This is a genomic window from Devosia indica, from assembly GCF_003056405.1.
Lineage (GTDB): Bacteria > Pseudomonadota > Alphaproteobacteria > Rhizobiales > Devosiaceae > Devosia > Devosia indica.
The window spans coordinates 1-54194 of sequence record NZ_PYVZ01000017.1 but is presented as its reverse complement, the minus strand read 5'-3'; the positions used below and the strand labels follow the sequence as shown (position 1 = coordinate 54194).

The window sequence follows — 54194 nt, the reverse complement described above, 5'->3', positions numbered from 1 at the left end:
GTGGAAGCGCCCAACAAGGTGCAGACGGCACTGCAGCAATTGTCCGAGCGCGTGCGCAGCCGTGGGGCCGCCGCGTGACCAATATCCGCCTGCTCCCCGTTGTTATCCTGGCCGTCTCGGCCCTGCTGGTCCTCAAGACCGTGGGGCTGGTGACCAATGGCGGCTATGTGCTGACCGGTGTGGGCACGGCGCAGGCTGCCGGCGGTGGCGGTGGTGACCAAGGTGGTGGCGCAGCTACATCTGGCGAAACCGTTACTCTGGCCAGCGAGCCGACTATAGAGGATGGCAGTCCCACTCTAACCGATGCTGCTCCCACATTAGGCGAGGCGGGCGGCGATGACGGGCACGGCGCGCCGGCCTCCGGGCATGGCGAGGACACGGACGAGCACGGCAGCGAAGATGCCGAAGCCGATGCGCATGGCGAGGCTGCTGCCGATGAGGGCGCGGTCAGCAATGTGATTGCCGCTGAAAATGCCTGCGATCCGCGTCCGGTAGCCGAGGTTGGGGAGGCGGACACCAGCGAAGGCGAGTTGCTGGTCATTCCCGGCGACTGCCCGCCGCTCGCCGATGCCTTGCCGCAGGTGCTGACACCCAATGGCGTGGTGCCGCTGGGCGGCGGCGAGACGTCGGTGACCGAGCAGGCCCTGCTGGAGCGTCTGTCGACACGCCGCACAGAGCTGGAAAGCTACGAACAGGAACTGGCCATGCGCGCGTCGCTGGTCGAGGCCGCCGAAAAGCGCATCGAAGAGCGCCAGCAGACCCTGCAATCGATTGAGGACGAGATTGCCTCGCTGGTCGAGCAGCGCAAGGAAATGGAAGAGGGGCAGTTTGCCGGCATCGTGGCCATGTATGAGACCATGAAGCCCAAGGATGCCGCCAATATCTTCAATGCCCTGGACATTGAAGTGCTGCTGCGCGTGGCCAAGATGATGAGCCCGCGCAAGATGGCCCCGATCCTGGCCGAGATGGACACGATGCGGGCCCAGGAGCTGACGGTGCGCATGGCCTCGGCCGGCACGGATCCGCTGGACCAGATGGCGCCGGAGGCGCTGGCGGATCTGCCCCAGATCGTCGGACAATAGGCAATTGCCAGCTTTCCCCTTAGGGGCACGTTAAGCACCGGTCGCTAGGGTTGATGCGAAGAGGTGGCTTGCCGTCCAGAAGGCGGCGCCCTTCTGAGTGTTGTAACCCTCGCGTTTCCTGAGGATTTTGGGCCTGTCTGCCCGTCCCTGTATTCGCGACTTGTATGCGTCGGGCGGGCAGAAAGCCGGTGAAGACCGCAATCAGTTCAGGTTGGCGAGCTGTGTCTCGCGCTATCGCGGCGGCAACCCTGGCCTGCGCCATGATGGCGATTACGCCTGCGCTGGCACAGGAACAGGGGCAGCTCTTTGCCACCGAGGAAGAGGGCTATGCCCGGCTGATCCTCAGCTTTCCCTCCCGCGACACCCTGCCGGAATATGAGTTCCGCATCGACAATGGCGTGCTTTCGGTGGAATTTGCCGAGCCGGTCGATATCCTGCTGCCCGATGTCGCCACGACCATGCCGAACTACCTCTCGATCGCGCGGATCGATCCGGACCGGCGCGGGCTGCGCATCGGGCTCAAGAGCAGCTTCAATTTCAATCGTATCGAAGCGGGCGAGAAGCTATTTGTTGACCTGATGCCGCCCGATTGGCAGGGCATGCCGCCCGCCCTGCCGCAGGATATTATCGACGAGCTGGCCGAGCGGGCGCGCCTTGCCGCAATTCAGGCCGAACGTGATCGCAAGGCACGCCTTGCCGCCGAGCTTGATCCGCAGGTGGATGTCCGGATTGGGCGCAATGCCACCTTCATGCGCCTGCAATTCGACTGGACTGTGCCAACCGAAGGCTCCTTCACCAAGAAGGGTGAAGTGGGCGCCGCCACTTTCGAATGGCCGGTCGAGATGGACCTGACGGGCCTGATCGCCAGCCTGCCCGAAGAGATCGTTTCGATGCAGTCGGGCTATTCCGCCGATGGCGCCGCTGCCAGCTTCATCTTTGCCGAGGGCGTCGAGCCGCGCTTCTACGCCATTTCCCCGTCGCAATATGTGCTCGACATCGATATTGCGGGTCAGACGCTGCCGGCGCTGACCCCGGCCGATCTGGAAGCCGAGGCCGCGCAAGTGGCCGCCGCGCAGGAGGCCGAAGCACATCAGGAGCCGACGATTTCGGCCCTGCAGGCGGATAGCCCGGAGACCATTACTCCCTTCATCAATGTGCTGGGCAATACGGTTCGCGTGGTCTTCCCTTTCGAGCAGGATACGCCGGCCGCCGTGTTCCGTCGCGGCGACACGGTCTGGATGATCTTCGACACGGTCAGCGGTATCGAGGCACCCGGCGGGTCGATGGACCTGGATGCCGTCGCCAGTGACTTCACTGTGGTTTCTTCGGGCGACACGCAGGTGGTGCGGCTGGACCTGACCCAGGATCGTCTGGCGACCCTGGGTTCGGAAGGCATGGCTTGGGTGCTCTCGCTTGGCGACATGATGCTGAGCCCTACCGAACCGATGAGCCTGTCGCGGCGCCGCGACATCGAAGGCTCGTTCGAAATGGTTGCGGACATGGCCCGGCCCGGCCGGCAGCATGAATTCCGCGATCCGCTGGTCGGCGATGTGCTCAAGGTGGTCACAGCCTTCCCGCCAGCCCGCGGACTGACCCGGTCGCTGGACTATGTGGATTTCACCGCGCTACGCAGCGTGCACGGCCTGGTGGTCAAACCCAAATCGACCAATCTGGAAGTCGATGTCGAGAGCCAGGTGGCGGTCATTTCATCGACCAGCGGGTTGACCGTTTCGGCCATCGACAGCCTTCGCAATTCCGGTTCGGAGGCGCAGGAGGCGGCGCGGGCCGGCTATCTGGACCTGCGGGCGCTGGAAGAGCGCGACCCGGTTGCGCTTGCGGACAAGCGGGATGAGATGGAGCGCGCTGCCGCCACCAATGAAGGACGCGAACGCGATATTGCACGGCTCGACTATGCCCAGTTCCTGGTCGCTAACCGGCTGGCGTTCGAGGCCCTGGGCGTGTTGCGGGTTCTCGAGAGTGATCTGCGGGCCGAAGACCTGACCCGCAAGATCCGGACGACGACGGCCATTGCCGATGTGCTGGCGGGGCGTCCGCGCGATGCCTTGCAGACGCTGAACGCGCCTTCGCTCGACCAGGATGTGGATTCGCTGTTCTGGCGGACCATTGCGCGCGCGGAAAGCCACGACTATCGCGGTGCCCGCTTCGATGCGCTCGAAGCTCGGTCCGTTGCCGACAGCTATCCGGAATGGGCCCGCAATCGCTTCCGCCTCGCGGCTGCGCGCGCGGCCGTGGAGGCGGAAGACCCGACGCTGGCGCGGCGCATGCTGGACGATGTGGATTTTGCCAGCCTCAGCATTGAAGACGCGTCGTTGCATCATCTGCTGTCCGGGCGCATCGATGAGGCCGAGGGCCGCAATCAGGAAGCGCTGGACACGTATGGGCAGGTGATTGCTGCCGAAATTCGTCCCACGCGCGCCGAAGCGGTCTATCGGACGCTGCTGCTGCTCGATCAGGAAGGGCGGCTTGACCTTGCCAAGGGCACCCAGACGCTGGCGGCCGAAACGCTGCTCTGGCGTGGCGATGCGCTGGAGGCCGATATGCAGACCCTCTTGGCCAAGCTCTATTTCCGCAATGGGGAATACCGGCCCGGCTTCGAAACCGTGAAAGCGGCCGTGGCCAATTACCCCGAGAGCCCGGCGGTCAATGGTCTGCGCGATCAGGCGCAGGCAATGTTTGCCGATTTGTTCCTCAATGGGGTCGCCGATTCCATCGGTCCGGTCGAGGCGCTGGCGATCTATTACGATTTCCGCCACCTGACCCCGCCTGGTGCACGTGGCGACGAGATGATCCGCAATCTGGCCCGCCGGCTGGTGCGCGTGGACCTGCTCACCCAGGCCGCAGACCTGCTGCAATACCAGCTCGACAATCGCCTGCGGGGCGTGGCGCGCACGCAGATCGCCGCAGATCTTGCGGTGATTTACCTCGCTGATCGCAAGCCGCAGGACGCGTTGCGCGTGCTCAATGAGACGCAATTGCCGGGCCTGCCGGAGTCGCTGCAGCGCCAGCGGCGCCTACTCGAGGCGCGCGCCATGATCGACGGCGGTCGCGACCAGCTCGCGCTTGACCTGATCAGCAATATGGATGGCAAGGATGTCGAGCTGATGCGCATTGATGCGCATTGGACTGCGCGCCGCTACAGCCAGGCCGGTGAGATGATCGAGGTCATCTATGGCAATGAGCCCGAAGGGCGGCCGTTGGATCGCTCGGGGCGCATGGGGCTGATCAAGGCGGCGGTCGGCTATGTGCTGGCGGGGGACAAGTTCGGCCTGTCCCGGTTGCGGGCCAAGTTCGGCGAGCGCATGGTGGCTTCGCCTGAATGGCCGATGTTCGATTTCGTGACCGGACCGATCCAGGCCACCAGCCTTGAGTTCAAGCAGGTCGCTGCTGAGGTCGCTGCCCTCGACAGCCTCACGGCATTCCTCTCGTCCTATCGCGAGACCTATTCGGGCGAGGGCGCCCTGACGCCGGTCAATGCCAGCCAGCCCGATGCAGGCCTGGCCTCGCTCTAGGCCATGGCGTGCACTTTCGCCGCCCGTTCTGCATGTGCGAATCGCCCTATGAAGGCCTTGGCGCGGGCGATTGTGTCTCCCAGATGTTGATCCGGCCCCAGCATCTTGCGTGAATTGAGCGCATGGGCGCCGAGTATGGGGAAGTCGACGATTTCGATGTCGCAGTCCCAGCCTGGATAGTCAGTTGCCCAGCTCCGACAATGATGCGCCAGCAGGCGCTCGCGCAGGCTGTAGCCATGATAGTCGAAAGCAATCAGGCCATCGGTGATGTACATGTGGCCGCCCGGCACATCGTCTTTGGGAATGATCCGTTCGGCGTGAAATCCGGCCAGGGGGCACTCGGCAAGATAGACCCCGGCCAGGATGTGGCAGGCGCCGTGGCCGAAAAAGATGCGATCGGGCAGGGCCCAGCGCCGCACTATGTCCCGCTTTATGCCGGGTTTGAGCCGGTACATCGCTAACTGGTAAAACTTCGGACCAGCGACCCGGCCACCAGATACCAGCCGTCGACCAGCACGAAGAAGATCAGCTTGAAGGGCAGCGAGATCACCACCGGAGGCAGCATCATCATGCCCATGCTCATCAGCACCGAGGCCACGACCATGTCGATGACCACGAAGGGCAGGAACAGCAGGAAGCCGATTTCGAACGCCCGGCGCAGCTCGGAGATCATGAAAGCCGGCACGAGAAGCTGCAGTGGAATGGCTTCCGGCTCATCGGGCAGCGCCGTTTCCGAAAGGTCGTAGAACAGCTCCAGATCGCGATCGCGCACATTGGCGCGCATGAATTCATGGATCGGCGCGACGCCGGCGTCGAAAGCCTCGGCGAATTCGATCTCGCCCGCCATCAATGGGGCGATGCCCTGTTCGTAGCTCTGTTGCAGGGTCGGCTGCATGATGAACAGGGTGAGGAATAGCGCCAAGGACACCATGACGGTGTTGGGCGGTGCGGTCTGCAGGCCGATGGCAGTGCGCAGCAGCGAGAGCACCACCACGATGCGGGTGAAGCTGGTCACCATCACCAGGATCGATGGGGCCAGCGAGAGCAGGGTAATCAGCCCGATGAGCTGAATGGCCCGCTCGGTCAGCGTGGTCTCGTCGCCGAAATCAATGGAGAGGGCCTGCGCGAAAGCGTCCTGGGACCAGAGCAGCAAGAGGCCAACGGCGGTCAGAAGCGGCAGCAGGAAGCGCCAGCGCGCCTTACGCGCCGGTTCAGTTCCGGTTGGCCTGCTCGCTATTGTCATGCTCAAGCGCTGTGCCTTCGCTCACCGTGTCGCCACCGACCTCTCTATCTGAGTCGGCAGGCGTCTCGCCCGGCGCATCCAGGTTTTCAACGGATAGCGTTGGGTCCTGCACGCTGACCGGCCGGAGCAGGCCGGTGTGGCGCAAGGAGCGGCCGGGGCGCTTGGCTGGTTCGGGGACCGGCGGGGCGGCGGGTTCCGGATCGGCGGGGGCTGGTTGAGCGGGGGCGGTTGCCGTCCGGGCACTTGCCGGCCGTCGGGCTGAAAGGGAGGGCAGGCCGCGCCGGGCCGGCTGGGCCGGGGCGGCTTCGGGCACGGCAATGCCGGTCTCCACCACGACGTCGTGCGGGCCACCGGTCAGGATCAGATGTTCGACATTGTCGCGCCGCACGATCACCAATTGCCGCTTCTGGTCGAGGGCGAGGGTGTCGACCACGGCCAGGCGCCGGTTGCGGCCGCGCGCGGCATTGCCCGAAACGTTGGAGATCAGCTTGAGGAACCAGACGGCCAGCACGATCAGCACCAGCACGATGCCAAGCGCCAGGATCATGGTCAGGATGGTGTTGCCGCTGCCGCCGAACAGTCCGGTAATGAATTGCAAGAGCCGCGCCTCCAGAGCATTTCAGGTCGGACAACGCACATAGCGCGATTCCGGGTGGGGCAATAGGTGTTGGTCGACATGGGCGGCACTTCCTGCCTAGTTCGCCCATCAATTTTGCAGAATGCACGTGGTTTCAGGCCAGCGAAAGGCCGGATTAACGCTTGATTAACCATTCACCCGGCAAGAATTGCCTAATTGAATTTGTTTCCGGGGAGCTTGGGCCATGGGCCTCATGGATATGCCAGTCTTTTCGGCGCTGACCGACAAGATGCGCTGGCACCAGACCCGTCAAGGCCTGTTGGCCGAGAATGTCGCCAATGCCGAAACGCCCGGCTATCGCGGGCGGGATCTCAAGCAATATGAATTCGCCGACCGGCAGGGGATGATGGTCTCTTCGGCTGTCGTCACCACCGTCACGCAGCCCATGCATTTTTCAGCCTCGTCGGGGGAGGGCGCCTTCAATGCACAGCGCATGGCCAATTTCGAGGTCACGCCAGAAGGCAACGGCGTCACGCTCGAAGACGAGATGATGAAGGTCACCACCAATATGATGGACTATCAGGCGGCGACCTCGCTCTACCAGAAATCCGTCCGCATCCTGCGCGTCGCGCTGGGCAAGAACGTCTAGAGCGTTTCCAGAAAAAGTGGGCACCAGTTTTTCGGTTCGGAAGCGCGACCAACAAGGAAGGCCTCAGGGGTAACGCATGGACTTCAATTCTTCGCTTCGCATCGCAGCGACCGGCCTGCACGCCCAGACGGCGCGGATGCGGGTCATTGCGGAAAACATCGCCAATGCCGACTCAGCCGGCAAGGCGCCGGGCGACGAGCCCTATCGCCGCCGCATCCCGACCTTTCAGGCCAGTTACGACGCCGAAGTCGGCGGACGTGTCGTGGAAATCGGGCGGCTGGCCTATGACATGAGCGATTTTTCCTCGCGCTACGAGCCCGGACACCCGGCCGCCGACGAGAGCGGCTTCGTGCAATATCCCAATGTGAACACGCTGGTGGAAACCGTGGACATGCGCCAGGCCCAGCGCAGCTATGAGGCCAATCTCAACGTGGTTACCGTCACCCGCCAGATGCTCGGGCGCACGCTCGACATCCTGCGCGGCTGATAAGCGAGAAAGACAGCACAAATGGCCGTCAGCAATACCCCATTCAATGCGGCAACCGCCGCCTATTCCAATGCCAGCCGGCTGATCAACCAGTCCGCCAAGCCGCAGGCCGACCTGACCGCGGCCGCGCCGGCTGCGGGCGGCAACTTTGCCGATCTGTTGGCCCAGAATGTCCAGGGCGTGGTCGACCAGGGCAAGGTGTCCGACCAGATGGCGCTCGACATGGTCAGCGGCAAGGCCAATGTCGTCGACATGGTGACCGCCCTGAGCGAAACCGAAATGGCCATCGAGAGCATGGTCACCCTGCGCGACAAGGTGATTTCGGCCTATGAGGAAATCATGAGGATGCCGATCTAGCCTTGGCATTCAGAGGGGCCGCATGGTCAACAATGCGGGATAAACCACCCCGAAACGGCCCACAGCCTTCGCCGGGGTGGCGGCCGGTGCTAGGCTGGAACCCGAATCGAGAAGGGTTGAAGCCATGAGCGGCGCAGAAGTGCTCGACATTGCCAGCCAGGGCATCTGGACCCTCATCATCGTCTCGATGCCGATGATGCTCGTCGGCCTGATCGTCGGCGTGGTGATTGCGCTGTTCCAGGCGCTGACGCAGATCCAGGAAATGACATTGGTCTTCGTCCCCAAGATCATCGCCATCTTCATTACCATGCTGATCACGCTGCCATTTCTGGGCGCCACCATGGCCGGCTATATGGACCGTGTGGTCGACATGATCATCGTGGGCGGGTAAGCGGTGACTATCAGTCTCGACTGGCTCCCGGCGACGGCGTTTACCTATATCATCCTGTTTGCGCGCATTGCCGCCATGCTGATGCTGATGCCGGCCTTGGGCGAGCAGACGATACCGGCGCGCATGCGGCTGAGCTTTGCGCTGGCTTTCACCCTGGTGCTGTTCCCCCTACTGGGCGAGGTAATCCCGGCCATTCCGCCCGACCTGGCGGGCATGGTGGGGCTGCTGTTCCATGAATTGGCCGTGGGTCTCATCATCGGGGCCATTGTGCGCATCACCGTCATGGCCACCCAGGTGGCCGGCACCATCGTCGCCTTCCAGGCCGGTCTGTCCGGCGCCCTGGCAGCCGATCCGACCCAGATGGGGCAGCAGGGTGCGGTGTTCTCGAGCTTCCTGTCCTTTCTGGGCATCACGCTGATCTTTGCCACCGACCTGCACCACATGGCGCTGGCGGCGATCTATGACAGCTATATGGTGTTCTCGCCCACCGATCCGCTGATGCCCGAGGACGCCATGCAACTGGCCGTCCGCACGGTCAGCGGCGCCTTCATGGTCGGGGTGCAAATGTCCGCGCCGTTTATTGTCTTCGGCCTGGTGTTCAACCTGGGCGCCGGCATTCTGGCGCGGCTGATGCCGCAATTGCAGGTCTATTTCATCCTGATGCCGGCCAATATCATTCTGGGCCTGCTGCTGTTTGCGATCCTGCTGGTGATGATGATGGGCTGGTACATTACCGCCTTCGAAAATCACCTGGCGATGTGGAGGGGCTAGCCCATGTCAAGCGAAGCCCCGGACCAAGACTCAAAAACAGAAGACCCCTCCCAGAAAAAGCTCGAGGATGCGCACAAGAAGGGTGATGTGGCCAAGAGCCAGGAGGTGACGACCTGGTTCATGTTGATGGGGTCGGGCATTGTCTTTGCCATGCTGTCCCCGTGGATCAGTAGCGAGCTGGGCCAGTCGCTGAGCCTGATTTTCATGAATGCCGACCAGTTCGACCTGGACGGTGCCGGCTTTGCCGATTTCTTCAACGGGCTGGCCCTGGCGATGATTGGCGTGGCGCTGATTCCGCTGGCTGTGCTGATGGTCTGCGGCATCCTGGCCAATCTGGTGCAGCATCGCCTGGTCTGGTCGCTCGACCCGATCAAACCCAAGCTTTCCAAGATCTCACCGATTGGCGGTGCCAAACGGCTGTTCTCGCCAGATGCGCTGGTCAATTTCGGCAAGGGCCTGGTCAAGATCATCCTCGTGGGGGTGATCGTGATTTTGGTCTGCTGGCCCGAGCGCGACCGGCTCGACACCATGGTGACTGCCGATCCGATCATGATCCTGCTCGATTTCCAGGAGATCGGGATCAAGATTTTCGCTGCGGTCCTGGCGGTTATCACCGCTATTGCGGTGGCCGACTACTTCTATGTCCGCCAGAAATGGTGGAAGCGGCAAATGATGACCGTCCAGGAGACACGTGAGGAATACAAGCAGATGGAGGGCGACCCGCATTTAAAGGGGCGCATCCGTCAATTGCGTCAGGATCGGGCCCGCAAGCGCATGATGTCGTCCGTGCCTGATGCCACTGTGGTCATCACCAACCCGACCCACTTTGCCGTGGCGCTCAAATACGACAAGGACATGGCCGCCCCCAAATGCGTGGCCAAGGGTGCGGATGCCGTGGCCTTGCGTATTCGCGAACTGGCCAAGGACAATGACGTGCCCATTGTCGAAAATCCGCCATTGGCGCGTGCTCTATTCGCCTCGGTGGATATCGACGAGACCATTCCGGCCGAGCATTTCAAGGCGGTGGCCGAGGTGATCGGCTTCGTGATGCGCCTCAAGAAGCCTGGCGGCGGCTGGCGGCCGAGTGCGTAAACCGCCGCAGAGGCCAGTCCCGAAGCCAAATCGGTGCGCGTCGATGCATGTCGGCATCAATGCGCCGCCATCCACGGCAAATCGGGGCTTCGCCCTCCCATGCGGGCGGTCCTTTTGCTAGACCTTTTCTGATGTCCCGATTCGGGACGATGTGCAGCGCTGGAGCAATATCCCATGGCATCGACGCCGCTTGGCGAGGACAGCTATCCCGAACCGGTCCTGGATTCGGGACGCGGCGGCGCGGGGCTTTGGCGGGTGGCGGTGCTGGGCATCGTGCTGGTCGTCGTCGCGATAGCGTTCACGCTGTTCGGGGATCGCATTCCGCCCGAACTGGTGATGAGCTTTGTCGGCCTGCTGGCCGTGGCGGGGGTGTTTTTCCTGTTCGGGCTGGCGGCCGGGCTGTTCCGCTTCGCGGCCAGCGAAGATCGGCGGACCCTGAGCCATGCGGTGGTCGACAGTCTGCCCTTTGGCGCGGTGATTGCCGATCGCGAAGGCAAGATAAGCTATGTAAACCAGCACTATGGCAGCTTTCCGGGCGCGGTGAACAATGGCGTGCCGGTTGGCGTGCCAAGGCTGTTTTCCGGCTATGCCGATGCGGGCGAGGCAATCTATCGGGTCTCGCGGGCTGCGCGCGACGGGCGTACGGCGATTGAGGATATCCGCGTGCCGGGCGGTTTGGGCGGGTCCCAGTCCGAGGCTGGCCGCGTGTTCTGGTATCGGGTCTCGGTGCGGCCGTTGCCCGATTTTGCCGATAGCCATAAGCCGCTGGTCGCCTGGTCGGTCGAGGACATCACCCGCGACCGGGAAAACAACGAGACCGCGTTCCGTGACCTGCAGCGCGCCATCGATTATCTGGACCACTCGCCTTCCGGTTTCTTCTCGGCCGATGCGCATGGTCAGATCCAGTATCTCAACTCCACACTGGCGGATTGGCTCGGCTACGATCTGGCCGAATTCAATGCCGGTCAGCTTGCCTTGAGCGATATCGTGCGCGGCGACGGCGCTTCGCTGCTGATGCGGGGGCGGGGTGACGGGGAAATCCGCACCGAGATCATCGATATCGATCTGGTGCGCCGCAATGGCACTTCGCTGCCGGTGCGCCTGCTGCATCGCGCTGCCCGCCTGGCCGATGGCGAATTGGGCGAAACCCGCACGCTGGTGCTCGACATGTCGAGCGCGCCGGACACCGAAGAGGAATTGCGGGCCGCCGAAGTGCGCTTCTCGCGCTTTTTCAACGACACACCGTTTGCCATTGCCACGCTTGATGCCAAAGGGCGGATCGTTCGGACCAATGCGCCGTTCGGGCGCATTTTCCATTGGTCGGGCGAGGACAAGAGCCTTGAACTGCAGCCCCTGAGCGATCTCATCGGCGAAGGCAGCCGGGAGAAGCTGGCCCAGGCCCTGAGCGATGCGACTGCCCAGCGCTCGGAAGTCAGCCCGGTCGATGCCGCGCTCAGTGTCGAGGGCGATCATGCCGTCCGGCTCTATATTTCGGCCTCCGAGGTCAGCGCCGGTTCACCTGAGCAGATCAATGTCTATGCGCTCGACATGACCGACCAGCGCAAGCTTGAGGCACAGTTCGCCCAGAGCCAGAAAATGCAGGCCGTTGGCCAGTTGGCCGGTGGTGTCGCGCATGATTTCAACAATCTGCTCACCGCCATTATCGGGTTTTCCGATCTGCTGCTCCTGAAGCACAAGCCGGGCGATCCTTCGTTCAACGAGCTGATGCAGATCAAGCAGAATGCCAATCGTGCGGCGGGGCTGACCCGCCAGTTGCTGGCTTTCTCGCGCCGCCAGACGCTGCGTCCGCAAGTGTTGGAGCTGCCGCTGATCGTCGACGATCTCACGGTGCTTCTCAAACGCATGATCGGCGAGAAGAACAATCTCACGGTCGAACATGGGCGCAATATCTGGCCGGTGCGCGCCGATGTGGTGCAGCTCGAACAGGTGATCATCAACCTAGTGGTCAACGCGCGCGACGCCATGCCCAATGGCGGTTCGATCACCCTGCGAACATCCAATGTCACCCAGACTGAGACCGCGAACATGAAGTTCGAAGGCATGGTGCCGGCCGATTATGTGCTGATCGACGTGCAAGACACCGGTACGGGCATGAGCCCGGAGGTTCTGGCCAAGATCTTCGAGCCGTTCTTCACCACCAAGGAGCTGGGCAAGGGCACGGGGCTGGGCCTGTCGACGGTCTATGGCATCGTCAAGCAGACCGAGGGGTTCATCTATCCGGTCTCCACCGTTGGGGTCGGCACCACCTTCAAGATCTTCCTGCCGCGCTATGTGCCGACACCGGAAGAAGCTGCCGCCAAGGCTGCTATTGCCTCGGCGCCAGTCAAGGATCTCACCGGCCACGAACGTATCCTGCTGGTTGAGGACGAGGAGAGCGTACGCGCCTTCTCGGCCCGGGCCCTGCGCGCCACCGGCTATGAGGTGTTCGAGGCCGATGGGGGCGAGGAAGCCATCGAGGTGCTCGAAGAGCTCGACTATGAGGTCGATCTCATTATCTCGGACGTGGTGATGCCCGAGATGGACGGGCCCACCATGCTCAAGGTCATTCGCGACAAGATGACCAAGCTCAAGATCATCTTCGTATCCGGCTATGCCGAGGAAAGCGTGCGCCGCGATATCGAGGACGATCAGAGCGTGGATTTCCTGCCCAAGCCCTATTCGCTCGACCAGATCAATTCCAAGGTCAAGGAAGTGCTGCGGCGGATGGACAAGGGCGACAGTTAGGCCCACAACCGGGCGTCAATGATGGGTCCCGGCCATGGGGCTCCGCGTGACGGGAGCATGAACTTGAACGTCCGCATCGAAGATTCGGTCGAGCTCAATGTGCTGGGTGAACCGCTGCAGCCATGCTCGCACGACCCGCTGACCGGCTATTTCCGCAATGGTCACTGCTCGGCCGGTCCCGATGGCGGTGCGGTGCATCTGATCTGCGTTGCGGCAACCGCCGAGTTCCTGGCTTTTTCGGCCAGCGTGGGGAATGACCTCTCGACCCCACGCCCCGAATTCAACTTTCCGGGGCTGGTTGCGGGCAATCGCTGGTGCCTGGTCGCCGCACGCTGGGCCCAGGCCCACAATGCCGGCAAGGCGCCACGGGTCTATCTGCGCTCGACCAACAAGCGGGTGCTGGACATGATTCCGTTCGAGTTTCTAAAGGCTTGCGCGCTGGACCTGAACTGATGATTCTGCCGGGAGCTCACCCCTGCGCCTCGGCCAACAACTGATCCAGACTCTGAAAACTCATTTCCATACCTTCTGCCATGCCGGTTGCGGCGACCATGTCGCGGTGGGCCAGGGAGGTATAGGTCAGGGTGTTGACCAGTTTGGTGCCCTGTTCCTCCTGGGCGAAGGCAAGTTCGGCCCGATAGGCGGGTCCCATGACGCCGCCATCGAACACCTCCTGGCTGTCGATATAGCGAATGGCCTCGATTTGTCTGATATCGCCCGAGACCGCCAGAAAACCTTCGCCGCCGGGGCCATGCCATTCGAAACGATAGGCGCCGCCAGCCCGCGGCGGATGAGGCTGGGCTGGGTATGGCAGGCATAAACCAGATGCAGCGGCGCGACGAAGCTGCGGGTGATGACAATCTGCGTGTCGCTTGGCGTGGTCACCGAGAGCGGATCACCAATCTGCATGTCTTGCCTCCTAAGTCTTGCCGGACGCCGCCTCCAGGCGCTGCAATTCGTCCAGCAGATCGTCGAGCCGCCCGAACTGGGCCGCCCAGTAGTGGCGATATTCGATCAGCCAGCCGGTGGCCTCGGCCAGGGGCTGTGCCTCAAGATGCACCGGTCGGCGCTGTGCGTCCCGGCCGCGCGAGACCAGGCCCGCCTTTTCGAGCACCTTGAGATGCTTGGAAATGGCCGGCTGGCTCATTGCGAACGGTTCGGCAAGATCCATGACCGTTATGTCGCCTTCGGCCGCCAGCCGCGCCAGAATGGCCCGGCGGGTGGGGTCGGCCAAGGCATGAAAAGTGGCGTCGAGACGCGCAGCGTCGATCATTCACAACGATCCAGTTACAGAACCATAAAGTTATTTATATGGCCCGGCTGCGGATCGCGTCAAGCGGTGCCACCGGGAATGGGGGTGCCGGGCGCCAGCAGGCCCTCATCGGCCAGGGTTGACCAGAGGGCGTCTGGAATTTTGGTGTCCCACCAGTCGAGAATCCCGTCCAGTTCCTGCGGCGAGCGAGGGCCGGGCAGCACATTGCAGACGGCCGGATGGGTCAGCGGAAATTGCAATGCCGCGGCGGGCAGCGGCACGTTGAAGGCCTTGCAAACCGCTTCGATGGCCCGCACGCGCTGGACGATATCGTCCGGGGCCTTGGCATAGTTGAATGTGTCGCCCCCCACCAGAATGCCGGAATTGAACGGGCCACCGACCACGACCGAGGCCTTGCGCTCGATGCAGGTGGTCATGAAGGGCGCCAGCGCAGTCTGTTCGAGCAGGGTATAGCGCCCGGCGAGCAGGAACACGTCCCAATCGCCCAGGGCGAAGGCATCCATGCACACTTCCCACTCATTGACGCCCAGGCCAATGGCTTTCACCACACCGCTGTCGCGCAATTCGCGCAAGGCCCTGTAGCCGCCAGAGGCAAGCTGCTCCCAAAGCGGCTTGTTGGCCTCGACGCCATGCGTGGCCACGCCGATATCATGGACATAAAGAATATCGACCCGTTCGAGGCCAAGCCGCTGTAGGCTGTCGGCATGCGAGCGCATGATGCCGTCATAGGAATAGTCATAGACCTGGTCGAAGGGCAGGGGATCGACCCAATTGCCCTTGTCCTGCACCGCCGGGTCGACGGGCTTGAGCAGGCGACCGACCTTGGTGGATATGATTGGGCGGGGACTGGCCGAGCGCACCACGTCACCCACCAGATGTTCAGACCGCCCCAGCCCGTATTGCGGGGCCGTGTCGACATAGTCGAGGCCCTGGTCAAGAGCATGAGCGACCGTTGCCCGGGCTTGTTCGGCAGGAACCGCCGAAAAGATACCAGCAAGGCTCGCGCCGCCCAGCCCCAGCGTCGTGACCTCGAGATCGGTCCGGGCAATGCGGCGTTTTTCGAAGCGGCGAGCGGTCATGTCCATCCTCCCTCAAGGCGACGGAATAACTGACATGTTAGTTGTCCGGAGTAAAGGCGGCGTAGCGTGCGCAACCGGGAAGCCGGGGCCGGAAAGAGATCGCCGGGACGAGCCCGGCGATTCTGACTGTCTGAGGTCGGGTGGACTAGTACAGCCCGCCGATCACCACGGGCTTTTCCTCTTCCACCTGCACCGGGTTGCGCAGGGCCAGACCAAACTGGTCTTCCTCGATTTCAAAGACATCGTCGGGCCTGGTGGAAATGCCATCGGCAAAGCTCAGCGTCGCCGTGCCGAACATATGCACATGCACGTCGCCCGGCTGGCAAAACAGATCATATTTGAAGTGATGATATTCCAGATTGGCGATGGTGTGGCTCATATTGTCTTCGCCGCTCAGGAACGGCTTCTCCCACAGCACTTCGCCATCCCGCAGAATACGGGACATGCCCTCGATATGGCGCGGCAGATCGCCGACGCGCAATTCGGGCCCGAAGGAACAGGCTCGCAGCTTTGAGTGGGCCAGATAGAGATAGTTGATCCGCTCGGTGACGTGGTCGGAGAATTCATTGCCCAACGCGAAGCCGAGCCGGCGTGGCTGGCCTTCGGCGTCGATGACATAGATGCCGGCGATTTCGGGCTCCTCGCCAGCGTCCAGCGCAAAGGAGGGGGAGGGGATGGGCTGGCCCGGATTGACCACGATATGGCCATTGCCCTTGTAGAACCATTCAGGCTGCACGCCTTTTTCGCCCGCAGCCGGCTTGCCGTTCTCAAGTCCCATGCGGAACATCTTCATGCTGTCGGTCAATTCACCGGCCGGCTTTTCGCCATTGGCCTTGTGCATCGCATCGCGCGTGGCGGCGGAGCCGAGATGGGTCAGGCCCGTGCCGGTGACGTGCAGATGGGCTGGATCGGGATGATCGATCGGCGCCAGCAGACGGCCTTCGCGCGCCAGCGCGGCCTTGTCGATGGGGTCGCCAAGCCCGTGGGCCTCGACGGCACCGGGCAGGCCACCAATGCCGGCCAGGGCTTCCTGCGCGAGCGCATAGACGCTGCTGAAACCCTTGAGCTGCCGGGTCTGGCCGTCGCGCGTGACGCCCACGGCGCGATTGCCCTTGTCATCGATATACTGGATCAGGTGCATCAGAAGTCCCCGGTTTGCCGTTGGCGGCATAAAACTGATCCCCGGCCAAACTGTCCAGTCAAAAATCATACTTTTTTGCCATGGCAGACGGCGGGGGAGAATCGGCCTATTCAACGGCCCAGGCGGATCCTCCTGTCCCGATGCGATGTTCTCATTTTGTCTCTTGACGCTTCTGAAACAAAATGAGAACAAATATAGCACGAAGAGAACACATCTGGCATTGGCAGCTCTCGTTGCATGGGTTCCGAGAGCGTGAAATAAGGAGAGAGCATTATGGCAGCTTCGCCGCTTCGCGTTGTTGAAGGTGGATCGATGGATAAGGATAAGGCTCTCTCGGCCGCGCTGAGCCAGATTGAGCGGAATTTCGGCAAGGGCTCGATCATGCGCCTGGGCGAGAATTCGTCCATCGAGGTCGAATCGATCTCCACCGGCTCGCTTGGTCTCGACATCGCGCTGGGCATTGGCGGACTGCCAAAGGGCCGCATTGTCGAGATTTTCGGGCCGGAAAGCTCGGGCAAGACCACGCTGGCGCTGCATGTCATTGCCGAGGCGCAGCGCAAGGGCGGCATTTGTGCCTTTGTCGACGCCGAGCATGCGCTTGATCCGGTCTATGCCCGCAAGCTGGGCGTCAATGTCGACGACCTGCTGATCTCCCAGCCCGACGCCGGCGAGCAGGCCCTCGAAATCACCGATACGCTGGTGCGCTCCGGCGCCATCGACGTGCTGGTGGTCGACTCGGTTGCTGCGCTCACCCCGCGCGCCGAACTTGAAGGCGAGATGGGCGACAGCCTGCCCGGCCAGCAGGCCCGCCTGATGAGCCAGGCGATGCGCAAGCTGACCGGTTCGATTTCCAAGTCCAAGTGCCTGGTGATCTTCATCAACCAGATCCGCATGAAGATCGGGGTGATGTATGGCTCGCCCGAAACCACTACGGGCGGCAATGCGCTCAAGTTCTACGCTTCGGTGCGCCTCGACATTCGCCGCATTGGCGCAATCAAGGACCGCGAGGAAGTCGTGGGCAACCAGACCCGCGTCAAGGTGGTCAAGAACAAGCTGGCCCCGCCGTTCCGTCAGGTTGAATTCGACATCATGTATGGCGAAGGCATTTCCAAGACCGGCGAATTGCTCGATCTGGGCGTCAAGTCCGGCATTGTCGAAAAGGCCGGCGCCTGGTTCTCCTGGGATAGCCAGCGTCTGGGGCAAGGGCGTGAAAATTCGAGGCAGTTCCTCAAGGACAATCCCGAGATCGCCGCCACGATCGAGCAGGGCGTACGCGAAAGCTCCGGCCTGTTGGGCGAGGTGCTGCTGGTTGCCGGTGGCGAAGACAGCAGCGAAGACTGATCGAGCTCCAAGTTCCCATGCATTCACCCCCGCTTCGGCGGGGGTTTTTGTCTGTCTTGAAGAAGTCCTGCCCCGGCGCTGGACACGGCTTGCGCTGGCAAGATAAAAAGCCCCGATTTTCCTATTGGGCGCGTCCGCGTCCGCTCGCCATGAAAGCCTCTGCATGACCAGCGTAAACGACCTTCGTTCCAGTTTTGTGGGTTACTTCGCCAGCAACGGACACGAGCCCGTCGCCTCGAGCCCCCTGGTGCCGCGCAACGACCCGACGCTGATGTTCACCAATGCGGGCATGGTGCAGTTCAAGAACGTGTTTACCGGGGTTGAAAAACGCCCCTATTCGACGGCAGCGACCGCGCAGAAATGCGTGCGTGCCGGTGGCAAGCACAATGACCTGGACAATGTCGGGTTCACCGCGCGCCACCATACTTTCTTTGAAATGCTGGGGAATTTTTCCTTTGGCGACTATTTCAAGGACCAGGCCATCGAGCTGGCCTGGAACCTGCTCACCAAGGATTGGGCGCTCCCCAGGGACAAGCTCATGGTCACCGTCTATGAAGACGATGACGAGGCCATGGACCTCTGGAAAAAGATTGCCGGCCTGTCCGAGGACCGCATCGTGCGGCTCGGCGCCAAGTCCAATTTCTGGCAGATGGGCGACACTGGCCCCTGCGGCCCGTGCTCGGAAATCTTCTATGACCATGGCGACAAGGTCTGGGGCGGCCCTCCGGGTTCGCCCGAGGAAGATGGCGATCGCTGGATCGAGATCTGGAATCTGGTGTTCATGCAATATGAGCAGCATCCCGATGGGTCGCGCACCGGCCTGCCGCGCCCCTCGATTGACACCGGCATGGGGCTCGAGCGCATTGCCGCCGTCATGCAGGGCGTGCACGACAACTACGATATCGACCTGTTCAAGGCGCTGATCGGCGCCGCCGCCAATGCGACCCATGCAGATGTCAACGGCCCGGGCAATCGCAGCCTGCGCGTGATTGCCGATCATTTGCGCTCGATGAGTTTTCTCATTGCCGAGGGCGTGCTGCCCTCCAATGAGGGCCGGGGCTATGTGCTGCGCCGCATCATGCGCCGCGCCATGCGTCACGCCACCCTGCTCGGGGCCAATGAGCCGGTGATCCACAAGCTGGTTCCCACCCTGGTGCGCGAGATGGGCCAGGCCTATCCCGAATTGTCGCGCGGCGAGGCGATGATCGCCGAGACGGTGCGCCTGGAGGAAGGCCGCTTCCTCAAGACCCTCGGCCGGGGCCTGCAGATCCTCGAATCCGAAACGGCTGCGCTGGGCGAAGGCGCCGTATTGGATGGCGCCACTGCCTTCAAGCTCTATGACACCTATGGTTTTCCGCTCGATCTGACCCAGGACGCGCTGCGTTCGCGCAATATCAGCGTCGACCAGGCCGGTTTTGATGCCGCCATGGCCCAGCAAAAGGCCGAGGCCCGCAAGAACTGGGCCGGCTCGGGCGAAGCGGCCACCGATACTGTCTGGTATGGGCTGGCCGACAAGCTCGGCCCCACCGAGTTTCTGGGCTATGAGACCGAAACGGCTGAAGGCGAAATCAAGGCCCTGCTCGTGGACGGGGCCGAGGTCGACGCCATTGCCGCCGGCCAGGATGGCATTGTTGTTGTCAACCAGACCCCGTTCTATGGCGAGAGCGGCGGCCAGGTCGGTGATAGCGGCGTCATCAAGGGCGAAGGCATTGCTGCCGACGTGCTGGACACCGGCAAGCATCACGGCGTCTTTGCCCACAAGGTCAAGGTCAACCAGGGCACGCTCAAGCGCGGCCAGGCGGTTGAGCTGCAGGTCGATCACGACCGCCGCTCGTCGATCCGCGCCAATCACTCGGCCACACACCTGCTGCATGAGGCCCTGCGCCTGGTGCTCGGCGATCATGTCGCCCAGAAGGGCTCGCTGGTTTCGGCAGATCGCCTGCGCTTCGACTTTGTTCATACCAAGCCGATGACCCCGCAGGAGATGGCCGAGGTCGAGGACATCGCCAATACCATCATCCTGCAGAACACCCCGGTCGAAACCCGGCTGATGGGCGTCGAGGAAGCCAAGGAATCGGGCGCGCGCGCCTTGTTCGGCGAGAAATATGGCGATGAGGTGCGCGTGGTTTCCATGGGCGAGCCGACCGGCAACGGGCTTGGCTGGTCGGTCGAGCTGTGCGGCGGCACCCATGTGCGCCGCACCGGCGATATCGGTCTGGTTTCCGTGGTGGCCGAGGGCGCGGTTGCCGCCGGCGTGCGCCGTATCGAGGCGCTGACCGGTCATGCCGCCCGGCATCGCGGCAATGCCAATACCAATATCGTCACCTCAGCCGCCGGCCTCTTGCGCTCCGGCCCGCATGACGTGCTCGACCGCATCGAGGCCCTGCAAGGCCAGCTCAAAAGCGCGGAAAAGGCCCTGGCCGATGCGCGTCAGAAGCTAGCCCTGGGTGGTGGTGGCGAAGGCGCCAGTGCCAGCGAAACGGTCAATGGCGTAACCTTTGTGGGCCGTGTCGTGGAAGGCGTTGCGGCCAAGGACATCAAGTCGGTGGTCGATGCTGAAAAGAAGCGTGTCGGCTCGGGCGTTGTGGTCATGGTGCTCAAGGGCGATGACGGCAAGGGCACGGTGGCCATTGGCGTCACCGAAGACCTCACCAGCCGCTATGCCGCCGGCACGCTGATCAAGTCGGCCACGGCGGCCCTGGGTGGCCAGGGGGGCGGTGGCCGTCCCGACATGGCGCAGGGGGGCGGGCCGGATGGCTCGAAGGCCGATGAGGCGATCGCCGCGATCCGGGCGCTGCTCTAGAAAGCTGCCCCGACAAGTCCTGCAAACGCTGTTCAGTGTGGCCGCGCACTGGGCAGCGTTTTTTCGTGTGCATCGGATCGCGCCGCGCTAGTATTTTCCCGTAGTGAAGAGGACGAGCGTAGATGGCGGGACGAGCCAATGTCCTTTCGGATTGCGCGGCGGTGGCCTGCTGTTCCCTGGGCGCGCCGTTCAAAAGTCTTGAGCGTTTTGCCAAGGCCACCGGCTTTGGCCTCTTCGTGCACTATCTCGATGTCGCCGAGCTTCGGGCCCGGCCCGCGCCGATAATCTATTTCCTGCTTCATTTTGCAACGCCCGATGCCGAAAAGGCAGAGACCCTGACGCGCCTGAGGCAATATCCCTCGCCAAAGGTGCGGCTGGCCCCGGTGATCCTGATCGCCCAGGATTGCGACGCAACCACCTTCCTCAGCTATGTGCAGATGGGGTTCGACGATATTCTCTGCCTGCCGGAACAGTCGCAATTGCTGGTGGACCGGCTGACGCGGCAGCTCAACCAGGACATCGTCTATATCGAGACGGCCGATTACTTCGGCCCGGACCGGCGGCGCATGGAAGTGCCTGGCGCACAACACGCGGCCCGCCGGTCGACGGCGCATATGCATTCGCGGCTGATTGTTCACCGTAGCCTGGCCGACGGTCCGGTCATTCTCGAACGACAGGATCATTGGGACAACATCGTCCACTGATCGCGCGGCCGGCCTATTGCCCGATGCGGAAGAAGAAGATGCGTGGCTTCCAGCGGATGCGCGGACGTTCGGTCAACACGTTGAGCAGCCCGGCGCCGACGACCACCAGCATGCCGACAATGGCAATCCAGTCCGGATATTCATTGAAGAACAGGGCGCCAAACAGGATGGCCCAGATGAGCTGGCTGTATTGCACGGGTGCAATCAGATTGGCCGGCGTCTGCCGGCTGGCCTGGATCAGCAGCAGGCCGCCCATGCCGCCGAGCAGGCCGATGCCGAGCAATACGCCCAGTTGGGCGGGCGTCGGCACCACAAAGTCGGGCAGCATCAGCACCGCATTGACGATGGCCGAATAGAGCACCTGCAGGCCAACCAGGCTGACCCGCCGTTCCTTGGGCGCCACATGGCGCAGGATCGTGGTGGTGATCGCGCCCAGCACGGCACCGGCCATCATCACGAAATGCCCGGTTTCCAGCGCCCGCATGCCTGGCCGGATTACCAGCACCACGCCCAAAAAGCTGATGAACAGCAGTACCCAGCGATGCAGTGCCACATGTTCGCGCAGCAGCAGCACGGACAGCAGCGTCACAAACAACGGCGTCGTGAAGCCGATGGCATAGACTTCGGCAAACTGGATATGGGTGAAGGCATACATCACGCAGGCCGTGCCCGAGATAGCCGTCAGGCAACGCAGATGCACCAGCCAGGGATGTTCAAGCTTGTACATGTCGCGCCAGCGCTCGCCGCGCTTGGTCAGCATGGCCGGAATAATAGAAAAGGTGGTGGTGAAAAAAGCGATCTCGAAGACCGACAGGGCCGGCCCGGTCGTCTTGATCAGGGCATCTGCCACCGAAAAGCTGGCATAGGCCAAAAAAGCCAGAACAACGCCGACGGGCAATTCAAACAATCCGGAATAAAGGGGAGACTCGGCAAGAACCCTCGCACCATACGAGCGGGGCGTCCCTGCGTCATCAGGGAATGTGTGCCAGGCTTCCGGCGGTCCTTCGTCCGTACAAAAAGAAAAGGGCGCCGGATGGGCGCCCCTTTTGCATTCAGTCTCGGCTATGTTCAGTCGTCAAAATGCACGTCGCCGCCACTCGATGTGTCGATGTCGCGTTGCTGCGGATTGCCTTGGATCTCTATATCGCCGCCGCTTGATGCGCGGGCCCGCACCTGTTCGCTGAGGTGCGCGCTGATATCAGCGCCGCTGGAAGCTTCCAGGCGGCCGGCAAGGGCGTCTAGGTCTTCGGCATCGATATCGGCACCGCTGGACGCATCCAGCGCGATTTCCTCGGCGCTGCCGGAAAGGGCAATATCCGAGCCGCTCGAAGCACTGGCGGTGAGCATGCGCAATCGTGCGTCGGTCAGTTCGATATTGGCGCCGCTCGAGGCTTCCAGCGCCAGCGAATCCGCGGTGATGGCGGTCAGCTCGATATCTGCACCGGAGCTGGCGACCGCGCTGTCGAGAGCCGGCAGGGTGATGTCGAGCGACACCGCATTGCCGCCGGAGAGCAGCATGCCCACCAGGCCGCCCGAAAGAATGAAGTCGAGGAAGCTGCTCTCGATCCGCGCCACCAGGATGCCATCGCGGACGCTCAATTCCAGCTTATCCAGCGCGTCGGTGCTGCGCGATTGTGCCCGGATGGTGAAGTTCTCCGACAGTGTGACGCGTGCTTCGATCCCGGTGGCGATATCGACGCCGGTGAAGCCGGAGAGATCAAAACTCTTCTCCTGGGCGTATGCGGCACCGGTTAGCGTGAAGCCCGCCACGCCGGCGGCAAGCAAGGATTTTCGGATTCTCATGGCAGTCTCCCTCAATAAGCTGCTTGCCAGATGGGGGCGCGAATGCCGGTTTCAACGCCGGCTTCATCAAGAAAAGCCGCTTTGCGCTCTTGATAGGCACATTCGTGTAACCTATGGCGCGACAAAAAAAAGCCGGGGCAGGACCCCGGCTTCATGCATTCGGTGGCGTTTCAGCCTCAGGCGGCCATGGCCTTTTGCAGGTTTGCGTCGATCGCGTCGAGGAAGCCCATGGTGGTCAGCCAGGGCTGATCCGGGCCGACCAGCAGCGCCAGGTCCTTGGTCATCTTGCCTTCCTGGATGGTATCGACGGTGACCTTTTCCAGCGTGTCAGCAAACTTGGCCAGTTCTGCATTGTTGTCGAGCTTGGCGCGATGCGCCAGGCCACGGGTCCAGGCGAAGATCGAGGCGGTCGAGTTGGTCGAGGTTTCCTTGCCCTGCTGATGCTGGCGATAGTGACGGGTCACCGTACCGTGGGCGGCTTCCGCCTCGACGACCGACCCATCGGGGGTCATCAGCACCGAGGTCATCAGCCCCAGCGAACCAAAGCCCTGGGCAACGGTGTCAGACTGCACGTCGCCGTCATAGTTCTTGCAGGCCCAGACATAGCCGCCGGACCACTTGAGAGCGGCAGCCACCATGTCGTCGATCAGGCGGTGCTCGTACCAGATCTTCTTGGCTTCGAACTTCTCCTTGAACTCGGCCTCGTAGATCTCCTGGAAGATATCCTTGAAGCGACCGTCATAGACCTTGAGGATGGTGTTCTTGGTCGAGAGATAGCAGGGCACGCCGCGGTTGAGCGCGTAGTTCATCGAGGCACGGGCGAAATCGGTGATCGAAGCGTCCAGGTTATACATGCCCATGGCAATGCCGGCGCCGGGCGCGTCGAACACTTCATGCTCGATCTCGGTGCCGTCTTCGCCGACAAACTTCATGGTCAGCTTGCCCTTGCCGGGGAACTTGAAGTCGGTGGCACGGTACTGGTCACCAAAGGCGTGACGGCCGACAATGATCGGCTGGGTCCAGCCGGGCACCAGGCGCGGCACGTTCTGGCAGATAATGGGCTCGCGGAAGATCACGCCGCCCAGGATGTTGCGGATGGTGCCATTGGGCGAGCGCCACATCTTCTTGAGGCTGAATTCCTCGACGCGGGCTTCGTCGGGGGTGATGGTGGCGCATTTGATGCCGACACCATGCTTCTTGATGGCGTTGGCCGCGTCAACGGTCACCTGGTCATCGGTGGCGTCGCGGTTTTCCACCGACAGATCGTAATATTCGATCGGCAGGTCGAGATAGGGATGGATGAGCTTGTCCTTGATCGCCTGCCAGATGATCCGGGTCATCTCATCGCCGTCGAGGTCCACGACCGGATTGGCGACTTTGATCTTGCTCATCGAAAAACTCCCTTGAGAAATGCTGATTGTGGCTCTGGGCCCTGTTCGGCGGTCCGTATAGCACCGCCTGAGCAAAGCGCAAAGACGGGCTCGGCAAGGGGGCATGCCGGATGGGGGAGTGCTATTTGGGCGGCAGCGTCTTCACAAGGGCGCGGGCCCGGTCGAGCCATTCACCCAGCACGAAATCGTCCTCCAGCGCATCGCCGCTGACCACCACGAAACCACCCATGGTGCGGCCGCCCATTTCCATCGCGCCGACGCCCTCCCGGGCCAGGGCATCGTCCATGCCGTCCTTGCCGACGCGGACCAGCAGCGAGCCATCCTTCATCGGCGCCACCAGCATGTTGCCGTTGGAAATGAAGGCGTTGGCCCCGAACATTTTCTGCTCCCGGATGTTCTCACCCTGCACCAGCAGGCCGCGGATGCGATCGGCCAGTTCTTGCGATGCCATGCTCATGCCGGTGTCTCCGGGCGGTAGGTTTCATAACGGGGCAGGGCGCTTTCGATCAGATCCCAATCCGGGTGGCTGCGCGAAAAGATCAACTGGTTGGGCGCGTACCAGTCATTGCTGCCGGCAAATAGCCCCGCCAACAGGATGCGGAAGGCCGGGGCGCGGGACGATTCGGCATAGAGTGTGGTGCCGCATTCGGGGCAGAAGTGGCGCGTGAAGTTTGCGCCGGACTCCGCTGGGCGCGTGAAGCTTTTGGTTGCGCCGGTCACCCGCACGGCATCGACCGGCATCAGCAGGACGCTGGAATGACCGCTGCCCGATACCTTCTGGCAGTTCTGGCAGGCGCACTGAAACATCGAGACGACGCGCCCGTTGGCGTTCAGCCGCACGGCGCCGCAATCGCAACTGGTGTCCTGGTCGATCTGTGTGCTTTGGGTCATGGGCGCAGGCTGGCATGGGCCGCATGCGGCGGCAAGTGTCCTTGCCAAGGCGCACGGCACGGGCAATGGTGCCGCCCTGCGGGAGAAACCATGGCGCTGCATCCTGACTTCCCACTTCAGACCGAGCGATTGCGCCTCCGCCCATTCACGCGGGGCGATGTTGACGGGGTTTTTGCCTATCGGGGCCGGGAGGATGTGGCGCGCTATCTGTTCGATCCGCCCCTCAGCCGCGATGAATGCGCTTTGGCGATACAACAGCGTGCGACCCAGACCGGGTTTTTCGAGGAGGGTGACCGTATCGTCCTGGCCGTGGAGACGGCGCATGATGGGAAACTGGTGGGTGAGGTCTCGCTGATCTGGCGGTCGGTCGAGGCGCGGCAGGGTGAACTGGGCTGGATCTTCCATCCCGACCACCATGGCCGGGGCTATGCCACCGAAGCGACCAATGCCTTGCTCGATCTCGGTTTCGGGCCTGCGGACATGCACCGCATCTTTGCGCGGTGCGATGCGCGCAACGAGCCCTCCTGGCGCCTGATGGAGCGCCTCGGCATGCGCCGGGAGGCGCATTTTCGCGAGCATGGGCTGTTCAAGGGACTTTGGGACGAAGAATTCTACTACGCGATTTTGCGCGACGAATGGCTATCTCTTCGCCATGTCTGATGTTCCGGTTTGGCAAGCCACCGGGCTAAAAAGATTTGCTCAATCGGGAGGGGAACCGGGACGCGTTCCGGGCATTGCCGAAGCAGGGCTGCTCTGTCCTTGCGGAGGAAACTGGATCATGTCGTCTTTGCGCCTGCCGATCGAGACCGATCACCTGGTCTTGCGCCCTTTTGAACGTGGTGATCTGGACGCAGTCAGGCGATACCATACCCTTTCATCGGTGCAGCGTTATGTCGAGCGCCCGACCCGCTACGAGGAAGATGTTGCGGCCGCCCTCGCCGTCATGCGCTCGCAGGTGGAGCTGCACCGGCCCGGCGAAACGCTGACCCTGGCCATGGTTCGCAGGGGCGATGCCTTGCTGGTGGGGCATGTGAGCCTGAAATGGTCCGACGCGACGGCCGGGCAGGGCGAGTTGCGCTTTGCCATAGATCCCGCCCAGAGCGGCAAGGGCTATCTTACCCAGGCGTTGACGGCGATGATCGACCTGGCTTTTGATCACTTCCGCATTCATCGCCTTATGGTGCGCTGCGATGGACGCAGCCATCACTCCATCAAGCTGATGCAGAAGCTGGGCATGCGGCTTGAGGCGCATTACCGTGAGCATGCCCTGTTCCAGGGGGAGTGGGACGAGGAGCTGCATTTCGCCATGCTCGATCGCGAGTGGCGGCCCACCGCAAAGGTCCAGGACCTGCCCATGCGAGTTCGTGTCGCCTGATTTGCCGAAATCGGTCATTTGGGCTATGTCGCCGCAACTTTCCTGCAGATAGAACACACATGGCCGGCACAGACAGCTCACAACCCCTCAACCTGGCAGCCTGTCCCGCTATCATCCTGTGTGAGCCACAGCTTGGCGAGAACATCGGCTCAGCGGCCCGGGCCATGGCCAATTTCGGGCTTTGGGACATGCGGCTGGTGCGGCCGCGTGATGGCTGGCCCAATGAAAAGGCCGTTGCCGCCGCTTCGCGCGCCGACCACGTGCTTGAGCGCGTCCGCGTGTTCGAGACGCTGGAAGAGGCCATGGCGGACCTGACCCTGGTCTATGCCACCACCGCCCGCTCGCGCGACATGCAAAAGGAAGTGTTTGGCCCCGAGGAGGCCTCGTCCGCCATGGCCGGGCATATTGCCAGCGGGCACAAGGCGGGCCTCTTGTTCGGCCGGGAACGCTGGGGGCTGCTCAACGAGGAAGTGGCCATGGCCGATGCCATCGTCACCCTGCCGGTCGAGGCCGCCTTTGCCTCGCTCAATATCGCCCAAGCCGTGCTGCTGATGTCCTATGAATGGCGCCGCACCAGCGAGGCGGGCCGGGCCTTGCCCTTTGGCGACAACCTGGCCGAGGCCGCACCGCGTAGCGAGTTGGTGGGCCTGTTCGAACATCTCGAGGGCGTGCTGGACCAGACCGGCTTCTTCACCACGCCCGACAAGCGGCCGAGCATGGTGAATAATCTGCGCACCGCGCTCACCCGCGGCCGCTTCACCTCCCAGGAGATCCGCACCTTGCGCGGGGTGATCTCCTCGATCGACCGCCGGCACGAGCGACCCAATCCGAACCGGATGAAAAAGGCGGACAAGACCGAGGAGCAGGGCTGACTTCACCTCTCCCTATGGGGGTGAGGTAACCGGGCCTGCGTCTATTCCTTTGACCGTTCATCGCCGAAATGCGATGAGCAATGCACCATGAGCGCACACGTCCCCTCCGAGCCGTCCAAGCTCGCATTCACCTATATCGGTTTCCGCTTTTTCTGGCTGACCACGCTGCTGGTCAGCTTTGCGGTGCAGATCATGTCGGTGTCCATTGCCTGGCAGATCTATGACGTGACGGGCAATGCCTTCCTGCTGGGCCTGGTGGGCCTCTGCCTGTTCCTGCCCGCACTGCTGCTCATTCTGGTCACCGGGCTGACCGCCGACCGGTTCAACCGGCGCGGCATCATGGCGGTTTGCCTCACGGTCGAGCTCGGTTGCGCGCTGGCTTTCCTGACCCTGGTCAATGTCGAGGCCCATGAGGTCTGGCCGATCTTCATCATTCTCGTCGTGCTGGGCACGGCCCGCGCCTTCTGGGGGCCGGCGGCGCAATCGCTGGCGCCCAATCTGGTGCCGTCCGAAGCGCTCAGCAATGCGATCACCGTCAACGCCTCGGCCTGGCAGTTCGCCTCGATCACCGGGCCGGCCGTCGGTGGCCTGCTCTATGGCATCGCCCCCGGCTTCGCCTTCGGCACGGCCGCCGCGCTGCTGGTCTGCGCCGTCGTCACCGTGATGCTGATCCCCAAGCCCGCCAAGCGCCAGTCGCATCAGGCGACGAGCCTTGAAACCATGTTCGGCGGCTTTCGCTACATCTTTTCCAACAAGGTGGTGCTGGGCGCCATATCGCTCGACATGTTCGCCGTGTTGATGGGCGGGGCGGTGGCGCTGCTGCCGATCTATGCCAAGGACATTCTGAATGCCGGGCCGACCGAGCTGGGCCTCCTGCGGGCCGCGCCGGGGCTGGGGGCCATCGTCATGGCGCTTTATCTGACGCGCTTTCCGGTGCGCGACCATGCCGGCAAGGTGCTGTTCCTGTTCGTGGGGTTGTTCGGCGCCTTTACCGTGATTTTCGGCTTCTCGACCACGGTCTGGGTGTCCATTCCCGCGCTGGCGCTGGTGGGGGCGGCCGACATGGTCAGCGTCACCATCCGCGAAACCATCATGCAGCTCTGGACGCCAGAAGAGGTGCGCGGCCGGGTCAATGCGGTCAATTCCGTGTTCATCGGCGCATCGAACGAGCTGGGCGAATTCCGTGCCGGCACGGTGGCGCATCTGATCGGGCCGGTGCCTGCCGTGGTCATTGGCGGCTTTGGCGCCATGGCCGTGGCCGTCATCTGGAGCCGCGTGTTCCCGCAATTGCGCAACCAGCGGCATATCGACAAGCGCATGGCCTGAGTTTGCGCTAAACAGGGGCCATGACGGATTCGGCTCTACACTCTGCCAGCGCCAACGCTCTGTCGCGCAGCGGCATGGCGATCATGGTCCTGGCAGTCACAATCGTGCCCATTGGCGATGCGCTGTCCAAATCCCTGACCTCGCAACTCAGTCCCTTCGAAATCGCCTTCTGGCGCTTTGGCTTTCAACTGATCGTGCTCGGGCTGGTGCTGGTCGTGCTGCGGCGCCGGCTGGAGGCTGGGCCATGGGGCCTGATCCTTTTGGGCGGCGCCACCTCAGCGATTACGCTGAGCGCCCTGATCGGCGCCTTTGTCACCATGCCCATCGCCACGGCCATTGCGATCTTCTTTGTCGAGCCGCTGATGCTTACCGTGCTCTCGGCCCTGTTCCTCAAGGAAAAGACCGGCTGGCGGCGCTATCTGGCGGTTGCCGTGGGCCTCGGCGGCGTGCTGGTGGTCATCCGGCCGAGCTGGGATATCTTCGGCTGGGCCTCGCTCCTGCCGCTGCTGGCCGCGCTGGCCTTTGCCACCAATGCCATTGTCATGCGCTCGCTCTCGACGCGCATGGGGTCGGTTTCGATCCAGTTCTGGTTCACTTTGGTGGCGGTCGTCCTGCTTGGCGCCGGGCTGCTGGCCTCAGGCCGGATGGAGTTGGTCTCCACTTCGGGTCTCGATATGTCAGGTCCCTGGGCGCAATTCGTGCTGATGGGGGCGCTCTCCGCCTTCACCTTTTTCCTGTTTACCGAGGCCTTCCGGCGCACGCCGGCCTCCACCCTGGCGCCGTTCCAATATCTCGAAATCGTCGGAGCCACGATTGTGGGCTATATCGCTTTTGGCGACTTCCCCGATTTCTGGACCTGGGTGGGCACGGCGATCATCCTGGGGTCCGGGCTCTATGTGTTTCACCGTGAAAGGCGGGCATCGGGCCGCAGCGCTTGACTCGCCGGGCCCGCCCCTCTAAGACGCGCCCACCTATTCCGGCCAAACGGCCCATAGGCGCACCCGGGATTCTCTGTTGGGAGTCTGTCGGTCCTCGTGAAAGCGAGGGCAGAGGAGGGCGCGATCCATTCAACGTTTGAAAAAGGATACGCGATGTCGAAGCGTCATTCAGCAAAGTACAAAATTGACCGCCGTCTTGGCGAAAATATCTGGGGCCGTCCCAAGTCCCCGCTCAATGCCCGTGCCTATGGCCCCGGCCAGCACGGTCAGCGCCGCAAGGGCAAGCTGAGCGACTTTGGTCTGCAGCTCCGCGCCAAGCAGAAGCTCAAGGGCTATTACGGCTCGATCACGGAAAAGGCCTTCCTGCGTCTTTATGCAGAAGCCAACCGTCGCAAGGGCGACACCGGCGAGAACCTGATCGGCCTGCTCGAGTCGCGCCTGGACGCCATCGTCTATCGCGCCAAGTTCGTCCCGACCGTGTTTGCGGCCCGCCAGTTCGTCAACCATGGTCATGTCATGGTCAATGGCCAGCGCGTCAACATTCCGTCCTACCAGGTCAAGGTCGGCGACAAGATCGAAGTGCGCGAGCGCTCCAAGCAGCTCACCGTGGTTCTGGAAGCCAACCAGCTCGCTGAGCGCGATGTGCCCGACTATATCGAAGTCGATCACAACAAGCAGACCGCGACCTATGTCCGCGTGCCGGCCCTCTCGGATGTGCCCTATCCGGTGCAGATGGAACCGAACCTGGTCGTCGAATTCTACTCGCGTTAATCGCGACGACAGACTACTGAATTGGGAAGGGCCGCTCCTCGAGAGCGGCCCTTTTTGCGTTGGCGTTTGAAATTTACTGCTGCCGCGCCCACAACTCATGCATTGAGGGAACTAGGCAAGCGGATGGGGTCAGGGGCCCATCCGCAGTGGCGCTCGTCACTCCGCCGGCGATCCACCGCCGACACTGACCTTGATCGGCTCCTGGTCGCGCGGAATGTAGCTTTCAAAGGTCCGCAGGCGCATGATCACGGACTGCAGTTCCACGATCACCGTCCAGGCCCGGGCGAAGAACTGAAATGAGCCGAAAACCTGGCCGAAGGCGATCTGGATCTGCTGGTAGAGGCCCATGGTCAGCGTACCGGCCAGGATGGACGGGGCCATCACCAGGAGGGGCACATAGCCTACCATGTTCGTGTAGCCGTAGCGCGCCAGGTTAAAGTAGGTGTAGTGGAAATACAGGCGGAAGTAGTTCCGCTGCACATTGGCGAACAGATCACGGACAGTCGGAGGCTGGGCCCGGTCGGGATGGTCCTCGCCAAACACCAGTTCCTTGCGGTAGGCCGCTTCGACCAATTGGTTGTTGAAGTTCAAACCGGGCAACTTGATGCCCACCAAGGCCAGCAGTGCTGTACCGGCCGCTGCGCCGACAAGCGCGACCCAGACAAGGCCACCGGGCGTTTCACCGAAGATCGGCAGTTCGCTGATATTGGCCGACAGGTTCCAGAGGAGGGGCAGGAACACCACCAGTGTGATGAGAGAGTCGAAGAAGGCGGTGCCGAGGTCTTCCATGATCGCGGCGAACCGCATGGTATCTTCCTGAACGCGCTGGGCGGCGCCCTCTGTGGTGCGGATTTTGGGCCAATGCTCCATGTAGTAAAAGTTCATCGCCTTGCGCCAGCGGAACACATAGTGCGAGGTATAGAAGGCCAGACCCACCGCCACGAGGACGCTGGGGATGGTTACCAGAATGATCGTCCAGGTCAGGCCATAGAGTTGCTCCGGCGTCACTGAGCCGGGCTGGGTCAGCGCGAGCTGGATGACGTTGAAGAACGAGCCGGACCACTCATTGACGAACTCCGACACCTGCACCTGAAAATATATGATGAGCAGGATGATCGTTGAGGAGACCACCGACCACCAATACCATTCGTTGCGCTTGTAGAAGTACCAAAAGACACAGAAGATCAGTGCCGTCATCAGCACGTATTGATAGAGCCACACGCGTTCTGCGGTCAGGAAGTTCAGTTCGGCGCCCGCCATCGCCCGCGCTGTCGGGCTGGGCGTCGTGGGCGACTCGCTTTCTGTTTCTGCGGGCGCATTTGGGTTTGTTTGCGCGGCGCCAGCCGCAGGGTCCGGCGTGCCGGGAACATCTTCGGTCGTTGGCTGGTCGGCAATGGGCGCCGAAACCACCGGATGGGTGAAGCGGTCGATGCTGAGTACCGAGCGGGCCGGCTCGCCTATGGCAAACCAGAGCAATACAGCGGCCAGCATCCAGATAACAGCCGAGGAGAAGAAGAGCTTGGGATCGGGAAAGAATGAACGGAACACCGCGAGACTCCAGGGTGTCGGAAAGATGTGTCATCTAACTGTGGCAATCGGCAATAAACAAGGACAGGAAGTTAAGCTTTGGTAAGGTTTCACCCTTCCAGCCGACCTTTCCATCTGTCGCCCGACGCTGTATCAGCTACGCGACCATTCAAAAGAGAGTTTCGCCATGTCCGCGGTGATGGATGCTCCCGCCACGCCCGCAGATGACGCCGACAGCGGCGCGCATCCGATTTTTGCCAATGCGCCGCGCTCGGTGGAGTTCAACAAGCTGCGCAAGCGCCTCATCCGCAACACCCGCGAGGCCCTCGAGAAGTTCGCCATGGTGCGGCCGGGCGAGAAGTGGCTGATTGCGCTGTCCGGCGGCAAGGACAGTTATGGCCTGCTCGCCCTGCTGCTCGACCTCAAATGGCGCGGCCTGCTGCCGGTGGAGCTTTTGGCCTGCAATCTCGATCAGGGCCAGCCCAATTTTCCCAAGCATATCCTGCCCGAATTCCTGACCGGGCTGGGGCTGGAACACCGCATTGAATATCAGGACACCTATTCAATCGTCACCGACAAGTTGCCCCAGGGCGCGACCTATTGCTCGCTCTGCTCGCGCCTAAGGCGCGGCAATCTCTACCGCATCGCGCGGGAAGAGGGGTGCACCGCGCTGGTTCTCGGCCACCATCGCGACGACAGCCTCGAAACCTTCTTCATGAACCTCTTTCACGGCGGCAAGCTGGCGGCCATGCCGCCCAAGCTGGTCAATGACGAAGGCGACCTCGAAGTGCTGCGGCCGCTGATCTACTGCGCCGAGGAGGACCTGCAGCGGTTCTCTGATGCCATGCAGTTTCCCATAATCCCCTGCGACCTGTGCGGCTCGCAGGACGGGTTGCAGCGCAATGTCACCAAGGCCATGCTCAACGACATGGAACGCGCCATGCCCGGCCGCAAGGACGTGATGATCCGTGCCCTCGGGAATATCAATCCGAGCCACATGCTCGACCCGCGCCTGTTCGATTTTACCGCACTTTCCACCAAGCCAAAGGACGCCTAGCGCCATGAACGTCGATCGCCTCGCCGCCATCCTGAAACAGGCTGCACAGGAGGAGATCATGCCGCGCTTCCGGCGACTCGACGAAGGGACGGTGCAGACCAAGTCGGGCGCCTTTGACCTCGTCACCGAGGCCGATGTCGGCGCCGAGCGGGTCATCACCGCCGCCATCAAGGCGCATCGCCCCGATGTGCTGGTGATTGGCGAGGAGGCCGTGGCGGCCAATCCCAAACTGCTCGACACCAACCTCGAGGATCGAATCGTGATTTACGTCGATCCCGTTGATGGCACTGCCAATTTCGCCGGCGGCCTGCCGCTGTTCGCGGTCATGGCGGCCGTGGTGCAGAATGGCGAGCCCGTCGCCGGCGTTATCTATGATCCCCTGGGCGATGACGTGCTGATGGCCGAAAAGGGCTGTGGCGCCTTCCAGATCTTCCCCGATGGCCGCGCCATCCGCCAGAAATTTGCCGATCCGGTGCCGCTTGGCGAGATGGGTGGGCTGGCGTCCACCATGTTCCTGCCGATGGAACAGCGCAGCACGGTCATGGCCAATCTGGCCAAGGTCAAGATGCTGGCCAATTACCGCTGCGCCGGCCACGAATATCGCTACGCCGCCGGCGGCAATGTGCATTTCATGATGTATGCCAAGCTCATGCCCTGGGACCATGTCGGTGGCGCGCTGATCATGCGCGAGGCCGGGGCCCATGTCGCCAAGTTCGACGGCACGCCCTACCACCCCTCCGATCTTGCGGGCGGCCTCTTGGTCGCCTCGGATGAAGAAAGCTGGACCACCCTGCGCCGCGAGGTGTTTACGGTCTAGGATCATTGCCCGGCATGTGCGGGCCATCGATCTTGTTGAGGCTTGCGTCGACTCATAAGTCTATGCTTATGTGTTGAGCATGAGCGAACCGGAAATCTTCAAAGTCTTGTCCGACCCGACCCGCCGCGCCATACTTGAGCGCCTGGCGGGCGGTGAGGCCACGGCCACTGATCTGCGGGAGGGCTTTGCCATCACCCAGCCGGCCATGAGCCAGCATCTGGCCGTGCTGCGCGGGGCAGGGTTGGTGAGCGAGCGCCGCGAGGGGCGCTATGCCCATTACAGCGTCAATGCCGAGGGGTTTGCCCCGCTGCATGCCTGGCTGGCGCGCTACCGTGCCTTCTGGCCCAGCCGCATCGACAATCTCAAGGATCTGCTGAGGGAGATGGATCAATGAGCAAGACCGACGAGGACCTGGTGTTTGAAACCGGACTCGATGCTTCTCCGGACAAGGTCTGGCGGGCTTTGACCATCCCCGAATATCTCGAACGCTGGCTGGACCGGCCAGAGAGCGTCCAGGTCGATCAGGTGGCGGCCAACGCGCCCCATTCGGTCACCTATCGCTGGACCGAGCGCGGTTCCGGCGATGCCGAGCCGGAAGAGAGCTTCGTAACCTTCGAGCTCACGCCGCGAGACGATGGCGGCACCTGGTTTCGCCTGACGCACAGGCCGGCCGCCCTGCCGGCGGCGGCCAATAATAACGAGGCTCAGACGGCGATGTTCATGCGCGCCGCCTGACCGCTCCACCGCCCGCCCACATTCCTGCAAACTGATGGAGGTCGCCCATGCGCGACATGATGCAACTCGTCCCTATGGTCGTTGAAAATTCCAGCCGGGGGGAACGCGCCTTCGACATCTATTCCCGGCTGCTGCGGGAGCGGATCATCTTTCTCAACGGCCAGATCGAGGACAATATGGCCTCGCTGGTCAGTGCGCAGCTTTTGTTCCTCGAAGCGGAAAATCCGAAAAAGCCGATCTATCTCTATATCAATTCGCCCGGCGGCGTCGTCACCTCAGCCCTGGCCATGTACGACACCATGCAGTTCATTCGCGCGCCGGTGGGCACGCTGTGCATGGGCATGGCCGCCTCGGCGGCAACGCTGATCCTGGCGGCGGGAGAGGCAGGCATGCGCGCCGTCTTGCCCAGCGCTTCGCTCATGCTGCATCAACCCTCGGGCGGCTATCAGGGCAAGGTCACCGACATCATGATCCATGCCGAGGAGAGCCTCAGGCTCAAGCGGCGCACCAACGAGATCTATGCCAAGCATTGCGGCCGGACCTATGAAGAGGTCGAGACCGCGCTGGAGCGCGACCGCTACATGGCGCCCGATGAGGCCAGGGGCTGGGGATTGGTCGACCATATCTTCACTGATCGCGGCGAATTCGAGTTATCGGCCACACCCGACACCTGACCGGCGGCACGACAGAACGCAAAACGGGGATTTCCAGCGCGTGGAAATCCCCGTTGTCTGTTTGAGCACTCTGGCGCGTATGGGGCGTCAGTGCGCTTCCATCACCGGCTCTGTCTTGGCGTCTGCATATTGCTCGCCAACGCCGAACAGGCGGCCCTTTTCGGCGATCAGGATGAACACCAGGGCCATCACGCCCATGGTGAAATAGCCTGCGGCCGTCGGGATGGTGGTGCCATCGAACAATTGGCCGATATAGCCACCGATCAGTGCGCCACCCACGGTCTGGATGAAGCCGAAGACCGAAGCGGCAGTACCGGCCACGGCGCCCAGCGGCTCCATGGACAGCGAATTCATGTTCGAGGCCGACCAGCCAAAGGAGAACATGATGACGCACAACAGGCCGAAGAACAGCCAGAGCGGCAGGAAACCAGACATGGCAAAGGCCAGCCAGATACCCGACACCACAGTGAAGGTCAGCATGGCACCGTGCGAGAGCCGCCGCATGCCAAGCTTGCGCACCACTTTGGAATTGGTGAAGGAGGACACCGCCATCAGCCCCGCCACAAGGGCGAAGGCGACCGGGAAATAGACGCCGAGCCCATAGATATCGACATAGATCTGCTGGGACGAGCTGATGAAACCGAACAGCGCGCCGAACAGGAACATGCCGGCCAGGCCATAGGAAATGGCGACGCGATTGGTGAAGACGATGTGGAAGCCTTCCGTTACGCCCTTGAGGCTGAGCGGGCGGCGCTTGTCGAGCGGCAGCGTCTCGGGCAGCCGCATGAAGGTCCACAGCCAGAACACCAGCGCCAGCCCGCCCATGAACAGGAAAATCGCCTGCCAAGGCCCGGTCAGCAGCAGCACCTGGCCGATGCTCGGTGCAATCACCGGAATGGCCATGAACACCATGAAGACCAGCGACATGACCTCGGCCATTTCGCGGCCCGAATACCGGTCACGCACCACGGCGGTGGTGATAACGCGCACGCTGGCGGCGCCCAGGCCCTGGATGAAGCGCAGCACCAGCAGCATTGTGAAGCTGGGCGCGAAGGCGGCGATGACGACCGCGACCACATAGACGCCGATGCCAGCCAGCAGAGGCGCACGGCGGCCAAAACGGTCGGTCAGCGGCCCAAAGGCGAGCTGGGCGACGCCCATGCCGATCATATAGGCGGTAATGACGAACTGGCGTTCGTTCTCGTTGGCCACGCCAAGCGCCTCGCCCATATAGGGCAGGGCAGGCAACATGACGTCGATAGCCAGGGCATTGAGCGCCATCAGCGCAGCCATAAGGGCAATGAATTCGGGGCGGGAAAGGACCCGCGTGTAATGATCGGACATGATTGAAACTCGTCAAAGCCGGAGGGAAACGGCCGAAGGAATTGAGCGGACCATGAACCCGTTGATCCGGTTTGGCAAGCCTTCAATCGGCAAAAGCCGATGGATAGCTAGGCCGATTTCAGGGCAAAATTGGTCGCGCTGCGCTCGTTGATCGGGATGTGGATGGCGGCCGAACCGAGGCCGAGCAGAATACCCAGATACCACACCAGGTCATAGGCGCCGGTCTGGTCATAGACCACGCCGCCCAGCCAAACGCCGACGAAAGACCCGATCTGGTGGCTCAAGAAGGCGATGCCATAGAGCATGCCCATGTAGCGCGGGCCGAAGAACAGCGTCACCAGCCCCGCTGTCAGCGGCACGGTGGACAGCCAGAGCAGACCCATGCCGGCGGCAAAGGCATAGGCCGTCACCTCGCTGACTGGAATGAGCAGGAAGGCCGCAATCAACAGCGCCCGCAGGAAATAGATCGTGGCCAGCAGCATCTGCTTGGGCAGGCGGCTGCCTAGCCAGCCCGAGAGCAGGGAGCCGACGATGTTGAACAGGCCGATCACGGCAATCGTCCAACTCCCCACTTCGGGCGACAGGCCGCACTGAACCAGATAGGCGGGCATGTGCACATTGATGAAGGCCAGGTGGAAGCCGCAGACGAAAAAGCCGATCACCAGCAGCCGGTAGGAGCCATGACCCCAGGCGCGCGACAAGGCCTGCATGAAGGGCAGATCGGCCTCGCCGGGCACCGACTCGGTGCGGCCGCGCAGTGCCGCGGACAAGGGAATGACCAGCAGCAGGATCAGGGCGATCCAGACCAGCGCCATCTGCCAGCCAAAGGCGGAGATGAAGCCCTGGCCGAGCGGCGCGAAGATGAATTGCCCGGCCGAGGAGGCGGCGGTTGCAATGCCGAAGACAAAGCTGCGCTTTTCCGCCGGCACCACGCGCCCGAAGGCGGCCATGACAACGCCGAAGGAGGCAATGGCGATGCCGACGCCGGTCACCACGCCAGCCGTCAGGGTCATGGTCAGCGTATCGGGCGAAAAGGCCATGCCCAGCACACCCAGCGCATAGACGAGCCCGCCCACAGCCAGTACGCGGCCGCTCCCATATTTGTCGGCCATGCCGCCGGCAAAGGGCTGGGCAATGCCCCAGACCAGGTTCTGCACGGCCATAGCCATGCCCCATTGCTCGCGACTGAGACCCAGATCCTCGGTCACCGGCAGGGTGAAAAGGCCGAACGAACCGCGCGTGCCAAAGCCGATGGCGGCGATAATGCAGCCTGCAACAATCACAAGCGGCAAGGGAACGGCGGGGCGCACTGTGGCAGCGGTCATGGCGAGAGTCTCGAAACGATCGTCCGGCCAATCTACGCCCGGCTATTTATCACGCAAAGCGATAATAGCTGATGGGTGTGATCAGAATTGGTGATGAATGTGGGCGTGTTTGCGCGTTGTCCGTCTCACCAATTGGAAACAATGCGTGCTCAAAACCACAAAAGGCCCAGTCGGTTAAGACTGGGCCTTCCGAAACTGATTCCGTGCAGAACGCGATCAGGCGCTCTGCTTGACCTCGAGGCCGGCCTGCTGGAAATGGGTCTGCAATTCGCCCGACTGGAACATCTCGCGCACGATATCGGCGCCGCCGACGAACTCGCCCTTCACATAGAGCTGGGGGATGGTCGGCCAGTTGGTATAGGCCTTGATGCCGTCGCGCAGTTCGTCGCTTTCAAGCACATTGGCGCTGGAATAATCGACGCCGAGATAGTTCAGGATCTGCACGACCTGACCGGAAAAGCCGCACTGGGGAAAGTCCGGCGAGCCTTTCATAAACAGGAACACGTCGTTGTTCTTCACCTTGTCGTCGATAAAGGCGTTGATGTCGGTCATGGGAGGAGCCTTTCGAAAAGTCCGGGTTCAAGGGCCGGTTAAAGCTGGGTTCTAAATAGGACAGGCGGGCTTTGCTGTCGAGTGGGGCGCCCGGCTAGAGCCGCGCTTTCACCCATGGGTGATTGGTCAGGTCGTCTATCGTGTCGAACTGGACCGCCTCCCAGCCCGCCTTGCGCGCGCCGAACACCACCGCCTCGGTGTCATCGAAAAACAGAGGCGGCTCGGTGCTCGGCCCGATCCTGTCAGCGATAAACTGGTAGTAGCGCGGATCCGGTTTACGGGTACCAATGCGGGCCGAATAGAAAATGTCGTCGAACAGATCGCCGAGCTTGAGCACGGACCAGAGCCAGTTTGCCCGCATATGCTCCTGATTGGTGGCGATATAGAGCCGGCAATCGCCCGCCGCGCGCAGCTTGCTGACGATGTCGAGCACAGGCTGGTTGAGATTGGAATCCTTTTCCAGCCAATAGCGCGCGAAGGCCATCGGGCTTCCGCTATAGCCCAATGCGGGCAGGCGCTTTTCCAGCGCGTCCATCAAGGCCATTTCGCCAACGATCACCTTTTTGATGAAGATGTCGAAGATGAACTCTTTTCGAAAGCGATCCGGGTCGACCCCGGTGTCGGCCAGTATGTCTTTGTCCCAGGGCACCTCCCGCTCTGGATTGGAATGATAGCCGTTGATCAGCACGCCATCGACGTCGAACAGAACAGCGCGGGTCATGCGTTCTGAACCTGATGAGCGCGTTTCAGCGGATGTCTGATGCCGCGTCCGGCCATGGGATCGTCCTCATATCGCGCGATAACATGCAAATGCGTATGGCCAACGGTCTGCCCGGCCACCGGGCCCACATTCCAGCCAAGCGTGAACCCGGCGGGCGTGAACTTTTCCAGGCTCTCCCGCGCGGCTGCCAGGGCGTTTGGCAGGTCGCTCCATTCGTCTGCGTTCATTTCGAACGGGTTGGCGCTGTGGCGCTTGGGAATGACCAATGCGGCCCCGGGCAATTGATTATCATTGCTCATCAGCACGTAGAATTGGCCGGTTTCGTGAACCGGACCGTCCTCGATCAGCCTATTGCTCAGGCGGAACCGGCAGTCCGGCACGGCACCGGTCATTTCGGCCTTGCCCCCAGCCCATTCAGCACTTCGCCCGGAATGCCCAGATCCGCAATGACTTCGGTGTGGCGGCGAAAGCCGATCAGTTCGCGCTGGACGAAATAGCCCCAGACCGCCTCGCGCGCTTCGGCCAGCCAGTATTCGCGATCATCGCCCGTCTTCAGGCCGGCGATGGCCTTGATGACACGGCGTTCGGCCGCGCTCAGCGAGTTGGCGCGTTCCGCCTGGATTTCATGGTCGATGGCTGCGGTGCCGGCCTCGGGCCGCACCATGCGGATCAGGTCGAGCGAGTCGCGCAACCCCGACACGCGGTCAGTCCGGAACGCTGGTCTGCAAGGCCAGGGCGTGCAGCGCGCCGCCCATGTCGCCCTGCAGGCTGTCATAGACCATCTTGTGCTGCTGCACGCGGGTCTTGCCGCGGAACTGCTCGGATTTCACCGAGGCGGCCCAGTGGTCTCCGTCTCCGGCAAGGTCGCGGATTTCGATTTCCGCATCGGGCAGGGCGGCCTTGATGCGGCGCTCGATTTCGCTTGCGTCCATGGCCATGTGCACTCTCCCGCTGATCTGACTGAGGCGTGGCTGGGGCCGACGCCGATGTCATTGATATGGCATGCACAAAGACCGGCTTCAACCGGTCCTATTGCGCCGGTGCCGTCTCTTCTTCAGGCGCGACCTCGGCGCCAATGCAGCATCCGGCGTCCGAGCGCGTGGCGAAGTTGGCAATGATGAAGTCAACGATGGGCCGGGCCTGTGCCGCTTCGGCTGTGGCATAGAGGCAATCGAGCACATAGCCCCGGCCATTGGAGACCGTTTCGGTGTGCACCACGGTCAATGGCACGCCCATGCTCGATTCCGGGCTTGAGCCGTCATAGATCAGCGCTGTGGCGTCCTGATAGGGCGTGGTGCCTTTATTGCCCAAGGCAAAGCCGGGCATGATTTCGGACCACGACGCGGCCACTTCGGCATCGTCCAGTGCGCCCAGCGCCGCCTCGGCGGTCCAGCCGGTGTCCTCGACCGGAACAACGGTCAGGTCACATTGCAGCGGCGCCTCGGGGTGATTGATGGTCAGCGGGTCACCACCGCCGCCGCTTGCGACCATGCCTTCGGGGTAGATCACGGTATAGGGCAGGGTGGGCAGAATGGAGCGCGTGACATTGACGCTCTGCGCCGCGGCAAGGCTCGGAGCAAGGACGAGGCTCAGGGTTGCAAGTGCCGCCACCGATATGTGCTTCATGGTCTGCTCCTGTTGAACCACGCCTCTACCGAGGGAAGCAAAGCAACCCAAACAAAGGCGATGATATGGCGGACCGGCCTAGTGGCTGGGTTCGCCCGCCATGAAGCTGGGGAACCAGCTTTCATGCGCGGCCTTGAGCGTGGCGACCGAAACCGGCTTTGCCCCGCCCAGGGTCAGCGTTGTGCCGCCCGTGCTGCCGATCCAGGGGGCGAAGATGCCCTGTGCCTCGGCCTCTTTCCATAGTGCTACAATTTCGGGTCCCTGCGGGTCGAGATTGAGGGTCACCAGATAGCGGCCCTGATCCTCTCCGAAGAAAGTCAGGACCGGGTCATTGCCCTCGACATCGGTCACGGTGGCGCCCATGTCACCGGCCATGGCCATTTCGGCCAGGGCGACGCCCAGCCCGCCATCGGAAAGGTCGTGGCAAGCGGTGGCAACGCCCGAGCGGATCAGCTTGCGCACGAAATCGCCGGTCTTCTTTTCTGCCGCCAAATCGACATGCGGCGCATCGCCATCGCGGCGGTCGAACAGGTCGCGCAGATAGATCGACTGTCCCAGATGCGTGCCGCGCTCGGCGGGCCCGCCGATCAACAGGATCGGCTGGTTCTCTGCGACAAAGCCGATGCCGACGCTCTGGGTCCATTCGGGCAGCAGGCCAACGCCGCCAATGGTCGGGGTCGGCAGGATGCCGCGGCCATTGGTTTCGTTGTAGAGGCTGACATTGCCCGAAACGATCGGGAATTCCAGCACCCGGCACGCTTCGCCAATGCCTTCGATGGCCTTGACGAGCTGGCCCATGATCTCGGGGCGTTCGGGATTACCGAAATTGAGGTTGTCGGTCGCCGCCAGCGGCTCGGCACCGGTCGCTGTCAGGTTACGCCAGCACTCGGCCACGGCCTGCTTGCCGCCTTCAAACGGGTTGGCTTCGCAATAGCGCGGATTGACGTCCGAGGAGAAGGCGAGGCCCTTGGTCTCATGCCCGTCGACGCGGATCACCCCGGCATCGCCCCCGGGGCGCTGCATGGTATTGCCCTGGATCAGCGTGTCATACTGCTCATAGACCCAGCGGCGCGACGAGCATTGATGTCCGCCCACCAGCGCCAGCAGCGCCTCGGCCACATCCATCTGCGGCACGTCATCCCTGGCGAGCGGCGCCGGGATCTTGGGTTCTACCCAGGGGCGGTCATATTCGGGGGCTTCGTCGCCCAGTTCCTTGATTGGCAGATTGGCGACTTCATCGCCCTGCCAGAGAACGCGGAACCGCAGATCGTCGGTGGTCTTGCCGACGGTGGCAAAGTCCAGTTCCCACTTTTCGAACACCTTGCGCGCTGCTGCTTCCTTTTCGGGATGCAGCACCATGAGCATGCGCTCCTGGCTTTCGCTCAGCATCATTTCATAGGCGGTCATGCGCTCCTCGCGGACCGGCACCTTGTCGAGATCAAGCTCGATGCCGAGGTCGCCCTTGGCGCCCATTTCCACCGCCGAACAGGTCAGCCCCGCCGCACCCATGTCCTGAATGGCGATCACCGCGCCGGTCTGCATCAGTTCGAGGCACGCTTCGAGCAGGCGCTTTTCGGTGAAGGGGTCGCCAACCTGCACGGTGGGGCGCTTTTCCTCGATATCATCGCCGAATTCGGCCGAGGCCATGGTGGCGCCACCGACGCCGTCGCGGCCGGTCTTGGCACCCAGATACACCACGGGCAGGCCGACGCCCTTGGCTTCGGAATAGAAAATCTTGTCGGTGTCGGCCAGGCCCGCCGCGAAGGCGTTGACCAGGTTGTTGCCATTGTAGCGGGCGTCGAACTCAACCTCGCCGCCCACAGTCGGCACGCCGAAGCTGTTGCCATAGCCACCGACGCCGGCCACCACGCCACTCACCAGGTGCCGGGTCTTTTCATGGTCCGGCGCGCCGAAGCGCAGCGCATTCATCGCCGCCACGGGCCGCGCGCCCATGGTGAAGACGTCGCGCAGAATGCCGCCCACGCCGGTCGCGGCCCCCTGATAGGGCTCGATATAGCTTGGGTGGTTGTGGGATTCCATCTTGAACACCACGGCCTGCCCGTCGCCGATATCGACGACGCCGGCATTCTCGCCCGGCCCCTGGATCACGCGCGGCCCCTTGGTGGGCAGGGTGCGCAGCCACTTTTTCGAGCTCTTGTAGGAGCAGTGCTCGTTCCACATCGCCGAGAAGATGCCCAGCTCGGTATAGCTCGGCTCGCGGCCGATCAGGTCGAGGATCTTCTGATACTCGTCGGGCTTGAGCCCATGGCTGGCGACCAGGTCGGGGGTAATGGCGATGTCGTTGCGAAGAGTCATCGAAAAGGTCCTGCGGGAGGGATCAGGAAGTGGCCAGGCGCCGCGCCAGCGCGCGGTCAATGCCGATGGTGATCAGATAGAGAATGGAAAGGCCCAACGCCACCATCACGACGTTGAGCGCGACCTGTCCATAGCCCAGTTCAAAGGCGTTGAGCGTCGGGTAGGGATAAGCATTGGTGAGCGCGCCGCGCGCCATGACATAGGCGAGATAGATCAGCGGCGGCACCAGCATGACCGGCGCATCGGCATAGTCGATTGTCCCATGCTTCTGCGTCACGCCCCACCACAGTGCGAACAGGATCGGCGCAGCATAGTGCAACAGGTAATCACAGACCAGGAACAGCCCCTCGGGCTGCCAGATCGGGCGCAGCAGCACGTGATAGAAAATCATCACCAGCAGCATCACCCCGGTCATCATCGCTCGCGTCTTCGGCGCGCGGAACCAGTTGAGCCAGGACGAATCGGCCAGCGCCGACAGATAGATCAGCGTGATCGCGATATTGGTCAGAATGGTGAAGAAGCTGAAGAACTGCACCAGCGCTTCGGGCAGGCCCATGCCATTGGCCATATAGGCCGGAATGGAGATGGAGAACTGCAGGCCGAGCGCGACGAGCCCGAGAACAAGGCCCGTCCATGTCAGCGCGCGGTTCAGCATCGACTGGTTCATGCCACCTGCTTGAGTGCCGCAGCGAACAAGGCGCGCCCATCATCGCCACCATGGGCGCGTTCGATGAGGTTTTCCGGATGCGGCATCAGGCCGAGCACGTTCTTTTGTTCGTTCAGGATGCCGGCGATGTCGTTGATCGAGCCATTGGGATTGGTGCCCTCGGCATAGCGGAAGGCTATGCGCCCGTCGCCTTCGAGCTGATTCAGGGTCTCGGCGTCGGCGAAGTAATTGCCATCATGATGGGCCACCGGGCAGCGGATGATCTGGCCCTTGGTGTAGCCGCGGGTGAAGTCGGTCTCGGCATTGGTGACCTCGAGCTTGACCTCGCGGCAGACGAATTTGAGCGAATTATTGCGCATCAGCGCACCCGGCAGCAGCCCGGCCTCGATCAGGATCTGGAATCCATTGCAGACGCCGAGCACCCTGGTGCCCTTGGCGGCGCGCTCACGCAGTCTGTCCATGATGGGCGAGCGGGCCGCAATGGCGCCGCAGCGCAGATAGTCGCCATAAGAGAAGCCGCCGGGGATCACGATCAGGTCGGCCTCGGGAATGTCGGCATCCTGATGCCAGACCACGGCCGGCTTTTCGCCCCCGATCTTGGTCAGCGCCGCGATCATGTCGCGGTCACGATTGAGGCCCGGAAACACGATGACGGCGGCCTTCATCGGTCAATCCTTATATCTGTCAGGGATGCGCGAGGCCCTTGTGGTGTCTCTTGTCCGAAAAGGCAAGAGCCTGCGCGCAGGCGAGTGGCGAAATGCCCGGGGAATGTGGCGATTGGGTGGAACCTTGCCACATGTGGGGCGTTAGAACAGCATGGCAACATTGGGAGGAGTGAGCATGCAGACGCAGACCCCGCCGTCCGCGACCAAGCCGATGACGATCCGTGGCGAGGATGGCAAGCCGCATCTGGCCAGCGACATGAAACCGCAAAAGCGGCCGGTCAAGCTGCCGCGCGTGCGGCCGATCGTGCCGTCCATCTTCAAGGCGCCGGATTGATCGGCAGCAAACCAGAAAAAGGGCCGGTTCTGAACCGGCCTTTTTCTTATTCCGCTGGGGCTGTGTTTGTGGCCGGCCGCACACGGCCGCCTGGCAGATGCGCCCAGCCCGGCCGCTCGAACAGGAATTTGCCAAAGCCGATCTTCTGCACGATCCACCACAACACCAGCGGCGAGACAATCGCCACTGCCATGGTGAGCAGGCTCAGCACATTGGGCTCTTCAATGCCCAGCCGCAACAGGACGATGCGGGCAATGCCCATGGGCAGCACGAACGCGACATAGATCACCAGCGATTTGCCGCCCATCCAGCGCAGCCAGTCCATGGCGGGCAGGCACGTGAGCAATGCGGCCACCATGCAGATCGCCGCCGCTCCGGCCAGTGCCAGGATCAGGTGGATGCCGGGCAGGGCGCCCCAGCCCATTTCGATATGCACCGGGTCCATGCGGAAGCCGGGCGAAAATACCATGACCGCATTGACGACCGCCCAGACCAGCAACACGCCAAGTGCAGCCGGGACATGAGAAGCTGTCCAGTCGGCCAGGGCAAACAGGCGCGGCGCAAAGATGGCTCCGGCGTAGAAATAGACGAAATACTCGGCAAACTGGTCCACGAGATAGCTGCCGGTGTGGATGCTCGCCATCTGCAATATGGCCGCCACGGCCAGCGCCCCCCATTGCGGCGCCTTGACCTCATGCAGGAACTTGGCAACCAGCCCGAACACGGCGAGCATGTAGATGAACCACAACACGCCATAGGGCTCGACCGCTGCCAGCGCGAGCGATGCGGCCGCGCCTGTCGGATCGCGCCCGATCAGCGCCTCCTTGAACAGAATGTGGATGACCGCCCAGAGCGCGTAGAAATAGGCGTAATGCACAACGCGGCGATCAGCGAACGCCCGCCAGGGGCGTTCGATCACCTGGGTGAGAAACAGGCCCGAAAGCAGGAAGAATTCCGGCATGCGGAAGGGCGTGGCAAAGGCAATGGTCCAGTGCAGGAAGCCGGTCTGGCCGGTATCTTCGCCCACACTGGCGGCGCAATACATGGTCACCACCAGGAAAATGGACAGACCCTTGGCCATGTCCACCCAGTCGAGCCTGGTTTTTTCGCCCATCTTGCCGCGCCTCCGCATTATTGATGCGGCACCATAGCGGCAAGCGCCTTTCAGCCCCATCAATGCGTGATGGCAGGCTTAAGGAAAATGCTTAATGGGTAAGGATTTGGCTAAAAACCAATCAGACTGGTACGGACGCATAGGCCGCAAACAGCAGGCCGAGCGAGGAGAAGAACATGACGGTGAGGGCGATCTGGGTCTTGCGCATAGTCATACGGTCCTGCGCCATTCATTGGCGCGAATTGGGTTATAGCCGTGAGGCGTTAATGTGAGATTTCGATCGCGTAGTTTTCGATCACAGTGTTGGCGAGGAGCTTTTCACACATCTCTTTGATTTGAGAACGTGCAGCATCCTCATCGGTTCCCGGCACTTCGAGATCGAACACCTTGCCCTGGCGCACGCCAGAAACACCGGCAAAGCCCAGGCTGGCCAAAGACCCTTCAATGGCCTGTCCCTGGGGGTCGAGAACGCCGTTCTTGAGCGTGACGATGACGCGCGCTTTCATGGTTCGCTCCAAAACCTACTGGACCAGGCGCGGACCGGTGGTCAGCGCGTTGTCGTTCTCAACCAGGATGCCCAGGCGCTGGGCGACTTCGCGATAATTCTCGACCAGCCCGCCAAGCCCTTCGCGGAAGCGGTCCTTGTCCATCTTGTTGCGGGTCTTGATGTCCCACAGGCGGCAATTATCGGGGCTGATCTCATCCGCCAGGACGATGCGCATCATGTCGCCTTCGTAAAGGCGGCCGCATTCGATCTTGAAGTCGATGAGCTGGATGCCGACGCCCATGAACAGGCCCGTCAGGAAGTCGTTGATCCGGACGGCCAGGCTCATGATGTCGTCCAGCTCCGCCGGGGTGGCCCAGCCAAAGGCGGTGATGTGCTCTTCGGAGACCATGGGGTCGCCCAGCGCGTCGTCCTTGTAGCAAAATTCGATGATCGAGCGGGGCAGGCGCGTGCCGGGCTCGAGACCCAGGCGCTTGGCCAGCGAACCGGCGGCCACATTGCGCACGATCACTTCGAGCGGGATGATCTCGACTTCCTTGATCAACTGTTCGCGCATGTTGATGCGGCGCAGGAAATGGGTCGGAATGCCCAGATCGTTGAGCTTGGAGAAGACGAATTCGGAAATGCGGTTGTTCAGCACACCCTTGCCGTCGATCACTTCATGCTTGGCGCCGTTGCCGGCGGTGGCATCGTCCTTGAAGTACTGCACCAGAGTGCCCGGCTCCGGACCCTCGAACAGGATCTTGGCCTTGCCTTCATAGATTTTGCGTCGACGGTTCATGGACGAATCCGCTGCTGGAAAAACGAGGGTGGAATGGGGCGCTTCATGCGCCAGAATGACACAAAAAAGCAAGCGCTTTCCGTTACACCGGCCGATCATGGGCATGCGGTCGCAGGCGCACGCGCCAGCGTTGATTTGCGTCGCTGAACCGCCTATGTCCAAGGATAACGGCCGCCGGAGCGGCCCTCAGACCGAACGGGAGAGACCATGAGCGGGTTCGAAGAACGCAAGAAGGGCCAGGAAGCCAAGTTCGCTTTCGACGCGGAAAAGAAGTTCAGGGCCGAAGCGCGCCGCAACAAGCTCTTGGGCCTGTGGGCCGCAGAGCTCATGAGCCTGGAAGCCGACGCCGCCAAGGCCTATGCGGCCGAAGTCGTGGCCTCTGACTTTGAGGAAGCCGGTGACGAGGACGTGTTCCGCAAGGTGTCCGGTGATCTCAAGGCCAAGGGCGTGGACATCTCCGAAACCGTGATTCGGGAAAAGATGCTGACCCTCATCACCGTCGCCAGCGAGCAGATCGCCGCCGAGGGGTAAGTGCAGGCGCTTCCCCGCGAAAACAATAGGACCCCGTCGGATGACCGGCGGGGTCTTTGCATTTGGAAGTTTTGCTGGCCGGGCATCGCCGGCATTGAACTCTTGCCTCCAGAGTGTTAGATATTTGTAGAACATTCGAGGTCCAAAAATGGTCGCAAGTGAAAATGTGAGATCTGGAACGGACTTCGGCTCGACCCGGCTGAAGAAAGCAGGTGGGTCACTACTGGTGACGGTGCCGGCTGCTGCACGTCATATGCTGGATCTTAAAGAAGGGCAGGAACTCACTGTAACGGTCGAAGGCACAAGGATCACGTTGGAACCGGTGGCTGAACGGACACGGCAGCGCGTGCGCAAGCCGCGCTACACGCTCGATGAGCTTTTGACCCAAGGCGACGCGCAAAGTGCGGTATCCGAAGACGAAAATGATTGGCAAAATAGCCCGGCCGTGGGGCGTGAAGTTTGGTAAGGCCAAATGCGATCCCATCGCCAGGAGAAATCTGGCTTTTGAATTTGTCACCGTCGGCAGGGAAAGAGCAAAGGGGCCCTCATCCGGCGCTGTGCCTGTCTGATTTCCGGTTCAATCGCGCCACTGGCCTGGCATTTTTCGCTTCTATCACCACAGTCGGCAATGCCTCGCGACACAACGGCTTTGCCGTGACCCTGCAGAATGCAGGCACCGAGACTACGGGTGTCATCCAGGTCGACCAGACAAGGTCGCTCGACTGGCGGGAGCGGGGCGGCAAACGCAAGGAAGTTGTGCCGCAGGAACTGCTAATCGAGGTGCTTGAGCGATTTGCGCCCATTCTTGGGCTCGGCGTTCTGGAATCCGACGACGGTTCCTAGTCCCGCCCGATCAGCATCGCCATGCCAATCGATGCTGGCATCACCGGCTCAAAACCATATTTGGCATAAAGGTGTTTCGCATCGCCATCGGCGATCAGGCTGACATAGGCGCCCTCGGGCGCTTCGGCCTTGAGGCGCGCCATCAGCGCCGCCATTATGGCCTTGCCCAACCCCTTGCCGTGATGGGCAGGTTCGAGCGCGATATCGACGATCTGGAACGCCGTGCCACCATCGCCGATAACCCGCCCCATGCCGACAGCCGAACCGTCCAGCAGGACAGTAACGCCATACCAGCTATTGGGCAGGCCGATTTCGGCCTGCTCGCGGGTCTTGGCGCTCAGACCTGCGGCAATGCGCAGGCGCAGATAGTCGTCGACGTCCGGCGTTGTGGGGATGAGTTCATAGCCGTCCATCACAGCCGCTGCATCAGCCGGGTGAACATCAGCAGGCCCTCGGGCCAGGGGCCGTGCCCGGAATGGACATTGATATGTCCGGCATTGCCAGCCTGATGGAAATCCGAGCCCCAGGCGCCGGCATAGTCGGCGGCGGCTTCCAGCGAGCAATAGGGATCGCTGTCCGAAATCACCAACAAGGACGGAAAGGGCAGGGGATCGCGCGGCACGAGCCCGAAGGCGCGCGCTTCCTCGGGCAGGTCCTTATTGCCCTCGATATCGGGCGGTGACACCAGAAACGCCCCTTTGACCTTGCCCTCGGGGAAGCGCGCGGCAGCCTGCACCAGGGCGATGCAGGCCAGGGAATGGGCAACCAGCACGACCGGCCGTTCGGCCAACTCGACGGCCTGCACCAGGGTGTCGGTCCAGTCCTCGGGATCGGGGTCATCCCAATCGGCCTGCTCGACAATCCCGGCCGTGGACATCTTCTCGGCCCATCGAAGCTGCCAATGGCCCTCGCCGGAACCACCCAGTCCCGGCAGGATCAGAATATCCGCGTCGGCAATCCTCATGCGCCGAAGACCCGGGCGAAGATCGTGTCGACATGCTTGAGATGATAGCCGTCATCGAACATGGCGTCGATTTGCGCATCACTCAGAGTCACTTCCGGGTCGTCCTTGAGGTTCTGCGCGAACAGCCCCGCGCGATCCCCGCGATGTTCCCAGACCTTCATGGCGTTGCGCTGCACGGCGGCGTAAGAGTCCTCGCGGCTATAGCCGGCCTGGGTCAGCGCCAGCAGCACGCGCTGCGAATTGTGCAAGCCGCCGAGCAGGTCGAGATTCTTGCGCATGTTTTCGGGATAGACCACCAGCTTGTCGATCACGCCGGTCAGGCGCGCCAGGGCAAAGTCCAGCGTCACGGTCGCATCCGGCCCGATCATGCGTTCGACCGAGGAGTGCGAGATATCGCGCTCATGCCAGAGCGCCACGTTTTCCAGCGCCGGGGTCACCATGCCACGCACCAGGCGCGCCAGCCCCGTGAGGTTTTCTGTCAGCACCGGGTTGCGCTTGTGCGGCATGGCCGAGCTGCCCTTCTGGCCGGGCGAGAAGAATTCCTCTGCTTCGAGCACTTCGGTGCGCTGCAAATGGCGGATTTCGACGGCGACGCGCTCGATGGACGAGGCAATGACGCCGAGCGTGGCGAAGAACATGGCGTGGCGGTCACGCGGGATCACCTGGGTTGAAACCGGCTCGATCGACAGGCCAAGCTGTTCGGCCACATATTGCTCCACCGACGGATCGATATTGGCGAAAGTGCCGATGGCGCCGGAGATCGCCGCCGTCGCAATCTCGTCGCGCGCTGCCACCAGCCGCGCCCGGTTGCGGGTGAATTCGGCATAGGCTTCGGCCAGCTTGACCCCGAAGGTGGTCGGCTCGGCGTGAATGCCGTGGCTGCGGCCGATGGTGATGGTGTGCTTGTGCTCCAGCGCCCGCTTTTTGAGCGCGGCCAGCAGGGCGTCGATATCGGTGAGCAGAATGTCGGCAGCGTTCTTCAATTGCACCGACAAAGTCGTGTCCAGAATGTCTGAGCTGGTCATGCCCTGGTGCACGAAGCGCGCGTCGGGGCCGACGATTTCGCTCAAATGGGTGAGGAAGGCGATGACGTCATGTTTGGTGGTGCGCTCGATCTCGTCGATGCGCGCCACGTCGAAGCCATAGTCGCCGCGCTCGGCCTTCCTGGCATTCATCACCTCCCAGATCTTGTCGGCGCTTTCCTTGGGCACCACGCCCAGCTCGGCCAGCTTGGAAGTGGCGTGCGCCTCGATTTCGAACCAGATGGCGAAGCGGTTCTCGGCCGACCAATTGGCCACCATTTCGGGACGGGAATAGCGCGGGATCATGGGTTTAGCCTTGATTGGTCAGAGTTTGATTCAGGTCTTGAAGGGGGTGGAGGCCGCGCGCAACGTCGCGGCTAGACCACCATCCCCGTTGCCGCGTCGCGGATCGCCTTGATCCGTCCAGCATAGGTTTTCGGGTCATTGCCGGCATAAATGGCCGAGCCGGCCACCAGCACATTGGCGCCGGCGCGCACGATCTCGCGGGCATTGTTGGCGCTCACCCCGCCATCGACTTCGAGATCGATATCCCGCCCGCCGATCAGGGCCTTGGCCTGGGCGATCTTGTTCAGGCTCTCGGGGATGAAGCTCTGCCCGCCAAAGCCGGGATTGACGCTCATGATCAGCACCAGGTCGCAATCCTCGATCACATGCTGGATCGCCGACACCGGCGTTGCCGGATTGAGCGCCACGCCGGCCTTCTTGCCCAGCGCCCGGATCGCCTGCAGCGAACGGTGCAGATGCGGGCCGGCCTCGGCATGCACGGTAATGATATCGGCGCCGCTTTTGGCGAAGTCATTGAGATACGGGTCCGCGGGCGCGATCATCAGGTGCACGTCGAAGACCTTGTCGGTCACCCCCCGCACCGCCTTCATCACCGGCGCGCCGAACGAGATATTGGGCACGAAATGCCCGTCCATCACATCGACATGGATATAGTCCGCGCCCGCCTCGGCAATCGCCTGCACCTCCGCGCCCAGCCGCGCGAAGTCGGCAGAAAGAATGGAGGGCGCTATGCGCAGCGGACGGGTCACGGTCATGGGCATCTCGGCCGGAGGGGGAATAGCGGCTGCTCTAGCGCGCAGAAGGGTTTTGGGCAAGGGCAGGGGCGCTGTCCACATCCCGATTTGGTCATCCGGGCAAATGGTGATACCCCAAGCCCCGGATCGCCGAGCGGCCATCCATTCCCACCCATATCTGGTGAGGCCAACCTAAAGTTAGGAAAGTTTTTGCAGGTTCAAGTCCGCGACAACAATGTCGATCAGGCCCTTCGCGTGCTCAAGAAGCGTCTTCAGCGCGAAGGTGTGTTCCGTGAGATGAAGCTCCGGAAGTATTTCGAAAAGCCCTCCGAAGCCCGTGTGCGCAAGAAGGCCGAAGCGATCCGCCGCAGCCGCAAGCTGGCGCGCAAGCAGGCTATTCGTGAAGGTTTGATTGCCGGCCCCAAGCGTCCCGCGCGTCCCACCGGCCGCCCCGGCGCAGCGCCGGCGCGGACCTGATACGCCCTACCGGCCGGGCCCCCGGGCCTGGCCGATATCGGCCAACTGCCGATGCAGATTGCGAATCTGGCGCGAGCCATAGCGGCGGTTTCCCACACACAATTGCGCACCATGCAGGCTGACCGGCGCGGCCTGTTCCATGGCAAAGCGGATGGCCTTGGCGGCCGAGTTGAAGCGTCTGGCGCCCGCGGCGCGTGCTGATGCAGCACTGGTGCCGAGGAAAAGCTGCCCCGGCATATTCAGCATATCGATGTTCATTAATCTGTCTTTCTACCGGCCCTTGGCCGGGGTCTCAGCGCTTGGCGCGCTCGAGGGGATAATCCTGCGCGTCATAAAGCGCGCGGATCTGTTGCCCCTCATATCGGTTGTCGCCGCTTTCCACGGCCATGCCGCGCAAGGCTGCGGCAGGCATGTCCTCAATGGCGAAGCGGATCGCTTCGGCGGCAGAGGAAAATCTGAAGTATTGCGCGTTGCGGGCACGAAATGCGCCCAGCACCGCGTAGAGTTCTGCAGGTTCGGTCCAGTCGAGGGCCGCATTCACCGCTTGTTGACGGCGATGGTGAAGACACTTTCGGTGTCCTCGAACACGGTCTTGACGACCGAGCTGGGGGTGAGGTCGATTTCCTCGACCACGCGTTCATTGCTCTCGCCCCACGACTTGACCCGGTACAGTACCGGACCCTTGTCATGCGGCAGGCAGCTCATCACCTCGCAGGGGCCGGCTGGGCGGTTGCTGTGCCGGGGGGCCGAACGCAATTCGAGCATTTGACCGACTTTATAGCGGTGCGGCATGTGCGCTCCTTGTGAACGTGAAAATGGGGGCGCCCGAGGGTGCCCCCACGGATCCGGCTTTAGGCCAGGGCGATATTGATCGCGGATTCGCGGCCGTCACGACCGCTTTCGAGGTCGTAGGTGACCTTCTGGCCATCGGCCAGGGTCGAGAGGCCCGCGCGCTCGATAGCCGAGACATGCACGAAGGCATCCTTGCCACCGGTGTCAGGGGTGATGAAGCCGAAGCCCTTGGTGGCGTTATAGAATTTTACGGTGCCGTTGATCATGTTGGCGCCTTTCAGTTTGGCTCGAAGCGAAGCAAACGAGCAGGTTTCCCCCGTGCGTTGCGCATCGGGAGCCTAAGAACGTTTGCATTTCGGAAGGAAAGCCAAGCGACCGGCAGCGCCGGCAGGCCAAGTTCGCCAACAGTGGGCAGAAACGTATTTGCGCACCATCTACCTCAATTGGGGTGAAGTCAAGGCAGGGCGGGAAATGGGGGCGGGGCAGTAGTTTCCGTTGCAGGGGCTTACAGCTTGGAAAGACGCGCGCCTCTTGGCTAATATGGCGCTATCCGGCTGTCCTGGAGATTGGACGAAGAGGGCGTGTGGACGATGACTGACAAAGTGACCATTCCCTGCGCTGAATATGAGCGCCTGCTGACCATTGCCGAGGATGCAGCCGACATTGCTGCCTATGATCGCGCCGTGTCCCGCCTTGCCAGCGGGCAAGAAGAACTTGTCCCTGAGCCATACGCCAACCGCCTGATCGATGGAGAAAGCCCGCTTCGCGTTTACCGCGAATTTCGCGGACTGACCCAGGTCGGGCTTTGCGAGGCTTCTGGCGTCAATCGCGTCCAGATCGCCGACATTGAAGCTGGCCGGGAATCCGGCTCCATCGAAACCATCAAGAAACTGGCCAGTGCGCTCGGGGTATCGGTGGATGATTTGATTTAGGGAGGGGCGGTCGGGGTGCCGCCTACGTCGGGCCTGACCTGAGCGTGCCTAACATTACTGACCGGGTTGGGGTGGAGGCTGTGTGAGAACTCCGCGCGGCTGTTGGCTCAGGTAATTTGCGATGGAGCACCTAGGCTCCCTTCATCCTGTTATCGCCCTGAGTGTTGAAGCAACGCCGGCAACGGCGATGGCGCGCTTGAT

66 protein-coding genes (1 of these 66 running past the window's edge) are annotated in these 54194 nt (G+C 62.3%); 31 read left to right on the top strand and 35 right to left on the bottom strand.

The genetic code is table 11. The features are described from left to right. The 3 genes from DDE76_RS15555 to DDE76_RS15545 all read left to right on the top strand — a co-directional run. On the top strand, positions 1-78 hold the end of the coding sequence (locus DDE76_RS15555) for a DUF6468 domain-containing protein (RefSeq protein ID WP_104893955.1). It extends 354 nt beyond the left edge of the window; only the last 78 of its 432 coding nucleotides appear in the window; its start codon lies beyond the left edge, outside the window; the stop codon is at positions 76-78. After that, entirely contained in the window at positions 75-1082 is a 1008-nt protein-coding gene (locus DDE76_RS15550; RefSeq protein WP_104893956.1) for a MotE family protein, read from the top strand. Before DDE76_RS15555 ends, DDE76_RS15550 begins: the two co-directional genes overlap by 4 nt. A gap of 221 nt (positions 1083-1303) precedes the next feature. Beyond that, a complete protein-coding gene (locus DDE76_RS15545) occupies positions 1304-4612 on the top strand; it encodes a hypothetical protein (RefSeq protein ID WP_157955852.1) in 3309 nt (1102 codons plus the stop codon). On the opposite strand, the gene DDE76_RS15540 is transcribed toward DDE76_RS15545, so the two are convergent. Genes DDE76_RS15540 through DDE76_RS15530 form a run of 3 tightly spaced genes read right to left on the bottom strand, consistent with a single transcriptional unit; the run spans position 4609 to position 6453 of the window. Then, a complete protein-coding gene (locus DDE76_RS15540) occupies positions 4609-5031 on the bottom strand; it encodes a hypothetical protein (protein WP_245891981.1) in 423 nt (140 codons plus the stop codon). The two genes, DDE76_RS15545 and DDE76_RS15540, sit on opposite strands and share 4 nt — an antisense overlap. 38 nt (positions 5032-5069) lie before the next feature. Beyond that, positions 5070-5855 (bottom strand): flagellar type III secretion system pore protein FliP, encoded by a 786-nt coding sequence (gene fliP / locus DDE76_RS15535; RefSeq protein WP_104893959.1) that lies wholly within the window; start codon positions 5853-5855, stop codon positions 5070-5072. Further along, a complete protein-coding gene (locus DDE76_RS15530) occupies positions 5824-6453 on the bottom strand; it encodes a FliO/MopB family protein (RefSeq protein WP_104893960.1) in 630 nt (209 codons plus the stop codon). Before DDE76_RS15530 ends, fliP begins: the two co-directional genes overlap by 32 nt. Before the next feature lie 223 nt (positions 6454-6676). Between DDE76_RS15530 and flgB the strand changes: the two genes are divergently transcribed. From flgB to DDE76_RS15490, 8 genes are all read left to right on the top strand, one after another. Continuing rightward, positions 6677-7081, top strand: a complete 405-nt coding sequence (flgB, locus tag DDE76_RS15525; RefSeq protein ID WP_104893961.1) for a flagellar basal body rod protein FlgB — start codon at positions 6677-6679, stop codon at positions 7079-7081. A 76-nt stretch (positions 7082-7157) separates the two neighbouring features. Further along, positions 7158-7568: a flagellar basal body rod protein FlgC gene (gene flgC, locus DDE76_RS15520; RefSeq protein ID WP_104893962.1), complete on the top strand. Its 411-nt coding sequence runs from the start codon at positions 7158-7160 to the stop codon at positions 7566-7568. A gap of 21 nt (positions 7569-7589) precedes the next feature. Beyond that, positions 7590-7925, top strand: a complete 336-nt coding sequence (gene fliE / locus DDE76_RS15515) for a flagellar hook-basal body complex protein FliE (protein WP_104893963.1) — start codon at positions 7590-7592, stop codon at positions 7923-7925. 124 nt (positions 7926-8049) lie between these two features. Then, entirely contained in the window at positions 8050-8316 is a 267-nt protein-coding gene (gene fliQ / locus DDE76_RS15510) for a flagellar biosynthesis protein FliQ (RefSeq protein ID WP_104893964.1), read from the top strand. Positions 8317-8319: 3 nt separating this feature from the next. Further along, positions 8320-9087, top strand: a complete 768-nt coding sequence (gene fliR / locus DDE76_RS15505) for a flagellar biosynthetic protein FliR (protein WP_245891979.1) — start codon at positions 8320-8322, stop codon at positions 9085-9087. A gap of 3 nt (positions 9088-9090) precedes the next feature. Then, complete coding sequence (gene flhB, locus DDE76_RS15500) at positions 9091-10179, top strand: flagellar biosynthesis protein FlhB (RefSeq protein ID WP_104893965.1); 1089 nt, start codon at positions 9091-9093, stop codon at positions 10177-10179. Between the two features lie 174 nt (positions 10180-10353). After that, positions 10354-12924: a cell cycle histidine kinase CckA gene (gene cckA / locus DDE76_RS15495; RefSeq protein ID WP_104893966.1), complete on the top strand. Its 2571-nt coding sequence runs from the start codon at positions 10354-10356 to the stop codon at positions 12922-12924. Between the two features lie 57 nt (positions 12925-12981). Next, positions 12982-13377, top strand: coding sequence for a DUF2237 family protein (locus DDE76_RS15490; protein ID WP_104893967.1), 396 nt, complete (start codon positions 12982-12984; stop codon positions 13375-13377). Between the two features lie 16 nt (positions 13378-13393). Here the strand turns inward: DDE76_RS15490 and DDE76_RS15485 are convergent, their stop codons facing one another. The 4 genes from DDE76_RS15485 to araD1 form a co-directional block, all read right to left on the bottom strand. Further along, entirely contained in the window at positions 13394-13738 is a 345-nt protein-coding gene (locus tag DDE76_RS15485) for an SRPBCC domain-containing protein (RefSeq protein WP_104893968.1), read from the bottom strand. 105 nt (positions 13739-13843) lie between these two features. Continuing rightward, positions 13844-14197: an ArsR/SmtB family transcription factor gene (locus DDE76_RS15480; RefSeq protein WP_104893969.1), complete on the bottom strand. Its 354-nt coding sequence runs from the start codon at positions 14195-14197 to the stop codon at positions 13844-13846. 59 nt (positions 14198-14256) lie between these two features. Next, positions 14257-15276 carry an aldo/keto reductase gene (locus tag DDE76_RS15475; RefSeq protein ID WP_104894993.1) on the bottom strand — a complete coding sequence of 340 codons (1020 nt, stop codon included), beginning with the start codon at positions 15274-15276 and terminating at the stop codon, positions 14257-14259. Positions 15277-15421: 145 nt separating this feature from the next. Further along, on the bottom strand, positions 15422-16417 hold the full coding sequence (gene araD1, locus DDE76_RS15470) for an AraD1 family protein (protein WP_104894994.1): 996 nt from the start codon (positions 16415-16417) through the stop codon (positions 15422-15424). 273 nt (positions 16418-16690) lie between these two features. Between araD1 and recA the strand changes: the two genes are divergently transcribed. The 3 genes from recA (at position 16691) to DDE76_RS15455 (ending at position 21265) form a co-directional block, all read left to right on the top strand. After that, positions 16691-17758, top strand: coding sequence for a recombinase RecA (recA, locus tag DDE76_RS15465; RefSeq protein WP_104893970.1), 1068 nt, complete (start codon positions 16691-16693; stop codon positions 17756-17758). 163 nt (positions 17759-17921) lie between these two features. After that, a complete protein-coding gene (alaS, locus tag DDE76_RS15460; protein WP_104893971.1) occupies positions 17922-20561 on the top strand; it encodes an alanine--tRNA ligase in 2640 nt (879 codons plus the stop codon). A 122-nt stretch (positions 20562-20683) separates the two neighbouring features. Then, on the top strand, positions 20684-21265 hold the full coding sequence (locus tag DDE76_RS15455) for a hypothetical protein (protein ID WP_104893972.1): 582 nt from the start codon (positions 20684-20686) through the stop codon (positions 21263-21265). A gap of 13 nt (positions 21266-21278) precedes the next feature. Here the strand turns inward: DDE76_RS15455 and DDE76_RS15450 are convergent, their stop codons facing one another. From DDE76_RS15450 to DDE76_RS15430, 5 genes are all read right to left on the bottom strand, one after another. Beyond that, a complete protein-coding gene (locus DDE76_RS15450) occupies positions 21279-22163 on the bottom strand; it encodes a DMT family transporter (protein ID WP_157955851.1) in 885 nt (294 codons plus the stop codon). 170 nt (positions 22164-22333) lie between these two features. Next, the gene (locus DDE76_RS15445) at positions 22334-23068 is read right to left on the bottom strand and encodes a GIN domain-containing protein (RefSeq protein WP_104893974.1); all 735 of its coding nucleotides are present in this window, start codon (positions 23066-23068) and stop codon (positions 22334-22336) included. A 176-nt stretch (positions 23069-23244) separates the two neighbouring features. Beyond that, positions 23245-24459, bottom strand: coding sequence for an NADP-dependent isocitrate dehydrogenase (locus tag DDE76_RS15440; RefSeq protein WP_104893975.1), 1215 nt, complete (start codon positions 24457-24459; stop codon positions 23245-23247). Positions 24460-24580: 121 nt separating this feature from the next. Beyond that, positions 24581-24916 carry a TfoX/Sxy family protein gene (locus DDE76_RS15435; RefSeq protein WP_198650932.1) on the bottom strand — a complete coding sequence of 112 codons (336 nt, stop codon included), beginning with the start codon at positions 24914-24916 and terminating at the stop codon, positions 24581-24583. Beyond that, positions 24913-25350 carry a GFA family protein gene (locus tag DDE76_RS15430; RefSeq protein ID WP_157955850.1) on the bottom strand — a complete coding sequence of 146 codons (438 nt, stop codon included), beginning with the start codon at positions 25348-25350 and terminating at the stop codon, positions 24913-24915. Before DDE76_RS15430 ends, DDE76_RS15435 begins: the two co-directional genes overlap by 4 nt. Before the next feature lie 90 nt (positions 25351-25440). On the opposite strand from DDE76_RS15430, the gene DDE76_RS15425 reads away from it, so the two are divergent. The 6 genes from DDE76_RS15425 (at position 25441) to rpsD (ending at position 30632) form a co-directional block, all read left to right on the top strand. After that, on the top strand, positions 25441-26010 hold the full coding sequence (locus DDE76_RS15425) for a GNAT family N-acetyltransferase (RefSeq protein ID WP_108463708.1): 570 nt from the start codon (positions 25441-25443) through the stop codon (positions 26008-26010). A 118-nt stretch (positions 26011-26128) separates the two neighbouring features. Continuing rightward, complete coding sequence (locus DDE76_RS15420; RefSeq protein WP_157955849.1) at positions 26129-26725, top strand: GNAT family N-acetyltransferase; 597 nt, start codon at positions 26129-26131, stop codon at positions 26723-26725. Positions 26726-26784: 59 nt separating this feature from the next. Continuing rightward, on the top strand, positions 26785-27597 hold the full coding sequence (locus DDE76_RS15415) for an RNA methyltransferase (protein ID WP_104893979.1): 813 nt from the start codon (positions 26785-26787) through the stop codon (positions 27595-27597). 87 nt (positions 27598-27684) lie between these two features. After that, positions 27685-28923 (top strand): MFS transporter, encoded by a 1239-nt coding sequence (locus DDE76_RS15410; protein WP_104893980.1) that lies wholly within the window; start codon positions 27685-27687, stop codon positions 28921-28923. A 20-nt stretch (positions 28924-28943) separates the two neighbouring features. Then, positions 28944-29861 (top strand): DMT family transporter, encoded by a 918-nt coding sequence (locus DDE76_RS15405; protein WP_104893981.1) that lies wholly within the window; start codon positions 28944-28946, stop codon positions 29859-29861. A 153-nt stretch (positions 29862-30014) separates the two neighbouring features. Beyond that, on the top strand, positions 30015-30632 hold the full coding sequence (gene rpsD / locus DDE76_RS15400) for a 30S ribosomal protein S4 (protein WP_104893982.1): 618 nt from the start codon (positions 30015-30017) through the stop codon (positions 30630-30632). A gap of 156 nt (positions 30633-30788) precedes the next feature. Here the strand turns inward: rpsD and DDE76_RS15395 are convergent, their stop codons facing one another. Continuing rightward, complete coding sequence (locus tag DDE76_RS15395) at positions 30789-32180, bottom strand: peptide transporter (RefSeq protein WP_104893983.1); 1392 nt, start codon at positions 32178-32180, stop codon at positions 30789-30791. A 166-nt stretch (positions 32181-32346) separates the two neighbouring features. On the opposite strand from DDE76_RS15395, the gene ttcA reads away from it, so the two are divergent. The 5 genes from ttcA (at position 32347) to DDE76_RS15370 (ending at position 35442) form a co-directional block, all read left to right on the top strand. Further along, the gene (gene ttcA, locus DDE76_RS15390; protein ID WP_104893984.1) at positions 32347-33216 is read left to right on the top strand and encodes a tRNA 2-thiocytidine(32) synthetase TtcA; all 870 of its coding nucleotides are present in this window, start codon (positions 32347-32349) and stop codon (positions 33214-33216) included. Between the two features lie 4 nt (positions 33217-33220). After that, positions 33221-34033, top strand: a complete 813-nt coding sequence (locus DDE76_RS15385) for an inositol monophosphatase family protein (protein ID WP_104893985.1) — start codon at positions 33221-33223, stop codon at positions 34031-34033. 79 nt (positions 34034-34112) lie between these two features. Beyond that, a complete protein-coding gene (locus DDE76_RS15380) occupies positions 34113-34427 on the top strand; it encodes an ArsR/SmtB family transcription factor (protein WP_104893986.1) in 315 nt (104 codons plus the stop codon). Next, entirely contained in the window at positions 34424-34768 is a 345-nt protein-coding gene (locus tag DDE76_RS15375; RefSeq protein WP_104893987.1) for an SRPBCC family protein, read from the top strand. Before DDE76_RS15380 ends, DDE76_RS15375 begins: the two co-directional genes overlap by 4 nt. 47 nt (positions 34769-34815) lie before the next feature. Continuing rightward, complete coding sequence (locus tag DDE76_RS15370) at positions 34816-35442, top strand: ATP-dependent Clp protease proteolytic subunit (RefSeq protein ID WP_104893988.1); 627 nt, start codon at positions 34816-34818, stop codon at positions 35440-35442. 87 nt (positions 35443-35529) lie between these two features. On the opposite strand, the gene DDE76_RS15365 is transcribed toward DDE76_RS15370, so the two are convergent. From DDE76_RS15365 to purQ, 11 genes are all read right to left on the bottom strand, one after another. Further along, positions 35530-36786 carry a multidrug effflux MFS transporter gene (locus DDE76_RS15365; protein WP_104893989.1) on the bottom strand — a complete coding sequence of 419 codons (1257 nt, stop codon included), beginning with the start codon at positions 36784-36786 and terminating at the stop codon, positions 35530-35532. Positions 36787-36893: 107 nt separating this feature from the next. Continuing rightward, positions 36894-38111, bottom strand: coding sequence for an MFS transporter (locus tag DDE76_RS15360; protein WP_104893990.1), 1218 nt, complete (start codon positions 38109-38111; stop codon positions 36894-36896). Between the two features lie 216 nt (positions 38112-38327). After that, positions 38328-38663, bottom strand: a complete 336-nt coding sequence (gene grxD / locus DDE76_RS15355) for a Grx4 family monothiol glutaredoxin (RefSeq protein ID WP_104893991.1) — start codon at positions 38661-38663, stop codon at positions 38328-38330. 94 nt (positions 38664-38757) lie between these two features. Further along, complete coding sequence (locus DDE76_RS15350; RefSeq protein ID WP_104893992.1) at positions 38758-39384, bottom strand: HAD-IA family hydrolase; 627 nt, start codon at positions 39382-39384, stop codon at positions 38758-38760. Next, positions 39381-39776, bottom strand: a complete 396-nt coding sequence (locus DDE76_RS15345) for an HIT family protein (RefSeq protein WP_104893993.1) — start codon at positions 39774-39776, stop codon at positions 39381-39383. The genes DDE76_RS15350 and DDE76_RS15345 overlap by 4 nt, the downstream gene beginning before the upstream one ends. Beyond that, positions 39773-40084, bottom strand: coding sequence for a DUF6665 family protein (locus tag DDE76_RS15340; RefSeq protein WP_245891977.1), 312 nt, complete (start codon positions 40082-40084; stop codon positions 39773-39775). The genes DDE76_RS15345 and DDE76_RS15340 overlap by 4 nt, the downstream gene beginning before the upstream one ends. 4 nt (positions 40085-40088) lie before the next feature. Continuing rightward, complete coding sequence (locus DDE76_RS15335; RefSeq protein ID WP_104893994.1) at positions 40089-40322, bottom strand: BolA/IbaG family iron-sulfur metabolism protein; 234 nt, start codon at positions 40320-40322, stop codon at positions 40089-40091. A 91-nt stretch (positions 40323-40413) separates the two neighbouring features. Further along, positions 40414-41010 (bottom strand): hypothetical protein, encoded by a 597-nt coding sequence (locus DDE76_RS15330; protein WP_157955848.1) that lies wholly within the window; start codon positions 41008-41010, stop codon positions 40414-40416. 78 nt (positions 41011-41088) lie between these two features. After that, complete coding sequence (purL, locus tag DDE76_RS15325; protein ID WP_104894996.1) at positions 41089-43326, bottom strand: phosphoribosylformylglycinamidine synthase subunit PurL; 2238 nt, start codon at positions 43324-43326, stop codon at positions 41089-41091. 22 nt (positions 43327-43348) lie between these two features. Beyond that, positions 43349-43993: a Pr6Pr family membrane protein gene (locus DDE76_RS15320; protein WP_104893996.1), complete on the bottom strand. Its 645-nt coding sequence runs from the start codon at positions 43991-43993 to the stop codon at positions 43349-43351. Continuing rightward, positions 43990-44658, bottom strand: coding sequence for a phosphoribosylformylglycinamidine synthase subunit PurQ (purQ, locus tag DDE76_RS15315; RefSeq protein ID WP_104893997.1), 669 nt, complete (start codon positions 44656-44658; stop codon positions 43990-43992). Before purQ ends, DDE76_RS15320 begins: the two co-directional genes overlap by 4 nt. A 175-nt stretch (positions 44659-44833) precedes the next feature. Here purQ and DDE76_RS19620 point away from each other — a divergent pair, with 175 nt between their 5' ends. Beyond that, positions 44834-44992, top strand: coding sequence for a hypothetical protein (locus DDE76_RS19620; RefSeq protein WP_157955847.1), 159 nt, complete (start codon positions 44834-44836; stop codon positions 44990-44992). Between the two features lie 46 nt (positions 44993-45038). On the opposite strand, the gene DDE76_RS15310 is transcribed toward DDE76_RS19620, so the two are convergent. The 3 genes from DDE76_RS15310 to purC all read right to left on the bottom strand — a co-directional run bounded on the left by DDE76_RS15310 (position 45039) and on the right by purC (position 47392). Beyond that, positions 45039-46106, bottom strand: a complete 1068-nt coding sequence (locus tag DDE76_RS15310; protein ID WP_104893998.1) for an acyltransferase family protein — start codon at positions 46104-46106, stop codon at positions 45039-45041. A 263-nt stretch (positions 46107-46369) separates the two neighbouring features. Continuing rightward, a complete protein-coding gene (gene purS, locus DDE76_RS15305; RefSeq protein WP_104893999.1) occupies positions 46370-46612 on the bottom strand; it encodes a phosphoribosylformylglycinamidine synthase subunit PurS in 243 nt (80 codons plus the stop codon). Between the two features lie 15 nt (positions 46613-46627). Then, a complete protein-coding gene (gene purC / locus DDE76_RS15300; protein WP_104894000.1) occupies positions 46628-47392 on the bottom strand; it encodes a phosphoribosylaminoimidazolesuccinocarboxamide synthase in 765 nt (254 codons plus the stop codon). Between the two features lie 207 nt (positions 47393-47599). Between purC and DDE76_RS15295 the strand changes: the two genes are divergently transcribed. The 3 genes from DDE76_RS15295 to DDE76_RS15285 all read left to right on the top strand — a co-directional run bounded on the left by DDE76_RS15295 (position 47600) and on the right by DDE76_RS15285 (position 48766). Next, complete coding sequence (locus DDE76_RS15295; protein ID WP_104894001.1) at positions 47600-47923, top strand: DUF1476 domain-containing protein; 324 nt, start codon at positions 47600-47602, stop codon at positions 47921-47923. A gap of 148 nt (positions 47924-48071) precedes the next feature. Continuing rightward, a complete protein-coding gene (locus tag DDE76_RS15290; protein ID WP_104894002.1) occupies positions 48072-48389 on the top strand; it encodes an AbrB/MazE/SpoVT family DNA-binding domain-containing protein in 318 nt (105 codons plus the stop codon). Beyond that, positions 48383-48766: a type II toxin-antitoxin system PemK/MazF family toxin gene (locus DDE76_RS15285; RefSeq protein WP_157289458.1), complete on the top strand. Its 384-nt coding sequence runs from the start codon at positions 48383-48385 to the stop codon at positions 48764-48766. The genes DDE76_RS15290 and DDE76_RS15285 overlap by 7 nt, the downstream gene beginning before the upstream one ends. On the opposite strand, the gene DDE76_RS15280 is transcribed toward DDE76_RS15285, so the two are convergent. The 4 genes from DDE76_RS15280 to rpe form a co-directional block, all read right to left on the bottom strand. Next, on the bottom strand, positions 48763-49179 hold the full coding sequence (locus DDE76_RS15280) for a GNAT family N-acetyltransferase (RefSeq protein WP_104894003.1): 417 nt from the start codon (positions 49177-49179) through the stop codon (positions 48763-48765). The genes DDE76_RS15285 and DDE76_RS15280 overlap by 4 nt on opposite strands. Next, positions 49179-49730: an RBBP9/YdeN family alpha/beta hydrolase gene (locus DDE76_RS15275; protein WP_104894004.1), complete on the bottom strand. Its 552-nt coding sequence runs from the start codon at positions 49728-49730 to the stop codon at positions 49179-49181. Before DDE76_RS15275 ends, DDE76_RS15280 begins: the two co-directional genes overlap by 1 nt. Then, positions 49727-51058: an adenylosuccinate lyase gene (purB, locus tag DDE76_RS15270; protein WP_104894005.1), complete on the bottom strand. Its 1332-nt coding sequence runs from the start codon at positions 51056-51058 to the stop codon at positions 49727-49729. Before purB ends, DDE76_RS15275 begins: the two co-directional genes overlap by 4 nt. Positions 51059-51129: 71 nt before the next feature. Next, positions 51130-51807, bottom strand: a complete 678-nt coding sequence (rpe, locus tag DDE76_RS15265) for a ribulose-phosphate 3-epimerase (protein ID WP_104894998.1) — start codon at positions 51805-51807, stop codon at positions 51130-51132. 195 nt (positions 51808-52002) lie between these two features. On the opposite strand from rpe, the gene rpsU reads away from it, so the two are divergent. Next, on the top strand, positions 52003-52269 hold the full coding sequence (gene rpsU, locus DDE76_RS15255; protein ID WP_104894006.1) for a 30S ribosomal protein S21: 267 nt from the start codon (positions 52003-52005) through the stop codon (positions 52267-52269). Positions 52270-52275: 6 nt separating this feature from the next. On the opposite strand, the gene DDE76_RS15250 is transcribed toward rpsU, so the two are convergent. Genes DDE76_RS15250 through DDE76_RS15235 form a run of 4 tightly spaced genes read right to left on the bottom strand, consistent with a single transcriptional unit; the run spans position 52276 to position 53327 of the window. Further along, the gene (locus DDE76_RS15250) at positions 52276-52527 is read right to left on the bottom strand and encodes a hypothetical protein (protein WP_104894007.1); all 252 of its coding nucleotides are present in this window, start codon (positions 52525-52527) and stop codon (positions 52276-52278) included. 34 nt (positions 52528-52561) lie between these two features. Beyond that, on the bottom strand, positions 52562-52810 hold the full coding sequence (locus tag DDE76_RS15245) for a hypothetical protein (RefSeq protein ID WP_104894008.1): 249 nt from the start codon (positions 52808-52810) through the stop codon (positions 52562-52564). Next, the gene (locus DDE76_RS15240) at positions 52807-53061 is read right to left on the bottom strand and encodes a hypothetical protein (RefSeq protein ID WP_104894009.1); all 255 of its coding nucleotides are present in this window, start codon (positions 53059-53061) and stop codon (positions 52807-52809) included. The genes DDE76_RS15245 and DDE76_RS15240 overlap by 4 nt, the downstream gene beginning before the upstream one ends. Positions 53062-53120: 59 nt before the next feature. Further along, positions 53121-53327 carry a cold-shock protein gene (locus tag DDE76_RS15235; protein WP_104894010.1) on the bottom strand — a complete coding sequence of 69 codons (207 nt, stop codon included), beginning with the start codon at positions 53325-53327 and terminating at the stop codon, positions 53121-53123. Positions 53328-53651: 324 nt separating this feature from the next. Here DDE76_RS15235 and DDE76_RS15230 point away from each other — a divergent pair, with 324 nt between their 5' ends. Further along, the gene (locus DDE76_RS15230) at positions 53652-53993 is read left to right on the top strand and encodes a helix-turn-helix transcriptional regulator (RefSeq protein ID WP_104894999.1); all 342 of its coding nucleotides are present in this window, start codon (positions 53652-53654) and stop codon (positions 53991-53993) included. Positions 53994-54194 lie beyond the last annotated feature (201 nt).

Excerpts from the sequence above, each read along its gene's own strand:
- fliP (WP_104893959.1), bottom strand. The coding sequence starts at position 5,855 with ATGACAATAGCGAGCAGGCCAACCGGAACTGAACCGGCGCGTAAGGCG.
- flgB (WP_104893961.1), top strand. The coding sequence starts at position 6,677 with ATGGGCCTCATGGATATGCCAGTCTTTTCGGCGCTGACCGACAAGATG.
- flgC (WP_104893962.1), top strand. The coding sequence starts at position 7,158 with ATGGACTTCAATTCTTCGCTTCGCATCGCAGCGACCGGCCTGCACGCC.
- fliE (WP_104893963.1), top strand. The coding sequence starts at position 7,590 with ATGGCCGTCAGCAATACCCCATTCAATGCGGCAACCGCCGCCTATTCC.
- fliQ (WP_104893964.1), top strand. The coding sequence starts at position 8,050 with ATGAGCGGCGCAGAAGTGCTCGACATTGCCAGCCAGGGCATCTGGACC.
- flhB (WP_104893965.1), top strand. The coding sequence starts at position 9,091 with ATGTCAAGCGAAGCCCCGGACCAAGACTCAAAAACAGAAGACCCCTCC.
- cckA (WP_104893966.1), top strand. The coding sequence starts at position 10,354 with ATGGCATCGACGCCGCTTGGCGAGGACAGCTATCCCGAACCGGTCCTG.
- DDE76_RS15490 (WP_104893967.1), top strand. The coding sequence starts at position 12,982 with ATGAACTTGAACGTCCGCATCGAAGATTCGGTCGAGCTCAATGTGCTG.
- DDE76_RS15480 (WP_104893969.1), bottom strand. The coding sequence starts at position 14,197 with ATGATCGACGCTGCGCGTCTCGACGCCACTTTTCATGCCTTGGCCGAC.
- DDE76_RS15475 (WP_104894993.1), bottom strand. The coding sequence starts at position 15,276 with ATGACCGCTCGCCGCTTCGAAAAACGCCGCATTGCCCGGACCGATCTC.
- araD1 (WP_104894994.1), bottom strand. The coding sequence starts at position 16,417 with ATGCACCTGATCCAGTATATCGATGACAAGGGCAATCGCGCCGTGGGC.
- recA (WP_104893970.1), top strand. The coding sequence starts at position 16,691 with ATGGCAGCTTCGCCGCTTCGCGTTGTTGAAGGTGGATCGATGGATAAG.
- alaS (WP_104893971.1), top strand. The coding sequence starts at position 17,922 with ATGACCAGCGTAAACGACCTTCGTTCCAGTTTTGTGGGTTACTTCGCC.
- DDE76_RS15455 (WP_104893972.1), top strand. The coding sequence starts at position 20,684 with ATGGCGGGACGAGCCAATGTCCTTTCGGATTGCGCGGCGGTGGCCTGC.
- DDE76_RS15445 (WP_104893974.1), bottom strand. The coding sequence starts at position 23,068 with ATGAGAATCCGAAAATCCTTGCTTGCCGCCGGCGTGGCGGGCTTCACG.
- DDE76_RS15440 (WP_104893975.1), bottom strand. The coding sequence starts at position 24,459 with ATGAGCAAGATCAAAGTCGCCAATCCGGTCGTGGACCTCGACGGCGAT.
- DDE76_RS15435 (WP_198650932.1), bottom strand. The coding sequence starts at position 24,916 with ATGAGCATGGCATCGCAAGAACTGGCCGATCGCATCCGCGGCCTGCTG.
- DDE76_RS15430 (WP_157955850.1), bottom strand. The coding sequence starts at position 25,350 with ATGACCCAAAGCACACAGATCGACCAGGACACCAGTTGCGATTGCGGC.
- DDE76_RS15425 (WP_108463708.1), top strand. The coding sequence starts at position 25,441 with ATGGCGCTGCATCCTGACTTCCCACTTCAGACCGAGCGATTGCGCCTC.
- DDE76_RS15420 (WP_157955849.1), top strand. The coding sequence starts at position 26,129 with ATGTCGTCTTTGCGCCTGCCGATCGAGACCGATCACCTGGTCTTGCGC.
- DDE76_RS15415 (WP_104893979.1), top strand. The coding sequence starts at position 26,785 with ATGGCCGGCACAGACAGCTCACAACCCCTCAACCTGGCAGCCTGTCCC.
- DDE76_RS15410 (WP_104893980.1), top strand. The coding sequence starts at position 27,685 with ATGAGCGCACACGTCCCCTCCGAGCCGTCCAAGCTCGCATTCACCTAT.
- DDE76_RS15405 (WP_104893981.1), top strand. The coding sequence starts at position 28,944 with ATGACGGATTCGGCTCTACACTCTGCCAGCGCCAACGCTCTGTCGCGC.
- rpsD (WP_104893982.1), top strand. The coding sequence starts at position 30,015 with ATGTCGAAGCGTCATTCAGCAAAGTACAAAATTGACCGCCGTCTTGGC.
- ttcA (WP_104893984.1), top strand. The coding sequence starts at position 32,347 with ATGTCCGCGGTGATGGATGCTCCCGCCACGCCCGCAGATGACGCCGAC.
- DDE76_RS15385 (WP_104893985.1), top strand. The coding sequence starts at position 33,221 with ATGAACGTCGATCGCCTCGCCGCCATCCTGAAACAGGCTGCACAGGAG.
- DDE76_RS15380 (WP_104893986.1), top strand. The coding sequence starts at position 34,113 with ATGAGCGAACCGGAAATCTTCAAAGTCTTGTCCGACCCGACCCGCCGC.
- DDE76_RS15375 (WP_104893987.1), top strand. The coding sequence starts at position 34,424 with ATGAGCAAGACCGACGAGGACCTGGTGTTTGAAACCGGACTCGATGCT.
- DDE76_RS15370 (WP_104893988.1), top strand. The coding sequence starts at position 34,816 with ATGCGCGACATGATGCAACTCGTCCCTATGGTCGTTGAAAATTCCAGC.
- DDE76_RS15365 (WP_104893989.1), bottom strand. The coding sequence starts at position 36,786 with ATGTCCGATCATTACACGCGGGTCCTTTCCCGCCCCGAATTCATTGCC.
- DDE76_RS15360 (WP_104893990.1), bottom strand. The coding sequence starts at position 38,111 with ATGACCGCTGCCACAGTGCGCCCCGCCGTTCCCTTGCCGCTTGTGATT.
- grxD (WP_104893991.1), bottom strand. The coding sequence starts at position 38,663 with ATGACCGACATCAACGCCTTTATCGACGACAAGGTGAAGAACAACGAC.
- DDE76_RS15350 (WP_104893992.1), bottom strand. The coding sequence starts at position 39,384 with ATGACCCGCGCTGTTCTGTTCGACGTCGATGGCGTGCTGATCAACGGC.
- DDE76_RS15345 (WP_104893993.1), bottom strand. The coding sequence starts at position 39,776 with ATGACCGGTGCCGTGCCGGACTGCCGGTTCCGCCTGAGCAATAGGCTG.
- DDE76_RS15335 (WP_104893994.1), bottom strand. The coding sequence starts at position 40,322 with ATGGCCATGGACGCAAGCGAAATCGAGCGCCGCATCAAGGCCGCCCTG.
- DDE76_RS15330 (WP_157955848.1), bottom strand. The coding sequence starts at position 41,010 with ATGAAGCACATATCGGTGGCGGCACTTGCAACCCTGAGCCTCGTCCTT.
- purL (WP_104894996.1), bottom strand. The coding sequence starts at position 43,326 with ATGACTCTTCGCAACGACATCGCCATTACCCCCGACCTGGTCGCCAGC.
- DDE76_RS15320 (WP_104893996.1), bottom strand. The coding sequence starts at position 43,993 with ATGAACCAGTCGATGCTGAACCGCGCGCTGACATGGACGGGCCTTGTT.
- purQ (WP_104893997.1), bottom strand. The coding sequence starts at position 44,658 with ATGAAGGCCGCCGTCATCGTGTTTCCGGGCCTCAATCGTGACCGCGAC.
- DDE76_RS19620 (WP_157955847.1), top strand. The coding sequence starts at position 44,834 with ATGCAGACGCAGACCCCGCCGTCCGCGACCAAGCCGATGACGATCCGT.
- DDE76_RS15310 (WP_104893998.1), bottom strand. The coding sequence starts at position 46,106 with ATGGGCGAAAAAACCAGGCTCGACTGGGTGGACATGGCCAAGGGTCTG.
- purS (WP_104893999.1), bottom strand. The coding sequence starts at position 46,612 with ATGAAAGCGCGCGTCATCGTCACGCTCAAGAACGGCGTTCTCGACCCC.
- purC (WP_104894000.1), bottom strand. The coding sequence starts at position 47,392 with ATGAACCGTCGACGCAAAATCTATGAAGGCAAGGCCAAGATCCTGTTC.
- DDE76_RS15295 (WP_104894001.1), top strand. The coding sequence starts at position 47,600 with ATGAGCGGGTTCGAAGAACGCAAGAAGGGCCAGGAAGCCAAGTTCGCT.
- DDE76_RS15290 (WP_104894002.1), top strand. The coding sequence starts at position 48,072 with ATGGTCGCAAGTGAAAATGTGAGATCTGGAACGGACTTCGGCTCGACC.
- DDE76_RS15280 (WP_104894003.1), bottom strand. The coding sequence starts at position 49,179 with ATGGACGGCTATGAACTCATCCCCACAACGCCGGACGTCGACGACTAT.
- DDE76_RS15275 (WP_104894004.1), bottom strand. The coding sequence starts at position 49,730 with ATGAGGATTGCCGACGCGGATATTCTGATCCTGCCGGGACTGGGTGGT.
- purB (WP_104894005.1), bottom strand. The coding sequence starts at position 51,058 with ATGATCCCGCGCTATTCCCGTCCCGAAATGGTGGCCAATTGGTCGGCC.
- DDE76_RS15250 (WP_104894007.1), bottom strand. The coding sequence starts at position 52,527 with ATGAACATCGATATGCTGAATATGCCGGGGCAGCTTTTCCTCGGCACC.
- DDE76_RS15240 (WP_104894009.1), bottom strand. The coding sequence starts at position 53,061 with ATGCCGCACCGCTATAAAGTCGGTCAAATGCTCGAATTGCGTTCGGCC.
- DDE76_RS15235 (WP_104894010.1), bottom strand. The coding sequence starts at position 53,327 with ATGATCAACGGCACCGTAAAATTCTATAACGCCACCAAGGGCTTCGGC.
- DDE76_RS15230 (WP_104894999.1), top strand. The coding sequence starts at position 53,652 with ATGACTGACAAAGTGACCATTCCCTGCGCTGAATATGAGCGCCTGCTG.